Annotated in this window: 57 protein-coding genes (1 of these 57 running past the window's edge); 3 read left to right on the top strand and 54 right to left on the bottom strand. The window is 40.5% G+C overall.

The genetic code is table 11. The features are described 5' to 3' along the window. The 30 genes from WKT17_RS09500 to gpr all read right to left on the bottom strand — a co-directional run. Positions 1 to 672, bottom strand: the 5' portion of a protein-coding gene (locus WKT17_RS09500) for a hypothetical protein (protein WP_291681477.1). 612 nt of this gene lie to the left of the window's left edge; 672 of the gene's 1284 nt are visible here — the first part of the coding sequence; the start codon lies at positions 670 to 672; its stop codon lies off the left edge, out of view. A 2-nt stretch (positions 673 to 674) separates the two neighbouring features. Continuing rightward, entirely contained in the window at positions 675 to 1589 is a 915-nt protein-coding gene (locus tag WKT17_RS09495; RefSeq protein WP_173747893.1) for an SAM-dependent methyltransferase, read from the bottom strand. Between the two features lie 12 nt (positions 1590 to 1601). After that, positions 1602 to 2870 carry an ABC transporter ATP-binding protein gene (locus WKT17_RS09490; protein ID WP_173747895.1) on the bottom strand — a complete coding sequence of 423 codons (1269 nt, stop codon included), beginning with the start codon at positions 2868 to 2870 and terminating at the stop codon, positions 1602 to 1604. 24 nt (positions 2871 to 2894) lie between these two features. Then, positions 2895 to 3710: an ABC transporter permease gene (locus WKT17_RS09485; RefSeq protein WP_173747897.1), complete on the bottom strand. Its 816-nt coding sequence runs from the start codon at positions 3708 to 3710 to the stop codon at positions 2895 to 2897. 103 nt (positions 3711 to 3813) lie between these two features. Then, the gene (locus WKT17_RS09480; protein ID WP_173747899.1) at positions 3814 to 4119 is read right to left on the bottom strand and encodes an AzlD domain-containing protein; all 306 of its coding nucleotides are present in this window, start codon (positions 4117 to 4119) and stop codon (positions 3814 to 3816) included. Next, the gene (locus tag WKT17_RS09475) at positions 4116 to 4820 is read right to left on the bottom strand and encodes an AzlC family ABC transporter permease (RefSeq protein ID WP_173747901.1); all 705 of its coding nucleotides are present in this window, start codon (positions 4818 to 4820) and stop codon (positions 4116 to 4118) included. The genes WKT17_RS09480 and WKT17_RS09475 overlap by 4 nt, the downstream gene beginning before the upstream one ends. An 83-nt stretch (positions 4821 to 4903) precedes the next feature. Further along, positions 4904 to 5167, bottom strand: coding sequence for an HPr family phosphocarrier protein (locus tag WKT17_RS09470; RefSeq protein WP_173747903.1), 264 nt, complete (start codon positions 5165 to 5167; stop codon positions 4904 to 4906). 22 nt (positions 5168 to 5189) lie between these two features. Then, positions 5190 to 6473, bottom strand: a complete 1284-nt coding sequence (locus WKT17_RS09465) for a CdaR family protein (protein ID WP_173747905.1) — start codon at positions 6471 to 6473, stop codon at positions 5190 to 5192. Further along, complete coding sequence (cdaA, locus tag WKT17_RS09460; protein ID WP_173747907.1) at positions 6451 to 7350, bottom strand: diadenylate cyclase CdaA; 900 nt, start codon at positions 7348 to 7350, stop codon at positions 6451 to 6453. The genes WKT17_RS09465 and cdaA overlap by 23 nt, the downstream gene beginning before the upstream one ends. Positions 7351 to 7419: 69 nt before the next feature. Then, complete coding sequence (locus tag WKT17_RS09455; protein WP_173747909.1) at positions 7420 to 8454, bottom strand: hypothetical protein; 1035 nt, start codon at positions 8452 to 8454, stop codon at positions 7420 to 7422. Continuing rightward, positions 8451 to 8882 (bottom strand): hypothetical protein, encoded by a 432-nt coding sequence (locus WKT17_RS09450; protein ID WP_173747911.1) that lies wholly within the window; start codon positions 8880 to 8882, stop codon positions 8451 to 8453. The genes WKT17_RS09455 and WKT17_RS09450 overlap by 4 nt, the downstream gene beginning before the upstream one ends. Before the next feature lie 91 nt (positions 8883 to 8973). Beyond that, positions 8974 to 9687 (bottom strand): ComF family protein, encoded by a 714-nt coding sequence (locus tag WKT17_RS09445; RefSeq protein ID WP_226853476.1) that lies wholly within the window; start codon positions 9685 to 9687, stop codon positions 8974 to 8976. Continuing rightward, on the bottom strand, positions 9684 to 11912 hold the full coding sequence (gene recD2 / locus WKT17_RS09440) for an SF1B family DNA helicase RecD2 (RefSeq protein ID WP_173747912.1): 2229 nt from the start codon (positions 11910 to 11912) through the stop codon (positions 9684 to 9686). The genes WKT17_RS09445 and recD2 overlap by 4 nt, the downstream gene beginning before the upstream one ends. Positions 11913 to 11946: 34 nt before the next feature. Further along, entirely contained in the window at positions 11947 to 12942 is a 996-nt protein-coding gene (locus tag WKT17_RS09435; RefSeq protein ID WP_291681484.1) for a rod shape-determining protein, read from the bottom strand. 88 nt (positions 12943 to 13030) lie between these two features. Then, entirely contained in the window at positions 13031 to 15871 is a 2841-nt protein-coding gene (uvrA, locus tag WKT17_RS09430) for an excinuclease ABC subunit UvrA (protein WP_173747916.1), read from the bottom strand. 249 nt (positions 15872 to 16120) lie between these two features. Then, positions 16121 to 16540: a CBS domain-containing protein gene (locus WKT17_RS09425; RefSeq protein ID WP_173747917.1), complete on the bottom strand. Its 420-nt coding sequence runs from the start codon at positions 16538 to 16540 to the stop codon at positions 16121 to 16123. Between the two features lie 113 nt (positions 16541 to 16653). Next, the gene (gene hemW, locus WKT17_RS09420) at positions 16654 to 17796 is read right to left on the bottom strand and encodes a radical SAM family heme chaperone HemW (protein WP_291681487.1); all 1143 of its coding nucleotides are present in this window, start codon (positions 17794 to 17796) and stop codon (positions 16654 to 16656) included. A gap of 19 nt (positions 17797 to 17815) precedes the next feature. Continuing rightward, on the bottom strand, positions 17816 to 19630 hold the full coding sequence (gene lepA / locus WKT17_RS09415) for a translation elongation factor 4 (protein WP_173747921.1): 1815 nt from the start codon (positions 19628 to 19630) through the stop codon (positions 17816 to 17818). A gap of 64 nt (positions 19631 to 19694) precedes the next feature. Continuing rightward, positions 19695 to 21704, bottom strand: coding sequence for an LTA synthase family protein (locus WKT17_RS09410; RefSeq protein WP_173747923.1), 2010 nt, complete (start codon positions 21702 to 21704; stop codon positions 19695 to 19697). Between the two features lie 97 nt (positions 21705 to 21801). Further along, positions 21802 to 23769 (bottom strand): DUF7657 domain-containing protein, encoded by a 1968-nt coding sequence (locus tag WKT17_RS09405; protein WP_340272546.1) that lies wholly within the window; start codon positions 23767 to 23769, stop codon positions 21802 to 21804. Positions 23770 to 23797: 28 nt separating this feature from the next. Next, positions 23798 to 25714, bottom strand: coding sequence for a DUF2142 domain-containing protein (locus WKT17_RS09400; protein WP_173747927.1), 1917 nt, complete (start codon positions 25712 to 25714; stop codon positions 23798 to 23800). Continuing rightward, on the bottom strand, positions 25711 to 26079 hold the full coding sequence (locus WKT17_RS09395) for a DUF2304 domain-containing protein (RefSeq protein ID WP_173747929.1): 369 nt from the start codon (positions 26077 to 26079) through the stop codon (positions 25711 to 25713). Before WKT17_RS09395 ends, WKT17_RS09400 begins: the two co-directional genes overlap by 4 nt. Beyond that, a complete protein-coding gene (locus WKT17_RS09390) occupies positions 26076 to 26780 on the bottom strand; it encodes a glycosyltransferase family 2 protein (protein WP_173747931.1) in 705 nt (234 codons plus the stop codon). The genes WKT17_RS09395 and WKT17_RS09390 overlap by 4 nt, the downstream gene beginning before the upstream one ends. Further along, a complete protein-coding gene (locus tag WKT17_RS09385) occupies positions 26777 to 27931 on the bottom strand; it encodes a glycosyltransferase family 4 protein (RefSeq protein ID WP_173747933.1) in 1155 nt (384 codons plus the stop codon). The genes WKT17_RS09390 and WKT17_RS09385 overlap by 4 nt, the downstream gene beginning before the upstream one ends. A gap of 10 nt (positions 27932 to 27941) precedes the next feature. Beyond that, entirely contained in the window at positions 27942 to 29207 is a 1266-nt protein-coding gene (locus WKT17_RS09380; protein WP_173747935.1) for a lipopolysaccharide biosynthesis protein, read from the bottom strand. Then, complete coding sequence (locus WKT17_RS09375; RefSeq protein ID WP_173747937.1) at positions 29204 to 30070, bottom strand: LicD family protein; 867 nt, start codon at positions 30068 to 30070, stop codon at positions 29204 to 29206. Before WKT17_RS09375 ends, WKT17_RS09380 begins: the two co-directional genes overlap by 4 nt. A gap of 119 nt (positions 30071 to 30189) precedes the next feature. Beyond that, the gene (locus WKT17_RS09370) at positions 30190 to 31239 is read right to left on the bottom strand and encodes an NAD-dependent epimerase/dehydratase family protein (RefSeq protein WP_291681496.1); all 1050 of its coding nucleotides are present in this window, start codon (positions 31237 to 31239) and stop codon (positions 30190 to 30192) included. Between the two features lie 12 nt (positions 31240 to 31251). Continuing rightward, entirely contained in the window at positions 31252 to 31968 is a 717-nt protein-coding gene (locus WKT17_RS09365; RefSeq protein ID WP_173747941.1) for an IspD/TarI family cytidylyltransferase, read from the bottom strand. A gap of 104 nt (positions 31969 to 32072) precedes the next feature. Continuing rightward, complete coding sequence (spoIIP, locus tag WKT17_RS09360) at positions 32073 to 33314, bottom strand: stage II sporulation protein P (RefSeq protein ID WP_173747943.1); 1242 nt, start codon at positions 33312 to 33314, stop codon at positions 32073 to 32075. Between the two features lie 40 nt (positions 33315 to 33354). Further along, positions 33355 to 34266, bottom strand: a complete 912-nt coding sequence (gene gpr, locus WKT17_RS09355; RefSeq protein ID WP_173747945.1) for a GPR endopeptidase — start codon at positions 34264 to 34266, stop codon at positions 33355 to 33357. 225 nt (positions 34267 to 34491) lie between these two features. Here gpr and rpsT point away from each other — a divergent pair, with 225 nt between their 5' ends. Then, entirely contained in the window at positions 34492 to 34755 is a 264-nt protein-coding gene (rpsT, locus tag WKT17_RS09350) for a 30S ribosomal protein S20 (RefSeq protein ID WP_173747947.1), read from the top strand. Positions 34756 to 34835: 80 nt separating this feature from the next. On the opposite strand, the gene holA is transcribed toward rpsT, so the two are convergent. The 6 genes from holA to WKT17_RS09320 all read right to left on the bottom strand — a co-directional run bounded on the left by holA (position 34836) and on the right by WKT17_RS09320 (position 42774). Next, positions 34836 to 35816, bottom strand: coding sequence for a DNA polymerase III subunit delta (gene holA, locus WKT17_RS09345; RefSeq protein ID WP_173747949.1), 981 nt, complete (start codon positions 35814 to 35816; stop codon positions 34836 to 34838). Between the two features lie 65 nt (positions 35817 to 35881). Continuing rightward, positions 35882 to 37498, bottom strand: coding sequence for a DNA internalization-related competence protein ComEC/Rec2 (locus WKT17_RS09340; protein WP_340272536.1), 1617 nt, complete (start codon positions 37496 to 37498; stop codon positions 35882 to 35884). Between the two features lie 308 nt (positions 37499 to 37806). Next, positions 37807 to 38196, bottom strand: a complete 390-nt coding sequence (locus WKT17_RS09335; RefSeq protein ID WP_118622595.1) for a DUF6262 family protein — start codon at positions 38194 to 38196, stop codon at positions 37807 to 37809. Then, positions 38171 to 39343 (bottom strand): tyrosine-type recombinase/integrase, encoded by a 1173-nt coding sequence (locus tag WKT17_RS09330; RefSeq protein WP_340272533.1) that lies wholly within the window; start codon positions 39341 to 39343, stop codon positions 38171 to 38173. The genes WKT17_RS09335 and WKT17_RS09330 overlap by 26 nt, the downstream gene beginning before the upstream one ends. A gap of 331 nt (positions 39344 to 39674) precedes the next feature. Then, a complete protein-coding gene (locus WKT17_RS09325; RefSeq protein ID WP_340272531.1) occupies positions 39675 to 41642 on the bottom strand; it encodes a tyrosine-type recombinase/integrase in 1968 nt (655 codons plus the stop codon). 13 nt (positions 41643 to 41655) lie between these two features. Then, positions 41656 to 42774, bottom strand: a complete 1119-nt coding sequence (locus WKT17_RS09320) for a tyrosine-type recombinase/integrase (protein ID WP_117500958.1) — start codon at positions 42772 to 42774, stop codon at positions 41656 to 41658. 199 nt (positions 42775 to 42973) lie between these two features. On the opposite strand from WKT17_RS09320, the gene WKT17_RS09315 reads away from it, so the two are divergent. Both WKT17_RS09315 and WKT17_RS09310 read left to right on the top strand, forming a co-directional pair. Further along, complete coding sequence (locus WKT17_RS09315) at positions 42974 to 43663, top strand: helix-turn-helix domain-containing protein (RefSeq protein ID WP_118622601.1); 690 nt, start codon at positions 42974 to 42976, stop codon at positions 43661 to 43663. 248 nt (positions 43664 to 43911) lie between these two features. Then, positions 43912 to 45000: a toll/interleukin-1 receptor domain-containing protein gene (locus tag WKT17_RS09310; RefSeq protein WP_118622605.1), complete on the top strand. Its 1089-nt coding sequence runs from the start codon at positions 43912 to 43914 to the stop codon at positions 44998 to 45000. Here WKT17_RS09310 and WKT17_RS09305 read toward each other — a convergent pair. The 18 genes from WKT17_RS09305 to WKT17_RS09220 all read right to left on the bottom strand — a co-directional run bounded on the left by WKT17_RS09305 (position 44997) and on the right by WKT17_RS09220 (position 57147). Continuing rightward, positions 44997 to 45617, bottom strand: a complete 621-nt coding sequence (locus WKT17_RS09305) for an AAA family ATPase (protein WP_118622603.1) — start codon at positions 45615 to 45617, stop codon at positions 44997 to 44999. The two genes, WKT17_RS09310 and WKT17_RS09305, sit on opposite strands and share 4 nt — an antisense overlap. Before the next feature lie 268 nt (positions 45618 to 45885). After that, positions 45886 to 46800, bottom strand: coding sequence for a tyrosine-type recombinase/integrase (locus tag WKT17_RS09300; RefSeq protein WP_118622607.1), 915 nt, complete (start codon positions 46798 to 46800; stop codon positions 45886 to 45888). A gap of 249 nt (positions 46801 to 47049) precedes the next feature. Continuing rightward, positions 47050 to 47370: an LPD28 domain-containing protein gene (locus WKT17_RS09295; RefSeq protein WP_118622609.1), complete on the bottom strand. Its 321-nt coding sequence runs from the start codon at positions 47368 to 47370 to the stop codon at positions 47050 to 47052. Positions 47371 to 47445: 75 nt separating this feature from the next. Continuing rightward, the gene (locus tag WKT17_RS09290; RefSeq protein ID WP_118622611.1) at positions 47446 to 47631 is read right to left on the bottom strand and encodes a hypothetical protein; all 186 of its coding nucleotides are present in this window, start codon (positions 47629 to 47631) and stop codon (positions 47446 to 47448) included. 45 nt (positions 47632 to 47676) lie between these two features. Further along, entirely contained in the window at positions 47677 to 47991 is a 315-nt protein-coding gene (locus WKT17_RS09285) for a hypothetical protein (RefSeq protein WP_073962193.1), read from the bottom strand. 19 nt (positions 47992 to 48010) lie between these two features. Continuing rightward, positions 48011 to 49393: a phosphoadenosine phosphosulfate reductase domain-containing protein gene (locus WKT17_RS09280; protein WP_243099464.1), complete on the bottom strand. Its 1383-nt coding sequence runs from the start codon at positions 49391 to 49393 to the stop codon at positions 48011 to 48013. A gap of 24 nt (positions 49394 to 49417) precedes the next feature. Then, a complete protein-coding gene (locus tag WKT17_RS09275) occupies positions 49418 to 49615 on the bottom strand; it encodes a hypothetical protein (RefSeq protein ID WP_073962192.1) in 198 nt (65 codons plus the stop codon). Between the two features lie 93 nt (positions 49616 to 49708). After that, on the bottom strand, positions 49709 to 50140 hold the full coding sequence (locus WKT17_RS09270) for a hypothetical protein (protein ID WP_118622615.1): 432 nt from the start codon (positions 50138 to 50140) through the stop codon (positions 49709 to 49711). 14 nt (positions 50141 to 50154) lie between these two features. After that, entirely contained in the window at positions 50155 to 50481 is a 327-nt protein-coding gene (locus WKT17_RS09265; protein WP_118622617.1) for a hypothetical protein, read from the bottom strand. A gap of 16 nt (positions 50482 to 50497) precedes the next feature. Beyond that, positions 50498 to 52669, bottom strand: coding sequence for a PcfJ domain-containing protein (locus WKT17_RS09260; RefSeq protein ID WP_118622619.1), 2172 nt, complete (start codon positions 52667 to 52669; stop codon positions 50498 to 50500). Further along, entirely contained in the window at positions 52666 to 53223 is a 558-nt protein-coding gene (locus WKT17_RS09255; protein ID WP_117500947.1) for a DUF7666 domain-containing protein, read from the bottom strand. The genes WKT17_RS09260 and WKT17_RS09255 overlap by 4 nt, the downstream gene beginning before the upstream one ends. A 22-nt stretch (positions 53224 to 53245) precedes the next feature. Beyond that, on the bottom strand, positions 53246 to 53953 hold the full coding sequence (locus WKT17_RS09250; RefSeq protein ID WP_118622621.1) for a Cas9 inhibitor AcrIIA9 family protein: 708 nt from the start codon (positions 53951 to 53953) through the stop codon (positions 53246 to 53248). Positions 53954 to 54006: 53 nt separating this feature from the next. Beyond that, a complete protein-coding gene (locus tag WKT17_RS09245; protein ID WP_117500945.1) occupies positions 54007 to 54420 on the bottom strand; it encodes a hypothetical protein in 414 nt (137 codons plus the stop codon). A 14-nt stretch (positions 54421 to 54434) separates the two neighbouring features. Then, positions 54435 to 55064 carry a hypothetical protein gene (locus tag WKT17_RS09240; protein WP_117500944.1) on the bottom strand — a complete coding sequence of 210 codons (630 nt, stop codon included), beginning with the start codon at positions 55062 to 55064 and terminating at the stop codon, positions 54435 to 54437. Then, positions 55048 to 55362 carry a hypothetical protein gene (locus WKT17_RS09235; protein WP_117500943.1) on the bottom strand — a complete coding sequence of 105 codons (315 nt, stop codon included), beginning with the start codon at positions 55360 to 55362 and terminating at the stop codon, positions 55048 to 55050. Before WKT17_RS09235 ends, WKT17_RS09240 begins: the two co-directional genes overlap by 17 nt. 13 nt (positions 55363 to 55375) lie before the next feature. After that, positions 55376 to 56425: a DNA methyltransferase gene (locus tag WKT17_RS09230; protein ID WP_117500942.1), complete on the bottom strand. Its 1050-nt coding sequence runs from the start codon at positions 56423 to 56425 to the stop codon at positions 55376 to 55378. A 1-nt stretch (position 56426) separates the two neighbouring features. Further along, positions 56427 to 56690: a hypothetical protein gene (locus WKT17_RS09225; protein ID WP_117500941.1), complete on the bottom strand. Its 264-nt coding sequence runs from the start codon at positions 56688 to 56690 to the stop codon at positions 56427 to 56429. 10 nt (positions 56691 to 56700) lie between these two features. Next, positions 56701 to 57147, bottom strand: coding sequence for an RNase A-like domain-containing protein (locus WKT17_RS09220; protein ID WP_117500940.1), 447 nt, complete (start codon positions 57145 to 57147; stop codon positions 56701 to 56703). Between the last annotated feature and the right edge of the window lie 524 nt (positions 57148 to 57671).

Below are 57671 nucleotides of genomic sequence, written 5' to 3'. Positions count from 1 at the left end.
ATGTTTCTCCATTTCCAGAAAGACTTCTCTGTCTTCAGGAGAAATTCCTGCCGCAGCGTATAAATCCCAGACTCCAATCTGACTGCGAAAGGCATTGCTGCACTCATAATAATGTAAAATACGATAGAGCACAAACTGAATCGGTATCGGAAAAAGAAAAGTCCACTCATAATCAATCAGTGTCCACTCGCCCTTCTCGTCTATAAAGATATTACTCAGCACCATATCAATATCCGTTACCGGAGCAGAATAAAATCCCTCACGGAGTTTCACGTCTCCAAAAACTTTTCGAAACTCTTCCGTCATACAAAAGGGGTTCTCAGCCGTCTGCAATATCAGTTCCATATATTCTCTCAAAATTTTTTGAAACTTCTCTATTTTCCTTTTCTCTAATAATCTGTCCAGTTCTTCCTGTAAAGTCTGCCCTTTAAGATATTCCAAATAAATTCCATCTTCTTCCCATCTGCATTGGTTTATCAACAGTCTGGTAGACGAAAAACTGCAGCTTAACTGTTCATAAGCTTCATATATTTTCCGGATATGAGGTTTTCCCGCCTCATAGTATGCTTTTTTTCTCACCTGCCGAGAACCGTCTTTTTCTACTATATCCGTACGGATAGCAAATTGGGCAGTACGTTCATTTGAATATTTTGTATACAGAATCCTTTCCATAATCATTCTCCCTCTAATACAATTAAAAATGAATTTGCAAACAATGGAAACAATTCCTCATCTATCAGGCTGTCATAGACCTTCCCTTCATCAAACAATTCCAGTCTCTCCCTGTCAAAATTCATAATATTCAGATTCAATTCTCCCTTACCGGGCAGATAATGGTCGGAATATAGGGCCAGAGGAAATTTATAATCCGGATAAGGATAGTAAAATTCCGCTTTCAGCCCTGCTGCAGCAATCATCTGCTCCCATTCTTTTTTAGAAAAGGTTCTGACCCCTCTGGTATCTGTATATCCTTCTATCCCTTCAAAGTATCTTCCTGTATGGTCTTCTGTACAACCTGCCCAATATTTCATACCCAATCTGTTTTCTATGGCTATGACTATTTTTCCGTGAGGCACAAGGTGCTTTTTTATCACTTCCAGCATTTCCTGATAAGGCTCATCTCCACTGATATAACCATCGGCATATTCAAAAACACCTATGAGTGTAATGTAATCGTATGTCTCTGTCAGTTTTTTCTCTATCTCCTGAAAATTTCCCATGAGAATTTTCACATTGTCACAAGCTTTATTTCTGTAAGCATTAATGTAACTTCTTTTTTTAGAAAGTTCAATACAATGCACACTTTTTGCTTTACGGGCCAGCGCTCCTGTAATGGCTCCACATCCAGCTCCGATTTCCAGAACACAATCTCCTTTTCCAATAGGCAGCCATTCTACAATATTCTGCCGGATATTAGAAAAATGGTACATCACCGGCCAGCTGGAAGTCTCAGCAATAATACGGTTATAGTCTTCCTCCCCATAGTTTCTGGCGATTTCCAAAAGCTGGTCTTCCACTTCGCCATCGCTGTATAAATCCCTGCCAGGATAGCAGGTATCATCTAATTCTACCTTCCCTATTTTCTCCACCTTTACTCTCCTTTACTTTACAGATACCCTGGAATTCATATCATAAAATCCCACGGTGTTTTTTGTTGAAACTACAGTAATGCCGCAGACATCATACAAACGATGAAACACTTCGAACTCTCCATTCACATATCCGGTACACCCCAGAGATAACAGATATTCGCCGCCCTGCAGATTCATTTCCTGAGAAAAAGTAATTTCACAAACCTGTCCCTCTTTTTTGGAACTGATATCCGATTTTTCAAAAAGTGTGTTCGTTCCTGTAATTTCTGTTCCCTGTAAGTTCTTTATACTATATGCAAAAATAGGTTCCTGTACAGTTTCATGAAAGCGCACTTTCATTTTGATTTCAAAATTACTTCCCTTTTCAATGGTATTACTTACCGTTCCCGTTTCGTCTGCCAAAATGAAATCTGTAATACTTGCCTTTCCATTTCCGTATTCTAATACGTTGGGATTCGTTTCAAAGGTACGGTTCCAACCTGGCTCCTTTCTTTTCACAGCCTTCTTCCGGTCTTTTTCCGGTTTCTCTTCCTCACTGTCATCAAGCCCTACTAAAACCTTTTTATACAAATTTACTATTTCTTTTGGATTGCCTTCCTGACGTTTCACACCTTTATCCAGCAAAACAACCCGATCACAGTATTTACTGATACTTCCCAAATCATGACTGACAAAAAGAATGGTTTTTCCCATCTTCTTAAAATCTTCAAATTTTTTATAACATTTTGCCTGAAAGAATACATCCCCCACAGACAACGCCTCATCTACTATCAGTATTTCCGGCTCAATATTAATGGCTACAGCAAAAGCCAGGCGCACAAACATACCACTGGAATAGGTTTTCACCGGCTGATGTATGAAATCTCCGATATCAGCAAAAGCCAGTATGTCATCCAGCTTTTTGTCAATCTCTTCCCTGGTAAAGCCAATCATAGTTCCATTCAAATATACATTTTCCAAACCGGAATATTCCATATTAAAACCTGCACCCAATTCCAAAAGCGCGGAAATTCTTCCGTTTACCTGCACCTCTCCCTGAGTGGGATTTAAGACGCCTGTAATAATCTTTAAAATCGTAGATTTTCCAGAGCCATTAGTTCCTATTATACCTACTGTTTCTCCTCTTTTCACCTGAAAAGACACATCTCTTAAGGCATAGTGTTCTCTATATTTTTTTTGTTTTGTGAGCCCCAGAGACTCTTTCAGTCTGTCCACAGGCTTATCGTATAATTTATATACTTTACTTAGATGATTAATCGAAATTGCTATTTCTGACATTCCATTTTCTCCTTCATATACAGCTTATAATACATCTGCAAAATGTGGTTTCAGTCTCTTAAAGATAAGGGTTCCCAGTGCAAAAAGCACAATCGTCACACCCCAGAAATAAATTCCCCATTTCCAATGAGCCGTCAGCCAGGTTCTCCCCAACATAGAGTCACGGTAACCGGAAACAATATAATACATAGGGTTAAATTTAAAAAGTTTCATCAAAAGCGGATGTCCCTCCAGCATAGCTAAATCCCACATAATAGGTGTCAGCCAGACTCCTACCTGAAGAAAAATATTGATAATTTGCGTCAAGTCCCTGAAAAAAATCACAACAGCGCTGGTTGCATAGGACAATGCCAGAGCCAGCATAAACGTACAGAAAGAATAATATATCAGCTGTAATGTATGCAAAGTAGGTGTGTAACCGTAGCAAGAACTGATAATCAGCGCAAACGCTACGAAAAATCCATGTACAAACAAAGCTGAAATAACTTTTACCATTGGAAGAATACTTATTTTAAATACCACTTTCTTTACCAGATAATTATATTCCAACAGTGCATTCGTACCTCCGTTTAGTGCATCCTGAAAAAAGAACCAAGGTACAATTCCTGAAATCAGATACAACACAAAGGGATAATTGGATGCGTTCCCTGCCTTTAAACCCACACTGAATACAAACCAGTATACCAGAATCGTTACGATAGGCTGTACAAAAGCCCAGACAATCCCCAGATAAGACCCTGCATATTTGGTTTTAAAATCATTTTTTGCCAGACTGAATACCAGTTTTCTATTATGAAAAATTTCCGTCGGTAATTCTAACGCTTTTTTTATTTTACTCATCTTTCCTCCTGATTCTTTCCTATCTGAATCTCATTTCTGATTTTCTCTGAACGATATTCTAGTTTACACTATTTCCCCTCAGAAATCAACCAAAGCCACCTTCTCACACGATCTCCATTATCCGCTCTGCCACAAATACAGCCACGCAGGAAAACAAAGCCACAGTCACCAGACTTTGTTTCTTCAGCGCCAGCAACACGGCCACTGCAAATCCAGCTAAAGCTGACACCGGAGATTGCGTTGCATACAAAATGGCCGGAAATGTCATAGCCGTCAGACATGCATATGGAATATAGTATAAAAAAGAACGGATATAACTATTCGAAATCTTCTTCTGAATCAAAGTCAGCGGCAGCATACGAATCAGATAGGTGACCCCTGCCATGACAAATATATATGCGTAAATCATGATGCTTCCTCCTTAATGGGAAATAATACAGCCCCAATTCCCGCAGCCAGTACGGTGCAGATAATCATGGAAAAACCGGAAGAGATTTCTTTTAATCCCGGCAGATAGTAAAAGGCCGTGCTTAAAACCAGCGCAGCCACCGTCACAAGGGCCACTTCTCTGTGCTCTTTTGCCATAGGCACCACAATAGCAATAAACATACCGTAAAGGGCTACTCCCAAAGCGCTGATAATATCTGCTGGAAGCAGCGTTCCCGCCACAGCACCGGCCAGAGTGCCGCCTACCCAGCCGGTAACCGGAAGCAAAATCAGACCATACATATAAAGTTTTCCCACCGTCCCCGGCTTTGCACTGGCCACTGCAAAAATTTCATCGGTGTTTCCGTAAGCTATCAGCATACGGTTGCCTAAATTCACCGAAGAATCCAACTTCTGAGACAGCGAAAGGGACATCAGCGCGTAACGGATGTTTACAACCAGCTGTGTCAGCGCCATTTCCATAAGAGAAGCGCCGGACACAATCACGTTTAATCCGGCGAACTGCCCTGCAGAAGTCAGATTGAAAAGAGAAATCAACACCGCATGAAAGGGCGAAATTCCGCTCTTCACCGCCATCATACCAAACGTAAAACTCACTGAAAAATATCCCACACAAATGGGAACGCCATCTTTTAATCCATTTTGTATCTTATTATGTACCATCTTCCCTCTCCCGTACACCTTCCTGTCTGTTTTTCTCTATAAAGAAAAGGACTATCGCTCAAAACAACAGCCCTCTCCTCTTCTTATTCTCCCAGTCCACTTTCAATTGCATGCACTAATGTTTTTAAAGCAAGTTCTTCATCTTCGCCTTCACAAATTAATTCTATCTCATTTCCGCATTTTATACATGCACCAAGCACACTCAGCACACTTTTCGCATTTGCTGTATTTCCCCTAAAACGAAATGTAATCAAAGATTTAAATTTCATGGCCTCTTTGCACAAAAGCCCTGCCGGTCTCAGATGCAGTCCGGTTGGATTAATTATTGTTACCATTTGGCTAACCATAGCTTCACTCCCTGTTCTCTTTCTATTTTTCAGATGCCTCAATCAGCGCTACTTTAACCGTAATATCCTCTACCAGTTCATACCCTTCCGGCAAAGTAACTGTTACCGGCAAAGTATTTTCTCCTGCCTTTGCGTCCTTTAAATCAATTTTCATCTGAATATCATCGGTCTTCAGATTATCCAAATCTTCCTCTTTTGCTTTAATACGGGCTACAATCTTGTCCGGTTCAAATTTGTAATTCATATTTTCCGGTTTGTTCTCCACTTTAATCTGCGTTGGCGAAACCTCGTAATCCCTGCTATTATATGGCAATATCTTTACAGTTGCAATCACCGTGCTGTTAATATCTCTCGCCAGCTTCATATTTTCAGGAAGCAGTTCGCTGATATCCACTTTCACATCAAAGTCTGAATCCTTTCCGGAAACATCAATGTAACTTGCCGGTATAGTCAGTGTATTTCCCTCTACTGCCAGCTTCTGTAGCGCTTCATCTGTTCCGGCCAGACTAAGGGTTTCCGGTACAACACTAACGGAATCCACCTCATAACCATATTGGGGGGAACCGCTGTACTCTGACCCAATTTTTACATTCTTCTGCACTTTCCAGAACTGTGCCTGAATTTTTATCTTGTTGTCCTGAACACCTGCCAGATTCAAATAAGACAACTGTTTTTCTGAAAGCTCGTCCTGATTCTTATCATAAATTTTCAGTTCAGAATCCAACTCCACATTGCTTTCTTTCATACCTGTAACATCTATTTTTGCCACAACTTTATCAATTTTATTTATAATAGATTCCGGTCCTGAAATCGTCACTTTTTCAGGATTAGCCTGAAGGCTTCCCACTTCATAATCTTTATCCGGTGTTGTATCCCCTGTATTGACAGCAATGGTTTTTTCCACGCTGGTCTGGTTTTCAATGTCTACCTGAATATTTCTTGGTGTCACCGTAATATTGTCATCTGCAATTCCTTTGCAGGTAACTTCTACCGGCACCATTTTCGGCGTTGCATCCATGTATATCTGTGTCATATCTGCCTGAGCCACAATATCCTCTTTTTTCAGTTCCTTGATAACACTTTCCTCTGCTTTTATTCTTACCTTTACCGTATCATCACCGTCTATCAATAAAGGAATTTTCATATTGTTTGACAAATATGATTCATTTACCAAAGTTACCGGAATATCATAAAAAGTCTGCACAATCACAGGATCCTGAACATTTCTGACTATAAGCCAGATAAGAACAGCAATTGCCAGGGAAAGAATTTTCAGCGTAAATTTATTCATCAGACTTTTTTTCATTCTTCATCAGTCCCTTCCAAAACTTTCTTTTATGTTTTAGTTTTTCCTGCTTCACATTATTGTTCTGCTCTGTTTTCAGAATCTCCTTTAATTCCTCTTTTGTAACTCCTACCTGAAGTCTTCCGCGATTGGCCACAGAGACCCTTCCGGTTTCTTCTGATACAATAATGGTGAGAGAATCGCTGACTTCACTGATTCCCACACCAGCCCTATGTCTTGTACCCAAATTTTTATTCAGTTCCAGATTATCTGACAGAGGTAAATAACAGGTAGCCGCCACGATTCGGTCTCCCCGCATAATGACGGCGCCATCGTGAAGAGGAGTATTATGTTCAAAAATATTAATCAATAGCTGACTGCTTATTAAAGAATCCAGATTGATTCCGGTTCTGATAAATTCATTTAAAATAGTATCCTCTTCAATTACAATAAGAGCACCTGTTTTTACCGCTCCCATTTCAAAACTGGCTCGCACAATCTCATTCACGGTTCTGTCGCTGAACCGACCCGGTTCTTCCTTTTTATTGCTTTCGAAAGGAATCAGGGTACTGACTATTTTCTTATGCCCCAGCTCTTCCAACGCCTTTCTGAGCTCCGGCTGAAAGATAACCAGAATCGCTGTAATCGCATACCCGCCTGCATTGTACACCAACCACAAAATGGTATTCATCTGCAAGAGATATGCCGCAAAAGTAAATATCAATACAATTAAAATTCCCTTTAAAAGAGAATAGGCTCTGGTATTTCTAATCCACAACATGAATTGATAGACAAATACGGCAATCAGCAGTATTTCTACAACATCAATCCATTTTATGGTAGAAAAGGACGAAAACGCCCCAAAATAATTTTTCAGAAAATCAAAAATTCTGCCCATTTTCTTCATCTCCCCTTTCTTCAGCAAGTTTTCATATCCTACTCTGTTTCAGAGGCAGATAACCGGGTTTTATAAGTCTTTCAGAGATTCCTCCAGCTGTTTTTCAAAGTCAAAGTTTTCCTCGTCAACTCTCTCTACTGGAATTGCATCATCATCCGGCTCTTTCTCCGGTTTTCTGTCATAATCAGATGATATGGTTTTTATGCTTTTTTCTTTCTGTGCCACATAAGATTTCGGGACAGCTTTTACATAATATACGTATTCATCATCTTCAAACTGTGTTTTTTCACTCCTAGAATAGTCCACACCCAAAACTGCAAATTCCAGTACAAATCCCACGATAAGGGACAACACTGCGGACAAAATCACACTTCCCATATGGACATTCACATTAAGGAACATGCCTCCTAATATCATAATCACAATATAAACTATAGCTCCTACTCCATCAGCCACTCTCCAGGAATAGTCAAAAGAACATCTGGAAATCGTATACACCAGCATCAGAACTACAGTAAAAGCCAGCACATTCAGCCACATTTCCTGATTTTTCATTAAACCATCCAGCAGAATCTGCAGCTTCTGAACAGCCTCTGTTTCTTTCCCCTGCAAAACTGTGCTCTTGTCCTTTACTATCTGCATAAAGAAATACAAAATCACACCGCACACGGAAGGAATCGCACAGGTCGGTCCTTTTAAAAGCCCTCCGCCAATGGGCACAGCCGCCGGAATATGAAAATGGAATGCCGCCGGAGTCAATACCAGCGCCAGACTATCCTCAGAGGTAAAACGCAGGAACAAAATCATCAAAAGTACAATCAAAAGTACTGCAAAGCCTGCCACCTCAATTCCTACGGAATAACAGTGCATAATAATCAATACACAGCCTATCACCGTCATTACGTTAATCGGCAGTACTGCACAGATAATTGCCAAAATCAACACCACAAAAATATTGTCCAGCTTTTCCATAAATCCAAGACTGGAATTAATACTGCTAAACAACAAAAATGCCAGTAAAAATTTAAATACAGAAAGAAGCAATACATCATGCTCACTGTAAAAGTCTTTTATTTTCTGCTTCAACTCCAATAATACTGTCATGCTTTTGTTCTCCTCCCTGTAATTCTTCCATTTCGCCTTTCTTCTCTGTCATAGGCTTTTTTCATCTGGGTAAGTCCCTTGTAATATTCCTGGATTCCCTTCTGGGCCTTTGCATATTTCACAGAACAATAAATATACGTCAAAATACTGTATCCCACTACCATAATAATATACAGTCCGATAATCTGTAACGCCATAAGCGCCAGATTCATTTTATGAATATTCTCCATCAAATACTCGCTTCTGTATCCAAAATAAATCAACAGCAGCAGACCATAGGCTATGGTTGTCAGAAAGAAGTTTTTAATCAAGGCCAATCCTATATAATCACTTCTATAATAATTACTTATGGCAAGGTGCTTTTTTCCTTCTCCTGACTCATAAAGTGCCAGTTTATGCATTTTTTTGATTTTTTGGTTATTCAGCATAAAATACCTCTTTCCAAATTTCTCTTTTTGAAAAACTTATAATCATACATACTGCATTATAGCATATTCCTGATAATCGAATCAAGACCTTTCAAGTATCTGCTCCCATAGCTATGGTGAGAAAAAACACGTTTTCTGCCCCATTTCTTTTCAAAAGTTCTGCTGCTGCTTCTATTGTGCTTCCTGTAGTGTATATGTCGTCTACCAGCAGAATTCTTCTGTATCTGTTTTCTCCTTTAAGAAAAAAGGCATTTTTCATATTCTGCTTTCTCTCTCTGTAATCCAGTTCTTTTTGTGGTCTGGTATTCACTTTTCGTTTCATGAGACGGCTGTCCACTGGAATACATAAGGTTTTCCCCAATGCTTCTGCTATAAGTTCTGCCTGATTATATCCTCTTTTTTCCATTCTCTTTCGGTGCAGCGGAATGGGAATGATAATCTCCACACCCCAATTTCTGATAATTTCACGGGAATAAACTGCTGCGATTTGTCCATAAAAGCTTCCATATTCCTGGCGCTTTCCGTATTTCAGTTTAAACAATGATTCCTGAAGAACTGAGCCATAAGGAAAAATTCCAATCCCCTGGTCAAAAAGACGTGTTTTTCTGCAGTCTTTACAATATTCCTGTTCCTCTCTCTTTAAAGGCTTGGAACACCGGAAACATCTCGGCCCGGTAATGGGCTTTAACTTTTCCCTGCAAACGTTGCAGATTCTACTTCCCCCTGGCACTGCGATATCATGACAGACCGGGCAGCGCCTTGGGTACAGCATATCTAAAAATAACTTTCCTGCTTTTCTAATCAATAACTCTCCTTTATACGCAAATCCAGCGTGGTATATCTGCTTTGTTCCATCTGGTTATTTTCCATCTCAATAAAGGTTTTCTCATCTCCCACCAGCGTCACACATTTTCTGGCACGGGTCACTGCCGTATAAAGCAGATTCCTGTTCATCAACATTCTGGGGCCATGCAGAAGAGGAATCACCACAGCCGGGTACTCACTTCCCTGAGCCTTATGTATGGTAATAGCATAGGCCAGTTCCAACTCGTCCAACTGCTTAAAAGAATATTCTACAAATTTTCGCTCGTCAAATTCCACGGTAACGGTTTCTGCAAAAGTATTAATTTCTCTCAGAATTCCTGTGTCTCCGTTGAAAACACCCACACCCTTTTCCACCGGAATCCCATAAAGACCTCTTACTTCCCATTCAATCTGATAATTGTTTTTAATCTGCATAACCTTATCCCCTTCACGGAAAAGGCCATTTCGGTGTTCCTTCTCTTTTTTCCCGGTCTCCGGCGGATTCAGATACTGCTGCAGAATAACGTTCAGTCGCTCAACCCCCAGCAGCCCCTTTCGCATGGGTGTCAGCACCTGGATATCATAAGGCTCTGCCTGGACAAACTTGGGAAGTTTTTTCTGTATGAGCGTAATCACAACACTGATAATTACATTTGCATCATATCTTTTCAGAAAAAAGAAGTCCATGCTTTTATTGTCCAGCGTTACCGGTACACCTTGGTTAATCTTATGTGCATTCACCACAATATCGCTCTGAGAAGCCTGACGGAAGATTTTTACCAGTTCTACCACTGCAAACTTCCCGGAGGCAATAATATCTTTCAAAACGCTTCCAGGCCCTACACTTGGCAGCTGATTGACATCTCCCACCAGAATCAGTCTGGTGCCTGCTACTACCGCCGAAAGCAACGCATGCATAAGGAATATATCTACCATTGACATTTCATCAATAATAATAACGTCTGCTTCCAGAGGATTCTGTGCATTTCTCTCAAAATGAACTCCTCCGGAAGATTCCTCCGGCATACCCGTCAGTTCCAGAAGTCGGTGAATCGTTTTAGCCTCATAACCGGTAGCTTCAGTCATACGCTTAGCCGCTCTTCCCGTAGGCGCTGCCAAAGCAATATCCAGTCCCTCCATTTCAAAATACCGGATAATCGCATTAATGGTTGTAGTTTTTCCTGTTCCTGGCCCTCCTGTGACAATCAAAAGACCATTCTTTACCGCTTCCACCACTGCCATCTGCTGCTTTTCATCTAATTCTATATTCTCACTTTTCTGAATTCTTCTGATTTTATCCTGAATCACCCGCTCGTCCGCCGTATCTTTCAGATTCAGTTCATGAAGCATCTGGGCTGTATGCAATTCCGTCTGATAATACTGGCTCGCATACACCATTTTCGCTTTTCCTCTGGCTGTTTCAATCTCTTTTATAACGATTTTTCTGTCAATGGAAAGGTCTGCAATATGTTTTTCCATATATTCGGCCTTTACGCCCAGCAGCTGTTCTGCTCTCTCTAGAAGAAGTCGCTGTGGAAGGTATATATGTCCTTCTGCTGTGGACTGAAGTAATATGTACAGAAGACCGCTTCTGATACGATAGTCCGAATCTGTATGAATTCCAATACGGGCTGCAATTTCATCTGCCATTTTAAATCCCACACCCGTAATATCCTCTGCCATCTTATAAGGATTTTCTTTCAAAATACGATACATATCCTGTTTATACTGCTGATATATCTTTGCTCCCAAAGTCTGCGATATGCCGTAATGCTGCAAAAACATCATGGCTTTTCGCATATCCGATTTTTCTTCTACCTGCTGTGCAATTTCCCTGGCCTTCCTATCACTGATTCCTTTTACTTCTGAAAGCCGTTCCGGTTCTTCATCTATAATTCTGAGCGTATCATCTCCGAATTTTCTCACAATCCTGGCAGCCAAAGCCGCCCCCACACCTTTTATGGCTCCTGAGCCGAGATATCGTTCCATGGCCTGGGAATCCTGGGGAACCACCGCTTCATAAGCATACACAGAAAACTGCTGTCCATAAGAAGGATGTTCCGTATATTTCCCTTTTGCCCGAATATTCTCCCCCTCATTCAAATACTGAAATATACCTACACAGGTCAATTCTTCTCCGTCTACGATTAAGCAGGCAACTGTATATCCATTGTCCTGATTACGGTATATAATATGGTCTACATAGCCTTCTATAGTCTCTTCCACGTTTTTTCCCTCTGTTTTCCCGACTTTCTGCTTCTTACAGCCTGCCGTTCATTTTGCTCATCAACTCCATATACTGACCTGTACCAATTGCTACCGCCAGCGCCGGCTCTTCAGCCACTACTGTGTTGATGCCTGTTTCCTCTTCTATCAGTTCTTCCAGACCGCCCAGAAGTGCACCGCCTCCGGTAAGCACAATCCCTCTCTCAGCCACGTCAGCTGCCAATTCCGGCGGTGTTTTTTCCAAAATACTGTGTATGGTTTCCATAATCTGTGCAGATGCATCTTTCAAAGCTTCTCTGATTTCTTCGGAAGTCAGCGTCACGCTTTTCGGAAGTCCGGTAATAGTATCTCTTCCTTTTACTTCCATATTTTTTGTCTGAGGTGAGGCATACACAGTTCCTATCCGAATTTTAATATCTTCTGCAGTGCGCTCACCAATCATAAGATTGTGTTTTTTCCGCACATATCTGGTAATTGCCTCATCAAAATCGTCTCCTGCCACTTTTATAGATGTAGAAACCACCGTGCCGCCCAAAGAAATCACCGCCACATCTGTGGTTCCTCCGCCAATATCCACAATCATATTGCCGAAAGGTCTGGTAATATCAATGCCGGCGCCAATCGCTGCCGCAATTGGCTCCTCAATAATGGACACTTCTCTGGCCCCTGCCTGATAAGTAGCCTCTTCCACTGCCTTTTTTTCCACCTCGGTAATACCGCTGGGTGCACAGATACTGATACGCGGTTTTCGAAATGCTCTCTTTCCGATGGCTTTGGAAATGAAATATTTCAGCATTTTTTCCGTAACCTCGTAATCCGATATCACACCTTGGCGCAGCGGACGAACCGCCACAATATTCCCCGGTGTCCTTCCTATCATCTGACGAGCTTCTTCTCCCACCGCTCTTATTTTATTATTCTCCTTATCATATGCAACCACGGAAGGTTCCTTTAAAACAATTCCTTTACCCTTGGCATAAACAAGGATACTGGCTGTTCCAAGGTCAATTCCAATATCTGATGCTGCCATTTTACTGCCCCTTTCCTAAACCATCTAACCGTCAAATCCCGGTTTCTTTTTCATTATATACAACTTCCCCTTTATTGAAAAGGGGCAATCATCTCAAATATTTTGACACATATTGACCCGTATAGGAAAACGGATTGGCTGCAACTTCTTCGGGAGTTCCCTTAGCAATCACAGTTCCTCCCTTATCTCCGCCTTCCGGCCCGATATCAATAATGTAATCCGCTGTCTTTATTACATCTAAATTGTGCTCTATGACAACAACCGTATTGCCGCCCTCAGAAAGACGCTGCAGAATCTCTATCAGCTTGTGAACATCTGCAAAATGCAGCCCTGTCGTCGGCTCATCCAAAATATAAATGGTCTTTCCTGTGCTTCTCTTGCTCAGTTCAGACGCCAGTTTAATTCTCTGCGCTTCTCCCCCGGAAAGCTCGGTAGAGGGCTGACCCAAACGAATATAAGAAAGCCCTACATCATAAAGTGTCTGTATTTTTCTCTTAATGGAAGGCACATGGTCAAAAAATTCCAGCGCTTCTTCCACTGTCATATTCAGTACATCATAAATGCTTTTTCCCTTATATTTTACTTCCAGAGTTTCCCGATTGTATCGTTTCCCATGGCATACCTCACAGGGTACATATACGTCCGGCAAAAAATGCATTTCTATTTTCAGAATACCATCACCACTGCAGGCCTCGCATCGTCCGCCTTTCACGTTAAAACTAAACCTTCCCTTTTTATATCCTCTGGCCTTAGCATCGGCGGTAGCAGCAAACAAATCACGAATCTGGTCAAAAACTCCGGTATAAGTGGCTGGATTAGACCTCGGAGTCCTTCCAATCGGAGACTGGTCTATATCAATGACCTTATCTAACTGTTCTACGCCCTCAATACACTTATGTTTGCCCGGAATAATTCTGGCTCTATTCAGTTTTCTTGCCAGACTTTTATATAAAATTTCATTTACCAGGGAACTTTTACCGGAACCGGAAACTCCGGTCACACAGGTCATAATCCCCAGAGGTATCTTCACATCAATATTTTTCAGATTATTTTCCGCTGCTTTCCGAATCGTTAAAAACCCTGCGGGTTTTCTCCGCACAGAAGGCACCGGTATCTGCAGTTTCCCGCTTAAATACTGTCCGGTAATGGATTTAGGATTTTGCATGATTTCCTCAGCCGTTCCCATGGCTACCAGTTGTCCGCCGTGTTCGCCTGCTCCCGGTCCGATATCCACCACGCAGTCAGCCGCCCGCATGGTATCCTCATCATGCTCTACCACAATCAGTGTATTTCCCAAATCTCTTAAATGCTTTAATGTAGCCAGCAGTTTATCATTGTCCCTCTGGTGCAGACCAATACTGGGCTCATCAAGAATATACGCCACTCCCACAAGGCCGGAACCTATCTGGGTAGCCAGACGGATTCTCTGAGCTTCTCCGCCGGAAAGAGTTCCTGTGGCTCTTGCCAGTGTCAGATAATCCAGTCCTACATTCACCAGAAATCCGACTCTGGCCCGGATTTCTTTCAGCACCTGCTCTCCGATTATCTGTTGGGTAGGGGTCAGTTCCAGATGATTGAGGAATTCCTGCAGGCATTCGATGGACATAGAAGTAACCTCATGAATATTTTTATCTCCCACAGTCACAGCCAGGGCTTCCGGTTTCAGACGCTGTCCCTTACAGGAAGGACACGGCGTAATCCGCATAAAACTTTCATATTCCTGCTTCATCGTATCGGAACCGGTCTCACGGTAACGCCGCCCCACATTCTTTACAATTCCCTCGAAAGCCACATCATAAACGCCTTCTCCTCTCTGGCCTTTATAATATACTTTCACCTCTTTTCCATTGGTTCCGTGAATCAGCACATCCTGGATGTGCTGAGGATAGTCTTCAAAAGGCGTATCCAAATCAAAACCATATTCTTTTGCCAGCGCGTCTAAAATGGCCCTTGTAAAACTGCCTTTGTCCGTGCAGGACTGCCACCCCATAACCGCAATTGCCCCCTGGGAAATGCTGAGGCTCCTGTCCGGTATCATTAAATCCACATCAAATTCCATACGGTACCCCAAGCCAAAACAGGAGGGACACGCACCAAAGGGATTATTAAAAGAAAAGCTTCTGGGCTCTATTTCATCAATACTGATACCACAGTCCGGACATGCGAAACTCTGGCTGAAATTTATCTGTTTTCCATCCATGGTATCCACTACAAGCCTTCCCTCTGCCAGATTCAAAACGGTTTCTATGGAATCCGTCAGCCTTTTTTCAATGCCTTCCTTTACAATCAGACGGTCCACTACAATCTCTATATTATGCTTGATATTTTTATCCAGCTTGATTTCTTCGCTGAGTTCGTACAGATTTCCGTCAATCTGTACACGCACATAACCACTTTTTCCAGCCTGCTCCAAAAGTTTGGCATGGGTTCCTTTTCGCCCTCTTACCACAGGTGCCAGAAGCTGAATTTTCGTTCTTTCCGGCAGCCCCATAATATGATCTACCATCTGGTCTACAGTCTGTTTCCGAATTTCCCGCCCGCACTTGGGACAATGGGGAATCCCCACACGGGCGTAGAGAAGTCGAAAATAATCGTAGATTTCCGTAACCGTTCCCACGGTAGAACGAGGATTTCGGTTGGTAGATTTCTGGTCAATGGAAATGGCAGGAGAAAGTCCCTCAATACTCTCCACATCCGGCTTCTCCATCTGCCCCAGGAACTGTCGGGCATAAGAAGAAAGTGATTCCATATAACGTCTCTGTCCCTCTGCATAAATAGTATCAAAGGCCAGAGAACTTTTACCGGAACCACTGAGGCCGGTAAGCACTACCAACTCATTTCTGGGAATATCCACGTCCAGATTCTTCAGATTGTTTTCATTCGCGCCTCTTATTTTAATAAATTGTCTTGCCTGCATTTTAACTGCCATAGTCTTTTCTCTCCAATAATATTTATCTTTATCTGCTTCCATCCGTTTTATTCGTAAAATAACTATATCATATTTCGAGGTCTTTTACAAACATTTGTTCTGTTTTTTAATTCACAAAAATCCGGACAGAAAACAGCGAAAAACTGTGTACTTTTTAATCCCGCATATGAAAAGAAACTGCCGCATTAAGGGCAGGTCGGGAACGGAAATACCTCTTCCTGACTGCTGTTAATACGACAGCTTTCTATTTTATACTTTTTGCTGCTCTTTCGTTCCTGAAGAACAGATATACTGCATAATATCTCTTCTCGTCACAATTCCAATAAAATTTTTCTGGTCATCGATTACCGGTACAAAATTCTGACGCATGGCCTTATCCAGCAAATCCTCCATGTCCGAATCCACCCGCACCGGCGTATAGTCTGCCCTTCTCTTAAAAGAAGTAATCGGCACTTCCTCTGCACCTTTCAAATTCAAATCTCCGCGTTTTTTTAATCCCCACAATAAATCGCCTTCTGTAATCGTCCCCACATATTTGCCTTTTTCGTTAATAACGGGTATGCAGGAATATTTATGGTATTCCATTTTTTCAAGCACCTGTCTCAAGCTGAAAGTATCATAAATATAAGCTACATCTACTTTGGGGGTAAGAAAAAATAAAATATTCATGGTGTTCCTCCCCTGTTTTCTCCCTTTATTCTGCCACACTGCCACAGAGAAATCCAGAACAAAAGCATTAAACTTTATTAAAATTCTATAAAGTTGTATTACATGTTAATTTGTCAGTCAAAGAGAAATTCTGACAGGACTGCATTGCTTAAAAGAACACCTTCTTCTGAAAGATACACCCTGTCCTTATGTTCCTTCAACATCCCGTTTTCCAGACATTTGTGCAGAGCCTTTTCATAAACCATATCCATTTCCTGACCGAAAATGCGGCGAAATTCTTTTCTGGATACGCCTCTTGTCTTTCTGAGCCCCAGAAACATAAATTCTTCCATCTGCCGGGCTTCCTCCAGAAACTGCACGTCCTCCCGCATGGTTTTGGGTTGTCCACAGCGTTCCAGGTACGTTTTCATATCTTTTGTATTACTCATGCGAATATTTCGCACCATAGATGCTGCTCCAAGTCCCAGCCCCAGATAGTCGCCCCGTTCCCAGTATTTCAGATTGTGGCGGGATTCTTTCCCCGGTTTTGCGTAATTGGAAATTTCGTATTGCTCATAGCCCTGTTCCTTTAAGAAGCTTCCGGTCCACAGATAAATTTCCCGGCTTTCCTCTTCATCGGGAAGAAGTTCCTCATGTTCTGCATATTTTTCATAGAAAGGAGTTTCCGCTTCTATAATAAGCTGGTATACGGAAATATGCTCCGGAGACAAAGCAGACAACGCAGCCAGTTCTTCTTTCCACTCCTCCAGTTTCTGCCCCGGTATAGAAGAAATCAGGTCCACACTAATGTTGGTAAATCCTGCCTTTCGAGCCAGTTCATAGCTTTCCAGAAATTCTTCGTAGGAATGGATTCGCCCAAGGACCTCCAGTTTTTCATTCTTCACAGACTGCAACCCTATACTGAGACGGTTTACACCATTTTCTTTGTAACACTGCAGCTTTTCTTCCGTTACTGTTCCCGGATTCATCTCCAGTGTAATTTCCGGTTTCTTTTCCAATTCAAAAACTTCCTGAATGTTTCCAAGAACTCCTTCCATCTGTCCGGCTTCCAGCACAGAAGGGGTTCCGCCTCCCACAAAGACGGTAGATACCCGATAGCCTCTGGCAAATTCCCGGTAGCTTTCGATTTCCTTTAACAAGGCCTGCACATAGGTTTCCTTTTCCTCTGATGTTCCGCACCAGGATAAAAAGTCACAGTAACCGCATTTTTTTACACAAAAAGGAATATGCACATACAACCCTAACTCTTTCTTCATAAATACCTTCCCCGATTTCTTATTTATCGTCCAGCTTCAGCACACTCATAAAGGCCTTCTGCGGAATTTCTACGTTTCCAATCTGGCGCATACGTTTCTTTCCTTCCTTCTGTTTTTCCAGAAGTTTTCTCTTACGGGAAATATCGCCGCCGTAACATTTTGCCAGTACATCTTTTCGCATGGCTTTTACCGTTTCTCTGGCAATAATTTTACTTCCCACAGCCGCCTGAATGGGGATTTCAAAGAGCTGTCTCGGGATTTCCTCTTTCAGCTTTTCACACATTTTTCTGCCTCTTTCATAAGCAGAATCTGCAAATACAATAAAGGACAATGCGTCTACTTCTTCTTTGTTTACCAGAATATCCAGTTTTACCAGATTGCTCTGCTCATATCCCAGCATTTCATAATCAAAGGATGCATAACCTCTGGAACGAGATTTCAAAGCGTCAAAAAAATCATAAATAATTTCATTTAAAGGCAGGTGATAATGCAGCAGCGCTCTGGTGGTTTCCATGTATTCCATGCCCTGATACTGCCCTCTTCTCTCCTGACACAAATCCATAATCGGTCCAATGAACTCTGTAGTTACCATAATTTCCGCCTTTACCATAGGCTCTTCCATGTATTCGATTTCTGACGGGTCGGGAAGATTGGACGGGTTGGTCAAGTCAATAACTTCTCCGTTGGTCTTATGCACTTTATACACAACGCCAGGAGCCGTTGTCACCAAGTCCAGATTATATTCTCTTTCCAGTCTCTCCTGAATAATTTCCAAATGTAACAGTCCCAAAAAGCCGCAGCGGAATCCAAATCCCAGGGCGATAGAGGTCTCAGGTTCAAAAAACAGCGACGCATCGTTTAGCTGCAATTTTTCCAGGGCGTCACGCAAATCCTGATATTTCGCTCCGTCTGCCGGATAAACACCACAGAATACCATGGGATTCACTTTTTTGTATCCCGGCAAAGGTTCTGCACAGGGACGGTCAAAATCTGTGATGGTATCGCCTACCCGTGTATCCGTTACGTTTTTAATGCTGGCTGTAATGTATCCTACCATACCTGCGGAAAGTTCTTCGCATGGAATAAACTGTCCAGCTCCGAAATACCCTACTTCCACAACCTCTTCCACAGCTCCGGTTGCCATCATACGGATTTTAGTACCTTTTTTCACAGTTCCTTCTTTGATACGGCAGAACACAATAACACCTTTGTAGGAATCATAAATAGAATCAAAAATCAATGCCTGCAGCGGATTTTCAGGACTTCCTGACGGCGCTGGAATTTTCGTTACAATCTGTTCTAAAACCTCTTCCACATTCAAGCCTGTCTTGGCTGAAATCAAAGGTGCGTCCTGTGCTTCAATGCCGATAACGTCTTCAATTTCATTCATAACACGTTCTGGTTCCGCACTGGGCAAGTCAATTTTGTTAATAACGGGAAATACATCCAAGTCATGGTCCAGGGCCAGATAAACATTGGCAAGGGTCTGAGCCTCAATCCCCTGGGCTGCGTCCACTACCAGAATGGCTCCGTCACAGGCTGCCAGGCTCCTGGATACCTCATAGTTAAAATCCACGTGTCCCGGTGTATCAATCAGATTGAAAATGTATTCTTCTCCGTCCTTGGCTTTGTATACAATACGCACAGCCTGGGACTTAATGGTAATTCCTCTTTCTCTCTCCAAATCCATATTGTCCAGAACCTGGGCCTGCATTTCCCGGTTTGTCAGAAGCCCTGTCTTTTCAATAATCCTGTCTGCCAGGGTAGATTTTCCATGGTCAATATGGGCAATAATACAAAAATTACGAATTTTGCTCTGGTCTATTGATGGCATATAAATTCCTCCTATGCTCTTTTCTCCTATATCTTAAACATACAGTCTGAGTATATCATGATACTCAGTGGTTATCAAACAAATTTCTGTACTGGATTTTCTCATATTCCTGAATTTCTTCAAATTGCAGGGCTTCGTCCCAGGTGAACCATTCTCCCTGACTGTTTTTCACACCGTAAACATTGACAACCGGGTAGCTTTCGTAAAGGTTTTCCAGGTATTTCTGATAATCTGTCAGCGGAATGCCTGCCGCTTCACATAGCAAAGAGGACAAATAGTTCAGACTGATATTTTCATATTCTTTCTCTGTAATATCATAATTTGCGTAAATCATAAAAGGAACCTGATATTCCAGAGCTGTTTTTTCCGCCGGATTTCCTGTGGCAGTCTCTGACAAAGCCTCATACAGCTCTTCCTCTATCTTAGGATAATGGTCGCCGAACATACAGACTACCACAGGTTCTTCCTCCTGTTCAAAATACTGTAGCAATTCTTCCAATGCCCTGTCAGATTCTTCTATAAGAGTTAAATATTCCTCTGCCCATACAAAATTTTCTCCGGGACTTGTAATCTGTATAGGATTCGGCATACCTGCGCCTGTGTATCCACCGTGATTCTGCATGGTCACATTGAAAAGAAAGACCGGTCCTTCCTCCTTACGTTTCTCAAATTCTTCTATCAGTATGCTGTAATCTCCTCTGTCAGAAACCAGATTCCGCAGTGTTTCCGGATTTTTCATATTCTCTAGATAGAGGGACGCATCAAAATCCAAAAACTGATATACATTTTTCCGATTCCATCCACTACTGTCCATAGGATGTATAAACACCGAGGTGTAACCCTCATCCTTTAACTGACTATTGAGGCTGGGAGTTCCCTGTTTGACATAATTCTGATAAGGAATGGTTCCGCTTGGAAAAAACGCATTGGAAAAGCCTGTTAAAAACTCAAATTCCGAGTTCGCTGTCCAACCCCCGAAAACAGGTACGCTGGCAAATCCCTTTATGACATTTTCCTGCCTTGCATCCCAGTTTGGCATAATCTCTCTACTGGTTTGTATCGCTCCCAGCTTTCTGAAATCGGAAAAGGATTCATTCATAATAGCAATGATATGGGGATTCTCAACATTTTCGGTTTTTTCCACTTTTAGACTCGTCCCTCCCAAAGACCCTTTTTCCAATTCCAAATCCGCAGCCGCTTTCTGCTGATATCCGTCAGGCTTCTGCACTTTCAGAAAAGGAAGTCCTGCTGCAAAATCCAACAAGGCCCCATGGTCTTTCTCGCTAGCCTCCAGTTCCCACAAATAAGGTTTTACAGAATAAGTTTCCAAAAAAGTTTCATTGGATATCAAAAAAGATAAAACCAGAACAAAGCAAAGGCTAACTGCTCCAGTTGCTATGCGGTCTCTTCTGTGATTTTCATAAGAAAGATAAAAGGCTGCAATAATGAGCAGGATTGCCCAAAGAATAACCGCTACTCTCTTTTCCGTAAAATCCAGTGTATATCCTCCTGCCACATTTGCGGCAGTCTGAATTGCATAAACATCTGCAGCCCGAAGTCCGTTTCCCCGGAACTCTTTTACAAAACTGTATAAAAGTCCGTAAAATGTAAAAATTCCGGTTCCCACAGCTATTGTCCATGCAAAGCGATTAATGAAAAAATATAAAATCACAAAAACTGTCAAGATTAAAAAATAATTCAGAAATACAAATAGAAATTTCATCTGTGCCACGGAATTATCGTGCAGTGTCTCTATGGCACCCAAAGCAAATGCCGGAGCTGCTAAAAATAAGACAACAGACAGACATTCTCTCACCTTATCTGATACTCTTATTTTTCCCAAAAGTCCCAAAAGCAGAACTCCATCCAGGCAAAACAAACCGCGCAGTTTTTCCGTCTCGGCATTCAGTCCCTTCTCCAGGAACACCCAGAAACATATGTACATCAAAAAGGCTGCTGCTGTACCTGTACTCCTCAGCCTGCTACTTTCCTTAAACATGTATTCATACAGCCTTTTCCCACTTTCCAGTATTTTTCCATTTCTTACTTTTGTGTTTGCATTTATCTTTTTCATGCTTGTAAATTCCTCATAATTTCAAAATTTCCGTATCTATACACAAGGAGGCTTTTGCAGGAAAAACATTTGGAATCATGCCCTTCCTGCGAAAGCCTCATTCTTGCGTTATCACATCATAAATTCTGTAATTCCCCACCTGATTTTTCAGTTTAAACTTCACATTGTCTGATTCAAATTCGCTTAAATCACGATTCGTTAAAATATGCTTCACATTCAAAGTTTTCAGTTCTTTTGCAGGCAATGTAATATTTAAATGGTCCGGAGCAGTCTGGGGATTCTCAAAAACAGTTTCTCCGTCTTCTTTCAGCTGCATGAAAATATGTACATACCTGTTGTAAGTATCCTCATAGATTCCTGTCGAATCCAGCTTTTTCCAGCGTTCCAGTACCGGATAGGTATTGGTGCAGTTTATGGTTGGCGCCCCTGTCATAATCGGAATGTTAATACAGGGGAATCCTATATTCTCCACTATCCAAAGCCCTTGTTTATCATCACTGTCTGCCTCGGCAGCAACTGCCTGTACTAATGGATTGGTATAAATAACATCTACGCCTTTGTGAATAGGATTGACAAACGCTCCGTTTAAAACCGCCAGAACGATACAGCCCCAGGCAAAAACTGTGCTTTTCCATTTGTACCACAGTATTCCCACAAGAATTAGGGAAACTGTAAGAATTACACAGACTGCTGCTACCTGCCTCTTTGCCACATACAGTTCCGGCAGACTTTTATATAGAAATACCATCGTTCCTCCGGCAAAGAAAACTCCAACAATTCCCACAGCTGCTTTTCCCGGCGCCTTTTCTGAAATTACAGACGCATACAAAAGCAATATCAGACTGATAAAGCCCACTGCCAAAACAACTCTGTCTGGCTGACAATTACTAAGCAGAGTTGCTTTTGCCAGAATCTCCGGCCATGGCAAAACACAATAAGCAGTCAAAAAGACTGTTCCTGTCAAAAGAGAAATCAGCATGGCATCCCTTTTCTTTTCCTTTATAAGAACCCATAATCCCACAAGGATTCCCAATGGAAAAAAGGAAATCACACTGGCCTCTTCACACACATTTGTTCCGCCAAAAGCAGGCTCCATAAAAGGATACAAAATCCCCTGTGCCCAGTTAAAAAGTTTTCTGAGTGCTCCTCCTCCCGCAAAACTCCTTGTTCCGGGATAAGCAGTATTCATCACGGTCTGTATGGTATTCCATGATTTGCAGACAATGGCTCCCATTGCAATTCCCAGAATCAGCAGAGCGCCTAAAATAACAGGAATATCTTTCTTCCAACACCACAAGTCTTTTTTATATTCTTTTGCTGTGATTCCTATAAGTAAAAACAGGAATACATATCCCAGCGGAATCTGCCATGGCGGATAAAATACCAGAATATAGCAACCTCCGCACCAAGCCAGTCCCAAAGCCAGAAGTATCTTTTTCCAATACTGCCTCTGGTTAAAATAAGCAGACACAATCAGCAAAACTGCCTGCCCAAACACCAACATCTCTACAAGTCCGTTAATGGCAAACCACCACTGCACAACAGGCGACAGACTGAGAAGTGCAGAATATGCCACAGCATAAGATTTTCTTCTGTTAAAAAGATACATACCAAGTTCAAAAGAAATCATAAGTAACGCAAGAAACCGCCCGCACCAGAAAAAGGAAAGGCCTCTGGCTGGTGCAAACAGCAGATATCCCCACTGAAAGGGCCGGAAAATCACTTCCCAGCTCAGAACCGGTTGTCCATACACAATAAACGCGTCTGTTTTCGCGCCTCTTAGAGTCTCTGAAAAGTAGGGAAAGCTCCCGTCCTTTGCAAAATACTGTGAAAATGCCATAGGTGTGTTCACAGCCCATTCATCGCTCCGAATCATTCTTGCTTGTCCAAACAAGTCTCCGTCTCCGCTTTGAGATTGTATTCCTATAAAATCCTCCCACATAGATATGGAAGAACCGCTTAATTCCAAAAATCCACTGACTGCAAAAACAACTACAATAATCAGATATCGAAAGTGATACAGAATTTCTCCTATTCCTGTACTTCTCTTTTTGCTATTTTCCATAAATTTCTCCTTAGCTGAATCGTCTCACTTACTGACAATATTTCAGAAAATACGGCGTATAAAAAGCTCCGTGAGCGATAAATAGTATGATCCAGAATACAGCCGTTGTATAAGATGTATCTTTCCATTTCCCTTCCATTTTATCTGTATAAAACAGCAGATACAGTGGAAAGAGCAGCGGAATATAGTACCTTGCCTGCACGCCGGCAATCTCTGTGCTTCCTACCGGTGTAAAAGATACATAGAGCGCAGACCAGAGCAGACCTATAATCATAGCCAGCACAAAAGCCAGAATTACTCTGTATGCAACAGCGGTTTTTTTAGAAAAAACAAAGCGCTTTTTCTTCTCTGTAAACGCCACGGCAAAACAGAATACTGCTGCCATAGCATGGAGCTGATGCTTGCCTGCATAGGCCAGATTGGCCACCGCATCACCTCCGAATATATAGGAATTCAGACTTCCATAAAAGTTTTTCCAGAACACGGCCAGATAACCGAGTGGGTGCTGCATAACCAGAGCCAGCTGTTTTCCCACATCGGTTGCCCCACCTCTGGAATCTCCTTCCACACTTCCACTTGCCGCAGGCAGCAACAGTGTCATAATCATAGCCACGCAAATAATCACTGCAATGCCTTTACACAATACCATTTCCCATTTTGTCCGAAACTTTTCTTCAGGCAATGCCAACAACAACGCTAGAATCGGAATATAGACTGGTTTCGGACAGCTTCCTAAAATAAAGACGAAAGCAATCAGAATTTGCTTTTGCCAGGTCAGCTTTCTGTCTATATAGAAAAATTCCTCTATTATCAGCACAAACCCCAGTGTTACAAACGCAATCACAGAGACATCATAAGTATAGGAAACCGCCTGCAAAAGCGCTGTAGGCATCAGAGCTATTGCCGTCAGAAACATTTTTCCTACAGGTACAATTTTAATAGCCAAAAACATTACCAGCACATATAGAAGCAGATTTGCGGCCTTACCCAGCAAAAACTGCACATAAAAAGGCAGGCCAAGAGCCTCTGCTGCTTTTACAGCAAGCGCCATATGAAGTTCACCTATGGCATTTAAAGGATTTGCGGCTTTTTCGTAGTCCTGTGCCTGTATATCCGTATTCTCATTGAGATACTCTATCTGCAGCTGCTTTTCCTCTTCTGATAAAAAAGCAGAGCCGTCTATGGTTTCCGGATACTGGGTGATATAGGCTTCTGCTACGCTTTGCGGCACTTGTCCCTCTTCAAACCAATGAAACGTCTTGTTAAAATGTATATGTTCATCCCAGCTTACACACTCCGGCGGCTGCAGGGCTATCAGCAAAAGCCCAAGGCCGATACCATATACAAGAAAACCGTATTCCGGCTTCTTTCCAATCTGTTTTCTCCAACAAAAGGCTGACAGAACCAGTAAAACAAAAACAAACGCATACGCAGTTCTATACCAGTTCCAATTCCAGCTGTTTTCTATGGTAAAATTATACAGACGTACTCCCTGAGGTACTTTTATTTCTATCTCTGTAACATAATCTTTCAGATTCACCACGGATTCTTCCAGATTCTTTCTGCATACATCCCGGATTTCCCTTACTTCCGAATTTTTATAAATATCCTTTGTATGAATTTTTATAATAGGGACAAAGTCCTCTCTTGCGGTATAAGAATACTGAAATTTATTTATATAACGTTCAGGAAAAATAATCTTTATTCTGTAGAAGCCTTCTTCCGCTCCATTTTCGTTTACTCCTGCCTCAGGTTCGGATAATTTGATATACTGTTTTTCAATCTGTTCCTTCTCGGCCTGGTGTCCGCCTTTCAGAGAGCGCCTGTAAGTATTCATCTCATACAGCCCTTCAAAAAGCACTCCTGCCAGCAGGCTGATTCCTAAGAGCAAGAATAATTGGAGAATCCACTTTCTCCCCGCTGTCTGTTTTTTCTTTTTCTTCATTTCTGCAGTTCCTCACTCTCTTCTTCTGCTTTTCTTTTCTGCTCCTCCAGCAGCGCCATCTCCTGTGTCAGTCTCTTCACCTTGTTTGACAGCCTGGACACAGATACTGACAGCGAAAAAATAATAGGCAGCATAAAGCAAAATCCTGCAAAGAACAGCATATTCATCGGCTGGCTGATTCCCAGTACATGGGCCAGCCATGTAGTAAGTTTCGGAAAGCAGGTAAAAATAATAATCCCTGTCCCCAAAGCCAGCCATACCAGACTGTATTTCAGTTCAATTCCCTTATTTCTGATTTTATTTATCACATAAAACATAGCCAGAAGGGTAATTACAACAATTAAAATCTGAATGCGAATATTCATCCTTTCCCTCCTCTGATTTTCTCAATGGCAATGGCCAGGGAAACCTTTATCATATAATACACAGATTTCTTCATGGAAATAGACGATACTCCACCCATGCGCTTCCGCATAACCACAGGGATTTCCTTCACCTTACAGTTTCTCTCCAGAATCGCAACAACACTTTCCGGCTCCGGATAATCCTTGGGATAATTGTGCGCAAATTCTTTCATAACCTTCCGATTCACCAGCCGCAGTCCTGAAGTAGGGTCCGTAATCCGCACCCCTGTTAAAATTTTAATCAAGGCGCTGAAGTAGCGAATCCCTACTCTTCTCATACTCGAGGATTGAAAGCCTTTTTTCTCAATAAACCGGGAGCCAATCACCATATCCAGTTTTTCCTTCTCCAGGGTTTCTGCCATTTCATTTAAGAAAGCAGGGTTATGTTGTCCATCTCCATCCACCTGCACAGCCATATCATAACCATTTCTGTATCCATACAGATATCCGGTCTGCACAGCACCCCCAATCCCCAGATTCACAGGCAGATTTATCAGGTGAAATCCATGCTGTTCACAAATTTCCCTTGTATTATCTGTAGAACAGTCATTAATTACAATATAATCAAATTCCGGTGCATACTTCTGAATGTCCTTTACCGTTTTTTCTATACAGGCACTTTCGTTATAAGCAGGAATAATTATCAGTTTCCGTTTTTTCATTCCAGTACTCCTTCTTCTGCCAGCTGATGAACCTTATGTGCAGTCTTCTCCCAGGTAAAAAGCTGATGTACTCTTTTCTGTGCTTTTGCCGCTGCACGCTTGCGTTCCTCCTCATTTGCCAGTACACGCTCCAACTCTTCTTTTAAGCCTTCTACGGTAACCTGTTCCAGAATGGTTCCATAGCTTCTGTCCACCAGCAGTTCCCCAGAACCGCCCCGGTTGGTAGTTATCACATAGCAGCCCGCCGCTGCTGCCTCCAACACGGAAGTAGGAAAACCCTCGGGATATTCCGTGGGAAGGCAGTAAATCTCTGCCTGACCTAAAAGAGAGGCTATATTTTTAAAATCCAACCTTCCAAGCGGCTTGATTCTATGGCTTTCACAGGCTTTTACCCCTTCCATTTCTTCCCCGTCCCCCGCAATAAAAAGACAGACCTCCCTGGAAGTTTCCATTTGCTCCACAGCTTTTATCAATTTAAAAATCCCTTTTTCCTTCAGCAGCCGTCCCGTGTAAACAATCAAAGCCGTATCTGCCTCCAGACCGTATTTTTTCCTGAAATCTTCTGTAGGATTTTGGGCAATTCTTGTAATATTTTCTGCATTTACCGCATTATACAGCACACCTTCTGCCTGAATATGAAAATGCCGAAGCCATTTGCAACAGGCTTTTGAAACGCCGAAATACTCCCTGCAAAGCCGCCTGTCTCCCCAGGTTATCACATGCTCTACAGCCGCAAAAACCAAATCAGGAAATTTTTTTCCTACTGTCATGTGGCTGGTTCCATGGTCTAAAATTAAACAGCGGATACCTCTCCTTTTAGCAAACCAGGCTCCTAAAAGTGTGTGTGGATAAAACCGGGCATTTATCAGAACCAAATCAAATTCTTTTCCCCACAGTTTTTTCCATGCTTCCCAAAACTCTTTATTCGGCTTTGTCACCGGATATCTGCCGCTCATAAGATTATAGCAGGGCAGACGCAGAACACCGATACCGTCCATAACTTCAAAACTCTTTTCCTTTACATCATTGTTTGTAACAATCAAAACCTCATCTCCCATAGCCATCAGAGCCTTTGAAAGGTTATAGGTATATCTCTCAATTCCTCCCAGATAGGGAAAATAGTGAGAGGCAAAAATACATATTCGTCTCATAATGTTCCTCTTATCCTCTGTCCTCTATTTTCTTTTTGTCTCTCTGCAAATGATAGACAAAAAATCCCAGAAACATAGCCGACATAAATCCTATAGAAATTGTATAACTGGCCGATGCCCCCATGACTGCATACCGCTTTGTCAAAATCGGTGTAAGCACATAGGTCAGCACCACGGTAAGCCCACAGCACACAAAAGTACTGTACTGATGCCGCATAATGATAATTCCATACTGCAAAAGCTGATAAAGCGCCGTAAAGCCGCCGCTGATTAATACCACACAAAGTGCCCCTTTATAATGCGTCAAATCCACGCCAAACAAAAATCCCAATACCGGCACTCCCAGGAGCCAGGCGCCTCCGATACATACCAGCGTCACTGTCAGAATCACTGCAACCTGTCTGAGTACCAGCTTTACAAAACCGGAGATATCTCTTTTCACATATTTTTCTGCCAGCACAGAAATAATAGGCTTCAACACAAAAGAGGCAAACATATTCACTACAAACGCCATCATATACAGTACATTGAAAATCCCAAGAGTTTCCGAATCATAATATTTATCCAGAGCATACTTAGACGCGTTGATAATATAGGCATTTAAAAAGGCATTGACAAACAACGGAAGTCCCTCTAAAAGCAGTCCCTTCTGTCTCATCCAGGTGGTCTGAAAAGAAATCCCTCCAAATCTGCCAATCAGCCGGCTGTCAATGACGCACAACATAATCAGATAAGTCACGGCAAGTGCTCCCAGGGCAGCCGCAATATTTTTTGTAAGAAACAGCGTAACTAGAAATGCTGCCAGATAAGACAAAACTTTTACAAATACGCCCTTACAGGCTACATCATATCTTCCTTTCTGCTGATATCTTCCCTCCAGCAAATCCGATACTGCCTCAATGGCTCTGAATAAAATGGCAAATCCAATGGCTGCCAACTTCACGCCCTGATGAGAATCCTTCAAAACCCAAATCACCCCCACCAGGAGCATGGCGGAAACCGTCAGCACTCTTAACACACAATAATCGCTGAAGGTGTATTTTTCTGTCACATCCGATACCTGAAAGGTTCGGATATTATAAAGTCCGATTGTCACCAGCTGATTTCCGATTGTCAGAGCCAAAGCCAGTATACCAGCCTGTGCCACTCCGATATACTTGGAAGTAAACATGGACATCAGAAAAGAACTTCCGGCATATACCGAACCTGCCAAAACCGTCCAGATATACGTCTTCTTCATATTGTGATTGGAAGGCATAAAAAATTTTTCAATCATAAGTCAGCAAACTCCCTGCCAAAGTCCAGTTCTTCCGGCGCATGGTTATGGCGCTTATCTTCCGGCGGCAGTTCCATATAATTGCTACCGTAGCGTCTCTCCAGATATTTTTCCACATGACATGGAAAATTCAGTTCAATAGTTTCAAATTTACGTCTTGCTGTGGGATAAATGTCCCTTTTATCGATGACGCTGGTATACGGAGTGGGGTCAAAGAGATATGCTACCCTTTTCGTATGTACATCTTTATACTGTGTTGCTGCTTTCATTGCTCTTCCATAGAGAAACTTCGGAGAAAAATGCAGCGCTTTTAATCCCCAGTGTGCCAGTTTTGCCACCAGCAGGGTAAGTTTTGCCTTCCAGCCCTCTACATAAATATTAGGTTCTCCTACCTGCCGCAGCACCATCAGTTTTCCCCATGTCCATGCCCGCATAGCCTGACGCCGGAACTTCGGCAGTTCATCCGCTACATTATCAAAGCAGAAAATATCAATGGCAATGCCGATATGCAATCCCAAATCAATCATTTCTTCATTTCTGAAAACGGTACCGGTCCTGTACCATTTCGTCAGTGTCACGGGAAAATCCGGATTGGTATCTGCATTCATAATTTTATAACGTTCTCCGTATTCCTGTTCTGCTACTTCCAGAAAATGTTCATAATGTTCTCTTGTCATTCCCAGGTCAATGTCATCATCCCAGGGAATAAACCCCTGATGGCGGACACCGCCGATAGCCGTTCCCCCACAAACAAAATAATCAATGTTGTGTTTTTGGCACAGCGCGTCAAAATCTTTCAGTATTTCCACCTCTGCCCGCTGCAGTTTTTTCAGTACCTCAGGCTCGTATTCTTTATATAACATATTTTCCCCATTCTAAAAAATCTAATCTACGTGTATTACAAATTCCCTTTTCTTTTGCTGCGTACAGTCCAGGATAACACAGAAGTTTCTGTTTTTCCAGAACTCGTGCACTGTTTCACTCACATTTCTTTCATTATCTGCAGTGTGTGGGCAATTCCGGTTTCAATATCAAAAGCCGGCGTAAAGCCCAAACCTTCCAGTTTCGTACTGTCCAGCACCTGTCTGGTTATGGGCGTACGCTGTGCCATCTGTACATCATCGGGATTTTTGAAAATGACCTGACGGCCTGTCTGTCTGGCTGTTTTCCGGGCAAATTCCGCAATGGTCAGTCTGGACTGCCTGTTGGCAATATTGTAGGCCGCTCCGCATATTCCAGACAACAGGACAGATAAAACAGCGGCTCCGCAGTCCGCCACATAAGTATACGAACGCATTTGACTGCCAGCGCTGTTTAAAACAATGTCCTTTCCTTCCATGGCATTTTCCATAAACTGTACGGTTGCACGATTGTCCCTTTCTGTAATATTAGGTCCATATACATGACTTGGCCGCACAATAACCGTCTCCAATCCATACTGGGCAGTATAGGCACAGCACAAAGTCTCTGCCGCCCGCTTACCTGCCGGATAACAGGAACGCCAGGATAGATTGTCCACATAACCGCTGTATTCTTCTTTATAAGCTTCCAGACTGCTGTCCCCTTGGCCGTACACTTCTCCGGAAGACACAAACAGAAGGCGCTCTGCCCCCTGTTCCTTCCCGTAGTCCAGAAGATTCTTCGTCCCTGCAATATTTCCCATAACCGTTCCCACCGGATCCTTCAAAAAAGCAGCCGGATAGGCATTGCTGGCTGCATGAATCAAATAATCCACAGGAAACTTTTGCTTCATGGGCTTCTCCACATCCTGCTCTACATAAACCAGAGCTTCTGTTTTCACATCTGCAAAACGGGCTTCCAGTCTTTCGCGGCTTCGCCCAACTGCATATATGGTGACATGCAAATCCTGCATACGATTAGCCGTAAGCAGCATATCCACCAGATAGGAACCGATAAGTCCGCCGGCTCCTGTAATCAATAGAGATTTTCCGCGCAGTCTTTCTATTTCTCTGACACCGGAAACTGCTTTTTCCAAATCCTCCGTATACACCCTGCTGCTATACAATTTCATCCGCTTCTCCTCTCAATCCTTAAGCCAGTCTGCTCTCTTTGCCAGAAGAAGTGCTTTGAAAATATCCAAATCCTCCACGGTAGTCAGTTTAATGTTCTTTTCAGAGCCCAGAGAAAAATACACCTGTTCTCCCATCTCTATCATCAGGGTACAAGATGCTACCGAATTGGTAATCCCCCTTTCCAGGGCTCTTCTGTGTAAATCACAAATTTTTCCAAGCGGAAATCCCTGGGGTGTCTGTGTCCGTTTCAGATTATCCCTGGGATAGCTTCCGGTAGAACACATACCGTCTTCGGTCTGCAGCATAGCCTCCGCACAGGGAATCGTGGCAATGGCACAGCCATATTGTTTTGTCTTTACGATACAATCTGAAATCACATCCGCAGAAACCATAGGACGTATAGAATCGTGAATGAGTACAATATCATCTTTTTGGAACTGTTTTTCCAGTTCAAAAACGCCGTTTCGGATAGAACTCTGACCGTTCTCCCCTCCCGGTATCACATATTTTAACTTTGTAATATTAAACTGCTTTGCATAAGCCCACAAAACCTGCTCCCAGCCATTGATACACACTACCGCAATTGCATCAATATCCGCATGTTTCTGAAATGCTTCCAGTGTATAAAGAATCACCGGACGTTCATTTACAGACAAAAACTGCTTTGGTATACTCTGGTGCATACGAGCCCCGGAGCCGCCTGCAATAATCAATGCCACATTTGCCATTTCGCTTTCCTTCCTTTGTACCTCTCCATGTAGGATCCATTTAAACTTTCTTTAACATTTATATAACATTGTACGAAAAAAATTAAAGAATTTCAAGCTATCCTTTAACTTCCTGTCAAAACTTTATTTAAAATGTCAGCAAGAGGCTCCATGGCATTCATTTCCTCCTGCACTGTATTGGTCTGCGCTCCACATTCCACCAAAAGAGTTTTCGGTCTTAAATGCAGATTGTAGCGGTATCCTCTCAGATAAATCGTTCTGGCCAAATCCGGATAGTATTTCTTAGATTCCAACATCATCTGCAGAGAAAAAGCCAGATTTTCTTTGATGTAGGGGTTTGGAAGATAAGAAATCTCCCCGTTTTGATTCGTTCTGCTCAATCCGTTAAAAAACATAATTTTTGCCGTTTCTTTTCCATTAATATTCGTAACCAGCCGTTTATCATCCGGAACTCCATCCCTGTGCAGGTCAATGACCACTTCCACACTGGGATTTTCCTCCAGAATAGCTTCCACTCTCTCCTGCGCATAAGTATATGCCTGATTACGGTCCAGCTTTCCGTTTACAATATCAAAGGTATCTGTCACATGAATAACCTGATAGCCATAAGTATCCCGCAGAAGAGAAGCCAGATACTCCCCCACTCCTACAATGGTGGTAGAGGCCTCTCCCGGAATGGAATCAATAAATTCTTCCTGGGAATGGCTATGATAAATCAATATCTGCGGCTGACTGTTGTCTGTCTTCATCCGCATATCCATCTGTACCAGTGCGGGAGCGTCTAACTGCTCACTGCTCATACTGGTTGTTTTATCCACTGTATAGAAATTACTCATAACAAACTCAAAATCCTGAAATTTTTCCAGTGGGATATCTGTGACCGGCTGTTTTATCTGATTTTCCGCAACTCCTCCTGTTGTACTTGCCTGCTCTGCCTGGGTGCTCTGGGCATCCACACCTCCTGTATTTTCATATCCCGATTCCGGAGGCCCTGCTTCCTGATTTTCTTCTAACAGCTTTGCCTCCAGAAATTCTGTGTTCTCCTCCATAATCTTAGAACTTGTTGCCTGGTCTGTCTCTTCCTGCCCTTCCCGCTGTATATCTGCCGAGGCTGGCAGCAGCCGGGATTCTATCTTCTCCCAAAGCCAACCTGTCATGGTTTCCCCATATTCCCGTGTCACGCCTGGAAGATACATTTCTATTGCCTGCTGCTGTACCTGATACAGCATATGCTCTAAAGTACTCTTTTCCAAAGCCAGCCCTTTTATAACAATATAAACGGCCAGCGCAGCCATTCCCACCCATATCCCGGCGGTCACCACCGTTTCTGCTTTTCTTTTCTTCACCCTATCACCTCATATCTATATATGAGACAATCCTTTTTAATTATTCCTCGGGTTTGGCAAAAGCCAGATTTAATCCTTCAGAAATTGTAAAGGCCAGACGCTTAATGGTTTCGTCCACATCTTTCGGGGTCATAAACATACTGTGCAGGGACGGCGCAATCATTTCCTCCAAAAATTCCTTCTTCTCCGCTTCTTCCAGGGTATCCAGCAAATGCGCCATAGAATCCCTAACAATGGTTGCTCCATCCACTACCGTAGGAACCCCGATTCCAATTACGCGTATTCCCAAAGTCTCCTGATTCAATCCGGTTCTGTGATTTCCCACGCCGGAACCGGGACTGATTCCTGTATCCGTTATCTGAATGGTTCGGTTCAGCCGTTTAACGCTTCTGGCCGCCAAAGCGTCGATAGCAATAATAACGTCCGGTCTTGTCTCCTCCGCTACACCTCGCACAATTTCCAGGGTTTCCATACCCGTCTGCCCCATGACTCCCGGAACCAGACCGCTGATACTGTGGAGTTTCTCCTCCCCTGTGCCCTGCACGCCATATTCCCTGATAATATGTCTGGTAATATGCAGATTGGATACCACATCCGGCCCCAGCGCGTCCGGCGTAATATCTCTGTTTCCCAGCCCCACCACCAGAATATTCAGTTCCTGTTTTTCAGGGAGCAGTCCCTTCATATGTTCTGCCAGTTCTTTTGAAATTTCCCTGTGGTAATCCTCATCCGGCACAGACATATTGGGGGCTTCTAATGTAATATAGACACCCTGGGGTCTTCCCATGGTTTTCGCCCCGTTCTCCGTCTCAATGATGACCGTTGTAGTCCTTATGTCTTTTTCTTCATTGTAATCTTCTTTTACCACTACTCCTCTGACTTCTGCATGTTCTTCCTCAAATTTTTCTTTTGCCTCCAGTGCCAAATCTGTACGGATTCTTCCCAATGCCATGCTCTTTTTCCTTTCTGCCCTTCTTCAGACTTTCTGCCGTCCTTTTCTGTTTTCCCGAAAAAACTCAGGATACCTATATTTTTTGCATTTTAAAGGATTTTATGTATTGACATTTTTCTCTAAATCAACTAGAATGAAAAAGCATGTTATATCGGAGAGTTCCGTGTCTTTCTCCGATAAAAAGATAAATTATAAACCAGTAAATCATATTTGGAGGTGTACGCTTTGGCTAACATTAAATCTGCAAAGAAAAGAGTATTAGTAAACAGAAAAAAAGCTGAGAGAAACAAATCTATCAAATCAGCTGTTAAAACTTCTATTAAGAAAGTAGAAGTAGCGATTGAAGCAAAAGATAAAGAAGCAGCAGTTGCAGCATTACAGAACGCAATTTCTACTATTGATAAAGCAGCTACTAAAGGTGTTTATCACAAAAATACAGCTGCAAGAAAAGTTTCCCGCTTATCTAAAGCTGTAAACACACTTGCATAATTATTGCTGATAGATTTTGAATAGAAATTTTACCGCCTGGCTGGCCGTCATCAGCCAGGCGGTTTTTGTTTCCTCTGCTTCTACTTACTGCTGAACTTCACCAGCAAAAGTTCCACGCTCATACTGTCCGTCATATACCCTGTCTTAACCTTTGTTTCCGTACTGACACATTCCTCCACTGCACTTCGCAAATCTTCTTCACTGTATTTTCGCGCATAAGTCATATAATTGCGTACTACGAAAGGCTGCAATCCGGCTTTTTTCCCTATCTGCCCTTGGTCATATCCTTCTTTCACCAGTTCTTTCACCTGCAGAATCAGATTAAATTGCCGGGCCAGAAGAAAGAGAATTCTCATAGGCGGCTCTTTTAAAGCCAGCAAATCATAATATAAATCCAAAGCTTTCTTTTGATTTTTGTCCGTAACCGCCCGGAGCATATCAAAAATATGGTTGGTAATCTGTGTGGTACAAACCGCCTCAATGTCGGCTTTTGTAATCACATCTCGTCCCATGGTATAACAGAGCAACTTTTCTAACTCTCTTTCTATATTCCCCATATCCGTGCCTGTCTTCTGCAGAAACAACTCCATATCTCTCTGGGTAATCTGTTTTCCCTCTTTTTTCATCATTCCCAGTACCCAGCGCATGAGTGTATTGCTGTCCTGAGTGGTAAATTCCACCACTCTTCCCTGCTTTTTCACCGCTTTATACATGCGGCTTCTCTTATCCACTTCGCTCTCCACGAAAATCATACAGAGATAATCCGGCAATTCTCCCAGATACTCTGGCAAGCCCTGGCACTGATTTTTAAAAAACCCCGTATCTTCCAGAAGAAGCACCCTCCTGTCCGAAAAAAAAGGCATCGTGTCCGCCAGACTTATGACTTCTCCCGGTTCCGTCTTTCTTCCCTCAAAATAGGCAAAATTCATAGTATCTCCATCCGGCAGGAGTGCTTGCTGCATCTTTTTCTTATACTGCTGTTTCAGATAATCCTCTTCTCCACAAAATAAATACACATGCTTAAAATCCTGATTTTTGATATCTTCCTGTAAACTTTTCATTACATTCTCCTCTATTTTCGCCAAACGGACACTCCCATTGTTCCCGCTCGCTAACGCTCATTATATCATGAATCCCCGGTTCTGTAACAGGAAATCTTGATTTTCTCCTTTTTCACCCGCAAACGCACAGCGCCGCACTCTGCCGTATTATAAATTTTTCCGGTATATCTTTTCAGTCTTTCCACCAATTCCTTATGAGGATGTCCATAGCGGTTTCCCGCCCCGCAGGAAATAATAGCAATTTCCGGCTGAACTTCCTGCAAAAATACTTCCGGAGTGGAATTTTTCGAGCCATGATGAGCCACTTTTAACACCTGGCAGTTTCCGGTTTCCTTGAAAAGACTTTCTTCTCCCCTCTCCTGCGTATCTCCGGTAAACAGGAGTACAAACTTCTCTTTTTGAAATTTCCACACCTGTGAGGCCTCGTTGCTTTCCCATTCTTCCCAATTTTCTCCTGAAGGGGACAGACAATCCATCTCCATTTTGTCCTCCTGCAGTTTTGTCCCTTTTTCCGCATAAATAATTTCACACCCGGCTGCCTTCCCCAATTTTTCCAGTTCCAGCCTCTGCTCTTCAGTTTCCCTGCATGCAGACAGAAAGAGCCGTTCTACCCTTACCATGGTTTCGCCTTTTGCTATAGTTTCCAATAATTCCTGAATACCATTTATATGATCCGCATCCATATGGGAAACAAAAACACCCTTTATCCGAGAAATTCCGGAGGCTTTCAGAAACGGAAGAATCCGGTATTTCCCCACTCCGGACACACTGCTGCTGCCCCCGTCCACCAGATATCCGCTTCTTATGCCCGTCTGAATACAGGCACAGTCTCCCTGTCCCACATCCAAAAAAGTCACCTCTACTGCATTTTGAGGGAGCCGCACAAGTAACACGGTCATGGCTCCTGCCAAAAGTAAGCTGAAATGAAGTCCCCTTTTTCTCAGCCAGAGTACCAGAACCAGTAAAACATAATACAGGGCACATTTCCACAGCTTTGGCTGGCCGGTTATCCACAAAGCCCCCGGAAGTCCGGCTGTAATCTTCCCTGTCTGCAGATACAGTTCCAAAATTCCTGCTGCGGGAAAGGCTGCAATTTTTCCCAAAACCGGAAACCAGACTCCCAAAACACAGCCTAAAATCCCCGAAGCCAGTAAAATGCCCGCTGTAGGTAAAATCAGCAGATTCATAAAAATTCCCCATAATGGAATTTCATAGAAAAAATACATGGTGACAGGCAGCAGCACCAGCCACACGGATATCCCTGACTGTATTCCCGCTAAAATTCCATGATACAGCTTTTCTGCCCTGCTTTCTCTTCTTCTCCCCGCTTTTTTTCCGGGAAATAAGACCGGATATACCGCCCCCAGTCCCAAAATTGCTCCAAAGGACAGGAGAAAACTGCTGTCATAGAGATACAGCGGACTTTCTGCCAGAAGCAGCATAGAGGCCAGCGCCATAGCAGAAAGGAAATCGTAAGTACGCCTGACCCAAAACGCCCCCATGGAAACTGCAAACATCACGACAGCCCGCAGTACAGCCGCCCCGTTCCCCGTAAGACTGCCGTAAAAAAACATGGCAGCCACAGTAATCCCTCCTGCGGCCTTGTAGGGAATTCTGAGTTTTCTCAGCAGCCAGAAGAACACACCGCCTATAACGGAAAGATGGGTTCCTGAAACCGACATTATATGTACCCCACTCTCAGGAAAGCCGGAAAATCAAGGTCTTTACATGATACACAGTGTTTATTGTGTTCCCCATTTAACAAACTAATACCAAACACATTTTTCTCTTCAGACAGCCTCTCTATAAAATAAAAAGTAACAGCTTACTCTTTTTCTGTAAAAATCACAAAATTATAAAAAAATGAGGGCGAAAACATCTTACTGTCTTCGTCCTCGAATTATTAAAACATAAGAGAAAAAACTTCAGAAAACTCACATCCACGCTGATCTATTTTTTATTTACTTTTCCAATTCTACAGGTATAAAATTTACAATCCTTTAATAAACGCAACTTCTTTTTTCTTAAGAGCTTTCTTCAACTTTTCATTCTCTGCCTTTAAATCCTTATTCTCTTTCTGAGATTTTTCATACTCCATTTTTATTAACTCATTCTGCCGCTCCAAAGCATAATCCAGAATCACTTTCTTTTTCTGATGGAACACCTTGCCTTCCTGCTTCTGTCTTGCCTCATTCAAAAACTTGCTTACAGTCGGATTCTTATAGAAGAAAGCCCTTGACAATCCGGTTTTCCGAACTAGTTCACAAACCAAAAGTTGCTCTTCTTTATCCAGCATTTCTTTAATCGTGCGGATCGCGCGGTCAATTTTTTCCTTACTCGCCTTTTGATTAGACTCAACCATTTTTGAATACTTGCTCATATCCATCCCACTCCTTAATAATTTCACTCAAAATCTCATCCATCGTCTTTCTTAATTCTTCGGTTTCCTTTACCAGTAGCTTTCCGCTTGCCCGCCGATACCGATATACCGTATTCACTCCTCTATGCCCTAATAGATGTGCAATAGCAGCATCATCCAGATGCAGTTCCACAAGTTTCATGCCATAACAGTGCCGGAATAAATGTGTGGCAAAGCCCATTCGTTCTCCGTTGTCTTTGCAAATATCATTTTCGTGTATCAATGTATATACACGGTGTTTCAGCATAGAATATTGAAACGGCAGGGAAGGGTTCGACTCATTTACGAATACATATTCCGTTTCCCCGTACCTTTCGTATGTATACTCTATAGATTTCTGAATTAACTTAGCCACATCATCTGGAATCGGTTTTTCATAATAAGAGGTCTTTACCTGATACATTCGAACAATATAATGTCCATTTTCCTGATATAAGCAGTCTGTTCGCAAGGTAAGTGTATCAGAAATCCTTCCACCAAGCATCTGATGCAGGATCAGCGCACGTGCCACCTGTTCTTCCATATTAACAATATAATAGTTCAAACGCTTTATTTCCTCGTCAGAATAAATTTTAAATGCTACTTCCGGTGCTTTTGGCATGTCCTGCTTAATAAACAATTTCCCCAACTTGGGCTTGTCAATCACTTTTCCAACCTGCTGCAGCATGTTTTTTAAATTTGCCATTTCCGTTTTTAAGTTTCTTTCCTGGCCTCTTTCCAGATTGATGTAAGTCAAGTATTCTTCAATGTTTAATCGCCCTACTTCTCCTAAACTTTTAATCTCTGGATTTCTCTTGGCAAGAAACTCAGAAAACCGTCTTACCGCACGTATCTCTCCCTGTAACGAACCTACCGATAAATATTTAATCCGGATATAAGATGCCCGTTTTACCTCTTCCCTTATCGTCTCTTGTATGATTCCTGTAAATTTTATTGTCCTTATTACATCTATCGGATTCTGTCTGACCTCAAATCCAAAATTTTCCAGTTTCCACACATCTTTTTCCCATTCTGACCGTTTATCTTCCGGCTCTAAATAACGAAGCAGAAGACGTAGATACTTGATCGGTGCCGCATCCTCCTGTAAATTCTTACCCATACTTTTCATATGATGCTTTCGTGTGATTTGATAGCCATGATTTAATAGCCATGCCCTAAATTTCTTAACAAGGACTTCTTCTGGTATTGCCCTGAAGCTGTGCAGAAACGGATATTTATCTTTCATAAATCTAGCAAGTAGATTGTAAAGAATTATGTCTCCATTTACGGTAGACATACTCAACTCTTCTCCGCGGCTTCGTATGAATGTTTCCATTTCCTTTTTCTGCCCTTCCATTGTCAAAAGATCCAAATTATAAAAATGTTGTTCCATAACTCTAATATTTTTTTCAGAAATACATCCTTTTCTTTGATAGCAAGGAAGTTCTTTTATGTAAATCCTAGTTTCCATCTTTGTCACTTCTTTCTTTCCATTCACTTACCAAACTTTTCTGTTCTTTATAATATTGTTCACTTGACATATCCACATGTTTCTGAATACAGTCAATATACCGTCTTGTCATATTTTCATGTTTATGACCTAAAAATTCCCGGATTGCCTGTATGGACGCCCCGCGTTCATATAAAGCTGTGGCTACACTATGCCGATAATCGTGCGTTTGGAACACATGATCTCCGCATCTAATTCCCTGTTTTTTGCACCATGCCACCATTTCATGCCAATAGTGTGTTGACAAAAATGGTCCTCCTTTGGAATTTTGGAACACATAAGAGTCTATACCGATTTTCTTTCGTTCTATATAAACCATCATGCTACGATATAATATCATCGGGATTGGAATTACCTTTTCCATCTTCATTTTGTGCTGGTAAATCCTAAGCCAGGCAACCCCCTCCTTCAGATAATATCCTTCCCGTTTTATGGAACATACTTCATTGATTCGTAACCCCAAGCACCATAAATGCAGATACATAAGCCTCATGTCTTCTGGCAACTGGTTTAAATTCTGTAAGATCTCCGTCACCGTATTCTGTGGTACGGACCGATAATGATGTGGTACCGGTTCCCGCTTTATATAATATTCTGAATAAAACGGAACCTTGCTATAATATCCCCTCGCTGTCAGGAATCTAAAAAAGCAATGGATTTCAGCCACCTTATCGTTAAATGTTGCAATTTCAACACATTCCTTTTGCAACTCTCTCATATATAAATCAATCTCTGCTGCAGTTAATTTATCTACTGCAAGTTTTTCTTTATCAAGAAAACGCAGAAAAGCTTTTGTAATATACGTCCGTGCCCATATATTTTGAACAGCAGCTCCAGTTACACCCAACTGATATTTTACATACATCTTTAAATATTCTCGGTTATGTTTATCTAATATATCTAAAAATGAAATTCGTTTTACCGGTCTTGTCGGATCATAACGGGTTATATCAAACTGGAAACGCTCCAAATACCATACATTTGCATCCCAGTTAATATCTTTAGCCTGCAAAAAAAGGATTCTCTGTACTTTATCCACAATCTGAGGATATCGGTTATTTACAAGAGGAACTTCTTTTGCTTTACTAAAATACTCATCAATCTGATTTTGTTCTAGCTGTGTTAGATCCGAAATCCCTCTGTCTATGCAATACACATAAAAGAAATGCAAAGGGGCAAGATACCCCCGCCGTAATTTACGCTCAGAAAAGTTTTCTAATGCATAATTTAGAACTGTAAAAATCTGATATTTCAGTCTCTGTGATGTCTTAATTGAAAAATCCCATATAGTTCCTTCTGCATCCTTGCAATAGTAAAATTCCTTTGCCAAATTATAATCTGGATGATAACCCAAGTAAATTCTCTTCTCTTGATACTTTAGCCGAATTTTAGTTTCCCTTATACTGTTATTTCTTTTTTTAATATCAAATAACTTTAGTTTATCTAAGCCGCTTAGATACCATGGACGGTTTCTTTTATTTATGGTTTTCTCCAGATATTGTTCATAACTCACCCTGACATCCCAGTCAATTTCTTCCAAACTATATATCTTCTTCTCCACCATAAATGCATACACTTTGTTCTTAAGAGTCTGTTCTACTGTGTCACATTCTTCCAGCTCTTCTTTTAGTTTTACAAATTCTTTTTGCTTATGAAACATTCTCCAATCCCGTAAAGATTTTTGGTATACACCTATCAACTTTCTGTCTTTAATTCCATGTTCCTGAAGCCATAGTGCATACGAATCAATCAAACTATCTTCAATTTCTGTTACATCGTACACATTTTTCAAATATAAATACTCTATCCCACGCTTTATAAATCTCTTTTCCCTTACCGGGCACTCCTCTATCTGTCTTTCTAAATATTCGGCATTCTTCTTTTCTTCATAAAAGCAATTAACCACTTCCATTGTCATATTTAACCAACTCCTATAACAATTTATCCGCCATATATAATGCTGCATTTTTGCGAAAAAGCTCTTCACTTGCTTCAACCAACTCTTCATTGCTAATGTTCAGATAATTAATAGTTGTCTGTAGATTCCTATGCCCCAGCGCCTGACTGATCAATTCCAAACTCCATCCATTCTTCCGACGCTCGTTTGCAAAATAGTGCCTGAGCATATGAGATGTAACTTTAATCTGTGTCTTCTTTTGTAAACGGCGAAGCATTGCATTGACTGCATCTTCTGTTAACGCTTGTCCGGCATGTTCTCCAGATAATGTAATAAACAAATATTCTGATTCTCGCAATAATTTTCTGTACTTAGCATAGTAAAAGAGCAGAATGTCAAAAGTATCTTTGCTAACCTTTGCCCACCTGTCTTCCTCATATTTTGCACGCACTTCATTTTCATTGTCTACTCTTGGCTCAACGCGTATCCGACACCCCTGGTAATCAATGTCCTCCACATAACGTACCCCTAAAAGCTCTCCAATGCGAAATCCGGTCTCAGCTAATAAAAGAAGTAACAACTGATCCCTGCAATTTGTACATGCATCCAAAAGAACGATAATATTTTTTCTCTCTATGGTTCTCCCTTTTGATGAAACTGCATTCAAATATCCATCAAATGACCGGCACAGCTTGGTCTTTCTAACGCCTATAGCATTTGTATACGAAATTGTCTTATCTGAAAGAACCAGCAATGAGCCAAACTGTTCATATTCCATTTCAAGAAATTGATAAAAACCAAACACATCATGTAAATATGCGTTGCAGGTCCCATTATCTGGAATTTTCCTTACTTCCCCGGAAATATGCTTTCCTCCTTTAACCCAATAGAGAAAGTTCTGAAAAAATTCCATTTGTGCACTATAAGTCATCTCATAAACATCCTCAAACTGTCTCCCCTGTTCTTTCAAATATCCCATAAAATAGGATAATGAAAACGCAATACGCTTTACTGTATTGGGGGAACGATTTGAAGTTGTCTTATGCTTCAAATATTTTGTTGGATATACACAGATACTGGCATCCTCTGTCCGGCGAATCAGAAAATAAACTTTTCCATCATATCTCACATTTCCAACCTCATAAGTCTTCAAATTTCGATCACCCCCTCTTTTACTATATCTACATTATACACACCTTTCCCTTTTTATGTCAATTATTATTGATATAGGTTATTATATATTGATTTTCTTTTATTTTAAATCTACACACTTAGCAAAAATAATTTCCCCTACTAATTATCTGATTGATTGTTCCATTCCCACATGATATAGTGAAAATGGAGGTTTTATTATGAACAGTCAATTTGATAAATCAGCATTTTCAATACTCCTCAAAAGAGCACTTGGAAATCGAACACAAAAAAGTTTTGCCGAAGATATTCAAATGAGCAAGGAGCACCTTTCCCGTTTAGTAACGCAAAAACGGGAGACTCCACCTACTATAGATACTTTAACCAAAATTGCCTTAAATTCACAAAACAGAGTATCTTTGCAAGAGTTACTTTCTGTTTGTGGCTATGATCCAAACACTATATCCGTTCCTGCTGCCATCAATCATATGATGGAGGCCGTTAAGCTTGCTTTATCACATATTCCATATGAATTTTCCGAGCATTTATGTGATAACACCAGCTTTTACCAAATGACTTCATGTTTTACAAACGGTCCCATTCACCGTTGGTATTTTCATTTTCTTTCAGACAATACTTTTGGAACTGTAGACCATGAACTTTCTACCAATCTTTTAAGTTTAATATCAAAAGAAATGAAGTCTAACGATAAAATCAGCTTTGTCACTTCGATTCCTTTGTTATTTCAGTACTACATGGAACACCGGCCTCATAATTTAAACTTAAACCTTTCGTTCATTCTAATTAACGAACATACATTAACTGTTTCAAAAGAAATAGTGCTTCAAACTGCTAGTTCAATACCTTATGAAGTTTTAAACAACTATACATTTCCATCAAACCCGGAATAATTCCGGGTTTTTTTATTGCATTAGCTCACAATTTTATAATGTTTATCCTCTTAAAATATAAAAAGTATGCATCTTCTACATTTCTGTAAATTTTCACACAAAAAACTCCTAGAATCACTTTACTCTAGGAGTTTTTATGTTGGTCTGGTTTTCCATCCAATCTGTCTGCGTTGCAGTTGTAAATATTATAGATAATTTGTAGTTATCTGTTGAATTTAGGACAATAAAATGGAGGAAGAAAATATAATATGCCAAATATTTTTGTGAGTTGGTCTAAAGCTAAGAGTAGAGAATTTGCATTAGAAATAAAATATCTTATAGAAAGCCTTGATCCTCATTCAAATGTGTTTATGTCAGAGGAAAATATTTCAGCAGGCGAAAAAGTTCAAGAGAAAATAATTAAAAAAATAGAAGACTGTGATTTGCTATTACTTTGCTTTACCAAAGAAAATAAAAAATCACCCTGGCTACTTTATGAAGCGGGGTTTGCTTGTGGATTAAACAAAACGGTTATTCCACTTTTATTTGATAATGATCCCAATTGGCATTCATGGATAGATAATCCAATGAATGTTGTTCGAGAAATTAATATAAATGGTGCAGATTTTGAAGCATCATTTATAAATTGTTTTGGATTACGTGACTCATCATATACGAGAAATGTTCTTTCAAATTTTATTAAAAATGTAGAAAATATAAAAGATAAATATCGTCAGGTGGATATACAGTGTGAAGATTTTGTTGATATATTGTTAAATAATGAATCTTTCAAAGTAAAAAGTCCTATTTATAGAAATAAAACAGCATATTTTATGACTGGATTTGAAACATTTGATTTATGGAAAGCAGTTGTGCAGTCATTCTTATATACTGGAAAATACCTGTGGATTTATGGAAGAAAAAACATGAAATTATTTGGTGGAAATTTCAAGGAATTGTTTGAATATTTGGAAGAAAAATCTATAATAGACAATATGGCTGGCATCGATTTTAGATGTATGTTTTTAAATCCTGAAGCGGAAGAAGTAAAATTTGCACACAAACAACAAGATATCTTTTTACAAGAATTAGATGCTACAATAAAAAGAGCCAAATATCAGATTGGTGATAATCGAATCCTCCAAAAATGTTTTCGCAAATATTCTAATCGGCGAGAAGAAATTATAATTCGTTTAGATAATTGTATTATTTATTCTAAACCACATTTTGATGAAAATGGTCAACCTCAAATAATGACAGATTCAAAATTTGAAGTTTTCAGTGCCACTTCTGAACGGGGAAAAGAATGTATCGAAAAGTATTGTGCTGTTTGGAATGGTGCTGTAGATTTATTTTAATTACCATATAAATGATAAAAGATTTCATTTATTTCAGCAAGCGTTTCTGAGATTGAATTTAAGCTTACATTAATATTATAACAAGAAATCTTTTCTCCTAAACGTAATATACTATTCTTCAAATCAATGTTAGTTTGATATAAAAGAGGTATACATTCTAATTTATATTTTTGAGAATCTCGCTTTTTCAAACGGGCCCATAGGATTTTTTCTGAATCTACATATAAATTAATGTATACAATATTGGATGTCTTTAGGTGTACATATAATTCTTCAGGAATAATATGTACACCATTTATAATAGATGGAATTCCTTTCCTTTGTTGACGTTGAATAATATTTATAATAGAGTTTTTCATGATTTTACATTGGTTTTTTGCCATATCATAAGTCAGAAATTTATGATGCGAATAAATATTATTTTGCAAAAAACCATGCTCTTGAAACAAATAATCATTATATCCTCTTAAAATTTCTCGTATTATATCCGTTTCTTCGACTAGTCGGATTTCTTTATGTATCTTAAGAAGTTCATTAGAAAGAGTGGTTTTCCCAACACCAGGAACACCAGATATTAAAAGGACTAAGTTCTGAGGTAATGTATATTTTCTTTCCATAATTCTCCCTTTAACTCATGCAACATTAATATATATATATTCACAACAGATAACTACAAATTATCATGCTAATTATAACAAATTTCTCCAAATTTTTCCATACCACATCCAAATTTTCTTGTACCTTTATATTTCCTGAATCATATACTAAAGGACCGTACAATTTCGTATATTTCGGAGCCTTGTAAAGTAATATTTTCGGTATATTTCTATCACAACAAGACCGCCTATAAAGCCGATCAAAAAAATAATATTAAGTTCCTTTTTTCTATGCCACTTTTATTTTCATAGCATTACGCGGATGATATTGTTGAAGAATCTCCGCCTGTTTTCTAGCTGCTACATGTATATATATCTGTGTCGTTTTAATTGAACTGTGACCTAGAATTCGCTGTATACAGCTAACATCTACTCCTTCTTCAATTAAATATGTGGCGAAAGAGTGCCGGAACATGTGAGGCGTAATGTTCCTACGGATTCCTGCAGCTTTGGTATATTTTTTCAACATAAGTCTGATAGACTGCTCTGTAAATCTCCCACCCCGATTATTCACAAAGAAAAATCCACAAGCTTCTATTTCTTTTTTATTTTCTAAATAGTATTCTCTCATCCATTCCAATACTTCTTGATTTCCAATTTGAACATAACGTTCTTTATTCCCCTTCCCCTTAAAACAAATCAAACCTGATTGTAAATCAACACACTCCACTCTAATATTAGAGATTTCATATACTCTTGCCCCAGTTGCAAAGAACATCTCTACTATCATAATATCACGCTGCCAAGTTCCAACCATTTTGCCCTTAGAATCAGGTTTATGGTTATACATATAATTTAGAAGACTTTCAATCTCTTCCCGTGGAATAATCCTAGGTAATACTACTGCTTCTTTAAATTTTACTTTTATTTTTCTAAATGGATTTTCTTCAATTAATTCCTCTTCTTCCAGATAATTATAAAATGCTTTTACACTTGCCAGTTTACGTTTCACTGTCTTTTGCTTGAAATCTATATGTAGCTTCGTAATATACTTCTCGATCTCCGCCTTTCCGGGCTCTTCTCCCTCTACCCATTCAAAATACTGTCTCAGATCAATCCGATATGCTTTTAATGTTTTATCGTCAAGCTCCTTTCGATATTTGCAAAACACTAAATATTGCTCTTGTAACTTTCGTATCTCCATAGCAGGCTCCTCCAAAATCTTTTTTGAAAAAGTGTAGCATATACACAATAGAAAATTCCATCTTCTCTCTACAAATCTTTACTGACAATAAGATATTATCTTATTAAAATCCGAGATGAACATCATGATAGACTTTGATATTACACCGATCAAAGAATTTTATAATCGGATACCAATTATATGGATGATGTATCATTGCTGAATCCAAAAAAAGCGATCTGGCTATGCCAGACCGCTCATTTCATATTATTACATATTATTCTCAGACCATGCTTCCAGTTGTATTCCGATGTTTCCAGTATATCCCCAGTCATCAGTTCCTATATATCTTCGATCTTCTCCATTATTAATGAGCGATACTTTAGATATTACTGTTCCCCAAAAATTCACTAGAATATGAGAACTTATTTCACATGGGATCCCCATACACTCATCATCATGCCGCACTTCATAACAGTAAAAGCCTTCTGGAACACTTTCTCTTTGAATTCTTTCCGAAGAAAAAAGTGCCAAAGTATCAAAAATTTCTATTTCCTCAAAAGTTTCTTTCCTTGCATCATATCTATCCATATTTACCTCTTCTTTCTACTACGAAATATCTACCTGTCAGAATAAAACACAAAAGGTATCTCTATTTAAGACCTTTTAATATAGGCATGTATTCAAATACTGCTTCACCACATTTAATCCAGACTGGTTTTCAGACGGTATTTTACTTTCCTCTTCCAACCATTCAAGAAACTCTCTTCTTTTTTCTTCACATTCCCGCACAACACCCCTAAGTCTTCGGATTTCCTGCTGGCAAGAAATTATTCTTTCTTCATCTGTCATATCAAACTTCTCCTATTCTCTTTTTTCGTAATATAAATAATAACACTAATTCATTTTGCAAATCCAATTCTCTTCAGTAGCTATTTCGTTTGCTTTCAGTTGATGTTCCACCTTTGGTCCAGCAAGTAAGAGCATTCTGAACAATTCCGGAAGATGCTCTTTTCCCAACTTTTCCTCAAACTGCTGTATCCACTGCTCCTGAATTTTATTTGAAATACTTATCTTCCGGCAGTCAAATCCATAACCTTCTGGTGCTGTCATCTGCAATTCATCTGCCACTTTTTCATAAAAGATTGTCAAACTCATCGTTTCAATGAAAGCATCTACTGTTTCCTGTGTTATTTCTTTTACCGTTTTCATTTATAATCTCCTCCTCAGATTAACAAGGTCCTCCTGCTGCACCATGAAAAGCTCCTGCCGGGTATTTCCATTTGCCTTTTACATAAACAGACTCGACTGGAAACTCTCCCGTAAGCAGACTTTGAATCGCTTCTTTATCACCATGATATACACATGAGTCCGCACTACCGATATAAGTTTCCAAATCGCAATGGTTATCCAGCGTAAATCCAAGAATTTTTTCGTCCTGGCATAAAAGAGCATATTCTTTCGGATACAGTTCCCTGATTCCTGCAAATAATCGGGGAGTAGAAAAAATACACATTGCACAACTACAGCGGTTCCAACCTGCCCGGTAACAAGGATGTGGGTTTACTTTATGCCGCTTCAGCACTTCCCAAATATCTCTTTCACTGTAATCAATAACCGGACGCCATTGGTGTACAGTACGGTGGTGTTTGGAAACTGCATTGGTACGGTGAATTTCTATTTCATTATATTTGCTTCTCCCAACGGATTCACCACGTCTTTCTCCCGATACAATTAATAATTTTATATCCTTTCGTGTCTTTGTTAAATTAGCAGTCACACTATCCTGAACAGATGCCTTTAAACTTCCGCTACACCAACGTCCCTGATGTGTGCTCCCTTTTGCTGGAAATTTTTGTCTTTTACCACCCGTATTCTCTAGTTTCTGCATACTGTTCATGTTTCGCAAAACGGTATCTGCTACCATGATCTTTAGATAAGCAGAACACCAGCGCCGACTCAAATCTCCACTTTTCATTGGAAATTTCATTCGATAACCGAATTCCGCCAGTTTATTTTCCATTTCTGATATTGCTGCCGCTTTTAACTTTTGACATTCCATATACTTTTTTGACGGAGGACATTGATAAATTTCCCCTGTCTCTGGATCTACCCATTCAATTAATTCTGATGTCCCAATACGATACAGTTCTCCAAAAAATCCGTTTTTCCTCCAGGATACCCGAAGTGGAATCTGTTCTGCTTCTGCAAATGAGCGTATATAATTTGCAGTACATCTCCAATCCATAGTTCGTGAAGGGTGTCCACCGTCTATATCATGATGCCAAAACTCGATTTTGGATTTTGGTACGCCTAACTCCAATAGCTTGTAATAACAGGCAATGCTGTCCTTACCACCAGATATTAAAACTATAACCAAATCATACATTTCCAAAGGCAGTAATTCTTCAAGATAGATCTTTTTCATATACTCTGTGTCTTTCCTTCCAGAAACCCTTGGACGGATTCTTTTACCCATTCCATAGATCGGAATATCCGATTTTCCATATATAACCGGAGTCTCTTTGGTACAATCAGCATCCCGAATGAAATCCGGCTGGAACAGAGTAAGCTGACCGTTTGACTGCTGAAAATATCCTTCCGTTTTCTTCAATACTATCCACCTCATTTTAAAATCCTATTTCAAACATTCTTTTTCTACCAAAAGTGCTGTTTTCCTTTGCCCTGAAAAATATGATTTTCCATTGTAGATCCAAGTACTCCCACGTGGTGCAGTCATTGAACCGGTAATCTTTCTCCAGCCTGTAGGCATTGCTGTATATAGTTCTACATCTGTTCTTATTGCAAATTCTATAATCCTGTCAAATTCTCCCATCCTTTCCTCCCTTACGTTTCCACCTTTGCTACTTTGCGTAAAAAGGAAAGAATTTTATCTTTCCTTTTTACGTCTCATCATATTTCCGTAGCTTTATGTATGCTGACAGTTTTTCTTATATCCTTTTAGGTACAGGTTATAATCATTCTCCCTTGTTATAAACCTAATCCAGTAGTCTGCTGTGCGGCCATTCATAAAAAAATTATACTCATTTTCACCCACATGCGAAGATGGATGTCCCTTACAAAATTTTCTTAATATTTCCAGATTATAAAACTGTGTCACCAGACAGCGATAAATGTCCTGTGATTCCCGGTTAAATGCTTTCGTCCAAAGCTCACCTCTACAAGGAAAATAGTTACCATGCCATCCGTCTTCATTCCAGTATGCACGAATATGTCCTATTTGGGCGTCCGGATGTTTCCCTGACTGTAAAGAATCCGGTGCTTCTGAGCAATGCTCAAACACATCACGAAAATTGCAGGTTTCCATCAGCTCAAACAACATACTTTCCTTTTTACTCATATAACCCCTTCTTTCTATGCGGCATTTTCCTCCGTCATTTGTGTATCACATTCCGGACAACTATATAAAATTCCATGTTCTGTAATCTGCTCGCAAAGTTCTTTATCACCGATCATGTGCCATAACAGATTGTCCAAAACGCCTTTCAAAATTACATTTTCACCATTCTTACCAGATATGCTTCCGTATCGTAACGTTAACTCCTGAAACAGCATTTCGTAAGAAAGCTTTCCGGTCTTAGAATTTTTGACAGCACTATGGATTACCTGCTGCATATTTTTCCTTTCTTTCCATAGTTTCTGAAGCTGCTCTTTTCCTGTCATATCTATTTTATTATTCATGGTCCTCCTTTTCCAATTACGCTGCATGTTCAAAGGTATCCGGCATTTCCATAAGATCTGCTTCCAATACATCTGCCAGATATTTTCCCTGAAACAACCCGCCATTGATTTTTACTTTCTTTTTGCGCATCTCAGCATAAGATTCTATGCGAAGCTGCCTGCTCTTGTCTGCCAGTTTTTTATCACTTGCCGTAATCCTTTTCTGTATTTCTCTCTGCCACTCTTTTAAGAATTCAGATGCCTCTTCAATGTCTTTATTCTGTCTGTCATATTCTGTCCGTTTCTGTCGTATTACTCCGCCCGGCTCTACTTCTAATGTATAATACGGTTTGTCCGGCTGTTCTGTCTTACGCAGAAACAAAATATAAGTTTCCTGCTCATTGATGCGTTCCAGATACTCTGTTTTCTTATCTATGCAATGGTGAAGTGCCTGTCCTTCCTTTAAAATGTCTTCAATACAATGTGGAGCTAAAACAGTAAATATTTCATTGCCGTATTCATATTTTTTGTCTAAACCTGAGAGGATTTCATTGATGTTCGGATATTTGTCAGCAAGTTCTCCCGCTGTTACAGACAGGCGATTTTCTTCAATATATTGAATAATTTCTTTATGGCGCTGATATAATTTGGATGTCCGATACACAATCTCATCATCCGTATCCATCTTAATCCTCTTTGCCATTGAAAGATAATCCTGCCATGTGATAAGCACCTGAGAAATACTGTCTTTTCGCCGTCCTTTCTGACGAGTCAAATAATTTCTTATTTGAACAAAACTCATTTTCGGTTGAATAAACTTTAAATCTTTAGGTTTTATGTTGTTATTCATAAACCAAAAGATTAAATCGTCATCTAAATAATGTGCGGATGTATTTTCCTCCTGAAGCCACACAAGATATTCTAATCCCCCATCCCGTTCTCTTAAGCGTTTTAAAGCGTTTCTGCTGATCCCAAGTCGAGTATGTAACGCACCGTGTTGTTGTGTACAGGATATTTTTTCCGGGTAATTCATGACTTCCTGTGACAACTTATATAAGTTTGCTTTAACTAGGTGTTCCAGTACAGGTGCCCTTCTTAATGATATAAAATAGTCCCGTGGTCTAAAGACGCTTTTCTGTTTTAAAATCTCAGGAAGACCAGACATTTTCAATTCCTTTTTTGCAAGATCAGGAATGGTCGTGGGATATACTGCTCCAGAACAGTTAGAAATATATCTATAATAATAGTACCAATATCCCCCTCTATTTGCTTCTCCCTGTATCCAACGGGCGCCTCTTTTTTTATAATCATCAAAGTAAAAAGCAGTTTCGTTAAAATCCTTGTCATACAAATACCGATTTTCTTCCGAGCTGAGAACTACCGGATTCCGGTAACTGTCTTTTCCCACAGCCATGCGGACGGAAAACTCCCTTATTATAAAGCCAGGATGACAACGCTGGATTAAATACGCCGTTTCCTGTTTTGTCCATATCCGACCAAATTTTCCGATTGACTTATATGTTATAGTCTGACCGCAATTTGGACATACACCTTCTTCGTTGTATTTTGGTTTCTCTACAGCCACTTTTTTACCACAGCAAGTACAATACCCTTCTGTTGAGCCGCTCCTTTTATAGTAGTAAAATATAAAGTGTTCAGAAATTGCTCTGCGCAGAACCCATTTGTTCCAGTCTTTCGGAATACTGCGAACAGGTTTTAATATCTGATCCCATTCATCTGTTTTGCGCTTGTACTGCCTGTCTAAACGTTTTGTCCGTAGAGATGATTGGTATTGGCATATTGAATAAAAATCACCCTCTCCTATCTTCAGATATTTCTTGATCTTCTCTGCATCTTTTTCGGAAATATAATGTTTAAAGTTATAACAAGAAAGACCTGCGTCAAGATTTTCCAGCATTGCAGTTCTCCATTTACCGGTTTCTGTTTCCAGTGATAAGTATTCTCCTTTTTTCCTATCAAAATAGACAATATACATCGGATATTTGGAACCCGAACGCACAAATTCCGTTTTAAAGACAGAAAGTATCAAATAGCCTTTTTCAATTTTAGCCTTTATATAACTATTGTATTTATATTCTTTTCTCCTGCCCCATGCATTATCAATTACAGGTATATCTTTTTCTGCCTGTTCTCTCAACTGTTTTGTCAATTTAGGCGGCGTTAATGTAAGTAAGACACTTTTTTTCATGCACAAACCTCCTCCTGATCATTTGTAATTCCTTTTACAGTATAATCAATTTTCGGATAACATCTGCTTCCATCAATTTTTAAAAATGCCACTTCCTCTATTGCAGAACAATTTTCTTCCTCTTTCAAAAGTACAAGGATATCGCCCAAATTCCCTGATGCAATTGGATTTTTCCCACGCACAACTACAAAACCGTTATACGCCTTTCCACATTCTTTTTTCACATGTCCATTCCAGTTCCGTTCGGGATGTTCTACCATATAAATTAGTCCTTCAAACAGCAGCTGCTCTATCGTAAGCCGTTTAACCAGCTGCATCTCGGTACAGGAAATTTTACTGTCAATTTCATCTTCATCAATATCACCTGCTGCATCCACTTCGTAATAAACTGAGTTTTTCCAGTCAGAATAATAATCAAGACAATCCATTGGGTTTTCTGCACAGTGAAATCCATTTTTCCTGCAATTAGCCTGATCCGTTTTGTTTATCCCGTCTTCATTAAATTTGTAACCGAGACAGGTTAAATCCTTTTTAAAGCCTTTATACGCCTTCATCCGTTTCCTCCTCTCCCAACTCCTAACTGTCCGAATTCGTCATATCAAACAATGACAGCTGAATGTTCTCCGGCTGTTTCTTTTTCGGTGGTACTGTATTCTTAGTTGGTACTGCTGAAATCGGTTTTTCTGAGGATGAGGATTGTGTTTTACGCTGTATACTCTTTTTTTGTTTGCTTACCCTTTTCTTCTGCTCTTTCGCTCTTTCCTCAGCCTCTTTTTTTGCATCATCCAGTGCATAGTAATCTTCTGCCCATTGATACACCTGAAGTTCTGAAATCCCCAGCGCCACATTCTGATTCCGTCCTGTCGCCGGCTGCTTGCCGCTGGTTTTCTTTTCATGTTCTTTTTTAGCAATTTCATAGGCTTGTTCCATAATATAATTCATACATTTCTGAATTGTTTTATGTTTCTGAAGTACCTGCATACCAAAGACTGGGTTATCTTCTGCCTTTCTGATTAAATACTTGGAAACAATATCTGTAAACATCTGATCCTTGATAAGCCACATTTCAGCTCTTAATTTCTCAACCGCAGAGTCGTATTCCCTTTCCTCAAATGGAATTTCCGCAAGCTGGGCACGTTTTCCGGCTATAAAGTCCTGAACATACTCTTCCGGAACAAGCCATTCTGACGCCAGCAGCTTTAATTCTGAAAAATTCTCAGATAATCTCAAATGAACCGCCATTGCATTCAATTCTTCTGTACTGTGAATCATCGTTTCAAACAATTCTAAAACCTCCTTCATAGAAACGGAGAGCCCGAAGACTCTCCATACATTTATCAGGCTGCCTTATCATTTTGCATAGCCTCTTCCATTTCTTTTTCTACTTCTTTTGCAATTCTTCTCCGTTCTTTGTCATCATGTTCCAAAAGCCCCATGAGTTCAATCAAAACACGAACACACCATTTATTGGATTTCCATTTTTCTGCAAGAACACGAGTCTCTTCCACTACGGCTTCCCAGTCTTTTTCCTCCATTTCACGTTCACGATACTGTTTATAGATTCCGTAGCACTCTTTCATTACCTGTGGCACCGGAATAGCTGCTGCCTCATCCAAATTGGCAAGAAGTCCCATCAGCATCCGGTGATTCTCATATTTCTTACAAATTTCCTGAATTCCAATCTGTGATGTTCCACGATAAAGAGACATGAAATCATTAAAAATTGCCGCTATCATTTTTTGATCTGTCATTCCCTTCCTCCTTTCTAAGCCAGCTCAAGGTCATAAATATTTAACTGCCCCTGTATCTGCCAATCCTCGTCCGTCTTTACTGCCTGTTTTTTTGGTATCTCTGTTGTTCTGAGCGGAATAGAACGGACTTTTTTTACACTCTCTTGAATTTGATCCCGTAACATGCCGGGTACTCCGAGTTCCCTCATTACAACCAAATTATCTTCTGAAACCGCATTGAGCAGACTATGTACTTTACCGTATATCTCCATAACCCCTGTCTGCTCTCTCTGTTTTTTACTCATACAGAAAAGTTTTGCCATCAGATAGCGGTAATCAGAAGAACCCTGATATTCTTCTAATGCTTTCAAAGCCTGTGTCCTGATTGTATCAGCCTGTGCCATGTATTCCTCCGGCATTATTTCCGGAATCTCGCATACCAATTTACTTCCGAGAAGATTCAACTTACTTTTTAACTGCAGGATTTCCTTTCGGTATCTATTCAGAATGATCCCATCCGTACACATGCTCTCAGCATCTCCATAGGTGTAAACCTTTTCCCATTCATACAAAAGCATTTTTAGTTTCTGCTCATACGCTCCCAGAGAACTCTTGTCCATATCATCTTCCGAATGATACAGATGAATCCTATCCCTGTTTTTCATTATCCTTTCCTTTCACTTTCTCAATCCGTCTTCGTACTGTAGATGGATAACAGTTAAAAGCATTTGAAATTTCCTCTAATGTATATCCCGCCTTTCTGAGCTGATACATCATTTCTCCAACCTCGTCACTGTCCATGTCTTCCCTATATTCTGTTTTTATTTTCTTTCTGAGGATCTTCTGGCAGAGTGGGTGGTTCGGTCCATACTTATACATCAGTACCGACTCATACACGTCCAAACCGCAGAATATTGCTATCAGCAGACAATAATATCCGCTGTTTTCATCCCACTTCCCCATGTCTGCACCTCCCTTACATATAACTCAGCCGGTAACTTCCCCGGTGATTTGTAAGGAACTCATTCCGGTGTTCATAGAGAGTGGCGCGGATACGTTCCTTATAATGCTTATTATTCACAGCCTTTGGATGGTCTTTTAGTTCTTCATACAGTTGGGATAATGTTACGATACCTCCCAAATGTTCCATGACCGCACACACAAGATGAAACCATGTGAGGGCTTTTGAGTCCTGTTTCTGAAGATAAAAAAAGCCACTTTTTCGAAAAGAGTACGGTATCTGAAATACATTCTCTTTCTGAAACAGCAGCAAATGTTCTGTGACGATTGGGATTAAAGGATGCCGGCTATGATAGCTCCGGCTGCTGGATGAACAACTGAACTGTGCTTTTACAATCCATGATTTCATCGTACCGATTGTCATTACGTCGTTTGCAATAGAATGGAACTCCCCATTTTGACGTATATCACCGACTAATAATGCCAGTACGCCTCCTGAACGCAGACTGAAAAATAACTTCTTAATTACATGATTGAGTTTTTCAATAAAATCTGCATAGTTATCGCAACGGCTTAGATCATCAGCATGAGGTTTTCCCCACATATTACCGGAATACCGGATAATGGAATGATATGGTGGATGAAGAAATACAAGATCCGCACTATCTTCCACATCATCTTTCAGGGCGTTCCATCCGCCAAGCCCACATGGCAGTTCGGGATTTAAGTCATACTGCACACATTGAATCCCTAAATCTGCCGCAACGTCACCGCTGGTTCCGGAACCACACATTGGATCTAAGAGAAGGAAGTCCTCCTTTCTCCGATGTGTTTGACATTCCCTGACATACTGGGTAATCTGACGGATAACTTCCGGCGAACAATTTCCCTGCCAGTTGCTACTTCCACCGCTGCCTCTTTCCGGATATGCAATAAATGAGGTAAGATCACGTCCTATGCAATGTGTCAAATCCCATACCCCTAATGTCTGCACAATCTTTTTCCATTCCGTTCCAAATTCATTCTCTAATAAGCGTTCTGCTCTTTTTAATTCCTTTTCATACACTTCATCCCACTTTCCTTTCCACCAACACTTCTAAAAGATATTGTTCCGGCACCGTTCGCAATACGACACCGGAAAATTCATTTCCAATCTTTTTCAGTTGTCTTTTGCTTCCTTTCTTTATCTGGTTCAAAAGACCGAAAGCTTTTCCCTCGCATTCTGCAATGTACAGATGTTTCTCCTGATCTAAACGGAAATCAATTTTAGAACCGTTTACAATATCGTATTGGCCTGCCATTAAAACTGTCATTTTCATTTTTTTGCTCACACTACAACTCCTATCGTTCAAACATTGGATAACTGGTAAGTATCCGAAATCCCCAATCAGCTTGTGGATCTTTTACCAGAACCAAACATGCTTTTCTTAAATTTTCATTCAAACGATCCTCTCCTTTCCGAAAACCATAACCTATCGTTTGAGGGAAACGCCCGATCAATGAGATATAGTCATTGCTGCTGTTTTTCAGCCAAAACACAATATCTGAATCATAAAATTTACGCATCAGACCACTTGCAACTGCCGCCGCAACATTTACATCCCAGTATGAAGTAGCATAACGGATATCCTCTTTCGTCAGTCGGTTCTTCAGTACCATGAGCTGAATGTCGGTATGTTTGCGGAGTGTATGACCGCCAAACAATCCTACTTTGTCAAGATTTTCCCGTATTGTCTGTAATGTACTTTCAATCAGTTCATCCGGGATACCAGTAAATAAATCCACCATACGTCCTCCTTTCACTTACGGATATACAGATACCGATACCCCAGCGGATATCAGTACATAAAATAAGAAGGGAATTTCTGCCCTTCTTCTGTAAAAATCCAAAATATAACTGTTATCCGCTTTTCTAATGTCTCATTTTTTTATTCGGATTAGCATATCCTCCTTCCTTCATATTTCATGAAAATTCCCAAAACGCAAAAAAAGACATAAAAACCCATTTCTGAATTTTTATGTCTTTCTTAACCTTATCAGGCTGTGCCTTAAATTTAACTTCCGGTATTTCACCGGAACAAACTTACTTACTGCATTTTGATATTCCCATGCACAAATTTCTAATCCACCTATAATGTAGCACAATATATGTCATTAGTCAATCATGCATTATCTATATATTGTATTTTTATGAAGTGTTTGCGATAAAGTCCTTATAAATATAATAATATTAAACAGTTTTATTACGCAAAGAAACGCTGAATGAATCCCCGATATTCTTTTGATTTGATTATTTTTTTAATTTCAACTAA

This window comes from Blautia sp. HCN-20427, assembly GCF_037890365.1.
Taxonomy (GTDB): domain Bacteria; phylum Bacillota; class Clostridia; order Lachnospirales; family Lachnospiraceae; genus Blautia.
The sequence above is the reverse complement of the archived record's forward strand: the minus strand, read 5'-3'. Positions and strand labels throughout refer to the sequence as shown.

Bases quoted from the DNA above. Each gene is read 5' to 3' on its own strand.
- WKT17_RS09490 (WP_173747895.1), bottom strand. From the start codon at position 2,870: ATGTCAGAAATAGCAATTTCGATTAATCATCTAAGTAAAGTATATAAA.
- WKT17_RS09485 (WP_173747897.1), bottom strand. From the start codon at position 3,710: ATGAGTAAAATAAAAAAAGCGTTAGAATTACCGACGGAAATTTTTCAT.
- WKT17_RS09480 (WP_173747899.1), bottom strand. From the start codon at position 4,119: ATGATTTACGCATATATATTTGTCATGGCAGGGGTCACCTATCTGATT.
- WKT17_RS09475 (WP_173747901.1), bottom strand. From the start codon at position 4,820: ATGGTACATAATAAGATACAAAATGGATTAAAAGATGGCGTTCCCATT.
- WKT17_RS09470 (WP_173747903.1), bottom strand. From the start codon at position 5,167: ATGGTTAGCCAAATGGTAACAATAATTAATCCAACCGGACTGCATCTG.
- WKT17_RS09465 (WP_173747905.1), bottom strand. From the start codon at position 6,473: ATGAAAAAAAGTCTGATGAATAAATTTACGCTGAAAATTCTTTCCCTG.
- cdaA (WP_173747907.1), bottom strand. From the start codon at position 7,350: ATGGGCAGAATTTTTGATTTTCTGAAAAATTATTTTGGGGCGTTTTCG.
- WKT17_RS09455 (WP_173747909.1), bottom strand. From the start codon at position 8,454: ATGACAGTATTATTGGAGTTGAAGCAGAAAATAAAAGACTTTTACAGT.
- WKT17_RS09450 (WP_173747911.1), bottom strand. From the start codon at position 8,882: ATGCTGAATAACCAAAAAATCAAAAAAATGCATAAACTGGCACTTTAT.
- WKT17_RS09435 (WP_291681484.1), bottom strand. From the start codon at position 12,942: ATGGCAGCATCAGATATTGGAATTGACCTTGGAACAGCCAGTATCCTT.
- uvrA (WP_173747916.1), bottom strand. From the start codon at position 15,871: ATGGCAGTTAAAATGCAGGCAAGACAATTTATTAAAATAAGAGGCGCG.
- WKT17_RS09425 (WP_173747917.1), bottom strand. From the start codon at position 16,540: ATGAATATTTTATTTTTTCTTACCCCCAAAGTAGATGTAGCTTATATT.
- hemW (WP_291681487.1), bottom strand. From the start codon at position 17,796: ATGAAGAAAGAGTTAGGGTTGTATGTGCATATTCCTTTTTGTGTAAAA.
- lepA (WP_173747921.1), bottom strand. From the start codon at position 19,630: ATGCCATCAATAGACCAGAGCAAAATTCGTAATTTTTGTATTATTGCC.
- WKT17_RS09410 (WP_173747923.1), bottom strand. From the start codon at position 21,704: ATGAAAAAGATAAATGCAAACACAAAAGTAAGAAATGGAAAAATACTG.
- WKT17_RS09405 (WP_340272546.1), bottom strand. From the start codon at position 23,769: ATGGAAAATAGCAAAAAGAGAAGTACAGGAATAGGAGAAATTCTGTAT.
- WKT17_RS09400 (WP_173747927.1), bottom strand. From the start codon at position 25,714: ATGAAGAAAAAGAAAAAACAGACAGCGGGGAGAAAGTGGATTCTCCAA.
- WKT17_RS09395 (WP_173747929.1), bottom strand. From the start codon at position 26,079: ATGAATATTCGCATTCAGATTTTAATTGTTGTAATTACCCTTCTGGCT.
- WKT17_RS09390 (WP_173747931.1), bottom strand. From the start codon at position 26,780: ATGAAAAAACGGAAACTGATAATTATTCCTGCTTATAACGAAAGTGCC.
- WKT17_RS09385 (WP_173747933.1), bottom strand. From the start codon at position 27,931: ATGAGACGAATATGTATTTTTGCCTCTCACTATTTTCCCTATCTGGGA.
- WKT17_RS09380 (WP_173747935.1), bottom strand. From the start codon at position 29,207: ATGATTGAAAAATTTTTTATGCCTTCCAATCACAATATGAAGAAGACG.
- WKT17_RS09375 (WP_173747937.1), bottom strand. From the start codon at position 30,070: ATGTTATATAAAGAATACGAGCCTGAGGTACTGAAAAAACTGCAGCGG.
- WKT17_RS09370 (WP_291681496.1), bottom strand. From the start codon at position 31,239: ATGAAATTGTATAGCAGCAGGGTGTATACGGAGGATTTGGAAAAAGCA.
- WKT17_RS09365 (WP_173747941.1), bottom strand. From the start codon at position 31,968: ATGGCAAATGTGGCATTGATTATTGCAGGCGGCTCCGGGGCTCGTATG.
- gpr (WP_173747945.1), bottom strand. From the start codon at position 34,266: ATGGCATTGGGAAGAATCCGTACAGATTTGGCACTGGAGGCAAAAGAA.
- holA (WP_173747949.1), bottom strand. From the start codon at position 35,816: ATGAAAAGTTTACAGGAAGATATCAAAAATCAGGATTTTAAGCATGTG.
- WKT17_RS09340 (WP_340272536.1), bottom strand. From the start codon at position 37,498: ATGTCGGTTTCAGGAACCCATCTTTCCGTTATAGGCGGTGTGTTCTTC.
- WKT17_RS09335 (WP_118622595.1), bottom strand. From the start codon at position 38,196: ATGAGCAAGTATTCAAAAATGGTTGAGTCTAATCAAAAGGCGAGTAAG.
- WKT17_RS09330 (WP_340272533.1), bottom strand. From the start codon at position 39,343: ATGAAAAGTATGGGTAAGAATTTACAGGAGGATGCGGCACCGATCAAG.
- WKT17_RS09325 (WP_340272531.1), bottom strand. From the start codon at position 41,642: ATGACAATGGAAGTGGTTAATTGCTTTTATGAAGAAAAGAAGAATGCC.
- WKT17_RS09315 (WP_118622601.1), top strand. From the start codon at position 42,974: ATGAACAGTCAATTTGATAAATCAGCATTTTCAATACTCCTCAAAAGA.
- WKT17_RS09310 (WP_118622605.1), top strand. From the start codon at position 43,912: ATGCCAAATATTTTTGTGAGTTGGTCTAAAGCTAAGAGTAGAGAATTT.
- WKT17_RS09305 (WP_118622603.1), bottom strand. From the start codon at position 45,617: ATGGAAAGAAAATATACATTACCTCAGAACTTAGTCCTTTTAATATCT.
- WKT17_RS09300 (WP_118622607.1), bottom strand. From the start codon at position 46,800: ATGGAGATACGAAAGTTACAAGAGCAATATTTAGTGTTTTGCAAATAT.
- WKT17_RS09295 (WP_118622609.1), bottom strand. From the start codon at position 47,370: ATGGATAGATATGATGCAAGGAAAGAAACTTTTGAGGAAATAGAAATT.
- WKT17_RS09290 (WP_118622611.1), bottom strand. From the start codon at position 47,631: ATGACAGATGAAGAAAGAATAATTTCTTGCCAGCAGGAAATCCGAAGA.
- WKT17_RS09285 (WP_073962193.1), bottom strand. From the start codon at position 47,991: ATGAAAACGGTAAAAGAAATAACACAGGAAACAGTAGATGCTTTCATT.
- WKT17_RS09275 (WP_073962192.1), bottom strand. From the start codon at position 49,615: ATGGGAGAATTTGACAGGATTATAGAATTTGCAATAAGAACAGATGTA.
- WKT17_RS09270 (WP_118622615.1), bottom strand. From the start codon at position 50,140: ATGAGTAAAAAGGAAAGTATGTTGTTTGAGCTGATGGAAACCTGCAAT.
- WKT17_RS09265 (WP_118622617.1), bottom strand. From the start codon at position 50,481: ATGAATAATAAAATAGATATGACAGGAAAAGAGCAGCTTCAGAAACTA.
- WKT17_RS09260 (WP_118622619.1), bottom strand. From the start codon at position 52,669: ATGAAAAAAAGTGTCTTACTTACATTAACGCCGCCTAAATTGACAAAA.
- WKT17_RS09255 (WP_117500947.1), bottom strand. From the start codon at position 53,223: ATGAAGGCGTATAAAGGCTTTAAAAAGGATTTAACCTGTCTCGGTTAC.
- WKT17_RS09245 (WP_117500945.1), bottom strand. From the start codon at position 54,420: ATGACAGATCAAAAAATGATAGCGGCAATTTTTAATGATTTCATGTCT.
- WKT17_RS09240 (WP_117500944.1), bottom strand. From the start codon at position 55,064: ATGAAAAACAGGGATAGGATTCATCTGTATCATTCGGAAGATGATATG.
- WKT17_RS09235 (WP_117500943.1), bottom strand. From the start codon at position 55,362: ATGGGGAAGTGGGATGAAAACAGCGGATATTATTGTCTGCTGATAGCA.
- WKT17_RS09220 (WP_117500940.1), bottom strand. From the start codon at position 57,147: ATGGTGGATTTATTTACTGGTATCCCGGATGAACTGATTGAAAGTACA.